The following is a 57,671-nucleotide window of genomic DNA, read 5'->3' on the forward strand; positions in this document are numbered from 1 at the left end:
GTTGTTATTAAGATATTTTATTTATTTATAAAAATGTTGACATTATCTTCTTTATGATAGATAATCGTCATCTGTTTCGCAAATAATTGAATTTGTGAATCCAACTGATCTTTAACAATTGAACAATCGATAATTGTGGGTACTTGATGGTAGTTTTGAGGCATATATTTATATATGTCGTGCTAAAAACAAACAAGTAAGTACTCATTAAATTATAAATTTTTTTCTCAGAGACATCTGAGAAACCTGTTTATTTTTTTGAGTAAATCGTATTTTCAAATTATTTTGAATTTGCGCAAAATGCAGAGATTAAACTGAAGAGTTTGATCCTGGCTCAGATTGAACGCTAGCGGAATGCTTTACACATGCAAGTCGAACGGCAGCACGAACTTCGGTTTGGTGGCGAGTGGCGGACGGGTGAGTAATATATCGGAACGTGCCCAGTAGAGGGGGATAACTACGCGAAAGCGTGGCTAATACCGCATATTCCCTAAGGGGGAAAGCGGGGGATCTTCGGACCTCGCGCTATTGGATCGGCCGATATCGGATTAGCTAGTTGGTGAGGTAATGGCTCACCAAGGCGACGATCCGTAGCTGGTCTGAGAGGACGACCAGCCACACTGGGACTGAGACACGGCCCAGACTCCTACGGGAGGCAGCAGTGGGGAATTTTGGACAATGGGGGAAACCCTGATCCAGCCATTCCGCGTGTGCGATGAAGGCCTTAGGGTTGTAAAGCACTTTTGGCAGGGAAGAAATAGCATTGGCTAATATCTGATGTGAATGACGGTACCTGCAGAATAAGCACCGGCTAACTACGTGCCAGCAGCCGCGGTAATACGTAGGGTGCGAGCGTTAATCGGAATTACTGGGCGTAAAGAGTGCGCAGGCGGTTCGGAAAGAAAGATGTGAAATCCCAGGGCTTAACCTTGGAACTGCATTTTTGACTACCGAACTAGAGTGTACCAGAGGGAGGTAGAATTCCGCATGTAGCAGTGAAATGCGTAGATATGCGGAGGAACACCTATGGCGAAGGCAGCCTCCTGGGGTAACACTGACGCTCATGCACGAAAGCGTGGGGAGCAAACAGGATTAGATACCCTGGTAGTCCACGCCCTAAACGATGTCAACTAGCTGTTGGGATCTTCGGATCTTAGTAGCGCAGCTAACGCGTGAAGTTGACCGCCTGGGGAGTACGGTCGCAAGATTAAAACTCAAAGGAATTGACGGGGACCCGCACAAGCGGTGGATGATGTGGATTAATTCGATGCAACGCGAAAAACCTTACCTACCCTTGACATGTCTAGAATCCCGAAGAGATTTGGGAGTGCTTGCAAAAGAACTAGAACACAGGTGCTGCATGGCTGTCGTCAGCTCGTGTCGTGAGATGTTGGGTTAAGTCCCGCAACGAGCGCAACCCTTGTCATTAGTTGCTACGAAAGGGCACTCTAATGAGACTGCCGGTGACAAACCGGAGGAAGGTGGGGATGACGTCAAGTCCTCATGGCCCTTATGGGTAGGGCTTCACACGTCATACAATGGTCGGGACAGAGGGCTGCCAACCCGCGAGGGGGAGCTAATCCCACAAACCCGATCGTAGTCCGGATCGTAGTCTGCAACTCGACTACGTGAAGTCGGAATCGCTAGTAATCGCGGATCAGCATGTCGCGGTGAATACGTTCTCGGGTCTTGTACACACCGCCCGTCACACCATGGGAGTGGGTTTTACCAGAAGTAGTTAGCCTAACCGCAAGGAGGGCGATTACCACGGTAGGATTCATGACTGGGGTGAAGTCGTAACAAGGTAGCCGTATCGGAAGGTGCGGCTGGATCACCTCCTTTAAGAGCATATGAACTACATATTAAGTGCCTACAATTATCGATTGTTATTTAGCTGAGATTGGTAGTAAGCAGGGTTGCGACAGATTCTTCATTGGGGTTTGCCCAAAGTTATGCTAACCCTATAAATGCATGGGTCTGTAGCTCAGCTGGTTAGAGCACCGTCTTGATAAGGCGGGGGTCGTTGGTTCAAGTCCAACCAGACCCACCATCTGTTTGAGTAATACCTTTCTGTGGTACTATGGGGGTGTAGCTCAATTGGGAGAGCGCCTGCTTTGCAAGCAGGAGGTCATCGGTTCGATCCCGTTCACCTCCACCAATTTAGAATTTAATTTTTAGGCTTGTTTCAAGTTTAAAAATTAAGTTTTATTAGCTGATTGTTCTTTAAAAATCTAGAAGAGACGCAACATAAATATGTATAGATTTTACATTTTGTATAATCTATACGATTAGGGTTGTGATTGCATTAATTATAATTATGTTCTTTGAGAGTAAAATCTTTAGAATATTTATGAACAGCACAAACATGTAGTTAACTTTAATTCATATAGCCTTTAGTGTTATAGGATCAAGTGAATAAGTGCATATGGTGGATGCCTTGGCGATCACAGGCGATGAAGGACGTAGTATCTTGCGAAAAGCTGCGGGGAGTTAGAAAACAAACTTTGATCCGCAGATGTCCGAATGGGGAAACCCACCCTCTTAAGAGGGTATCACTGACTGAATATATAGGTCAGTAGAAGCGAACCGGGTGAACTGAAACATCTAAGTAACTCGAGGAAAAGAAATCAACCGAGATTCCGAAAGTAGTGGCGAGCGAAATCGGATCAGCCTTTACGTTATAGCGTTATTGATAGTCGAAAAAGATGGAAATCTTTGCCATAGTAGGTGATAGCCCTGTAGACGAAATCTTTGATGTGGAACTAAGCGTAAGAAAAGTAGGGCGGGACACGCGAAATCCTGTTTGAATATGGGGGGACCATCCTCCAAGGCTAAATACTCGTGATCGACCGATAGTGAACCAGTACCGTGAGGGAAAGGCGAAAAGAACCCCGGGAGGGGAGTGAAATAGATCCTGAAACCGTATGCATACAAACAGTAGGAGCGGATTTATTCCGTGACTGCGTACCTTTTGTATAATGGGTCAGCGACTTACATTCAGTGGCAAGCTTAACCAAATAGGGGAGGCGTAGCGAAAGCGAGTCCGAATAGGGCGATTTAGTCGCTGGGTGTAGACCCGAAACCAGATGATCTATCCATGGCCAGGTTGAAGGCACGGTAACACGTGCTGAAGGACCGAACCCACTAATGTTGAAAAATTAGGGGATGAGCTGTGGATAGGGGTGAAAGGCTAAACAAATCTGGAAATAGCTGGTTCTCTCCGAAAACTATTTAGGTAGTGCCTCACGTATTACTGTATGGGGTAGAGCACTGTTATAGCTAGGGGGTCATGGCGACTTACCAAACTATGGCAAACTCCGAATACGTACAAGTACAGCGTGGGAGACAGAGCACCGGGTGCTAACGTCCGGACTCAAAAGGGAAACAACCCAGACCGCCAGCTAAGGTCCCAAATTATTGCTAAGTGGGAAACGAAGTGGGAAGGCATAGACAGTCAGGAGGTTGGCTTAGAAGCAGCCATCCTTTAAAGAAAGCGTAATAGCTCACTGATCGAGTCGTCCTGCGCGGAAGATGTAACGGGGCTAAGCAATAAACCGAAGCTGCGGGCGTGTTTTATTACACGCGGTAGGAGAGCGTTCTGTAAGCCTGTGAAGGTGGCTTGTAAAGGCTGCTGGAGGTATCAGAAGTGCGAATGCTGACATGAGTAGCGATAAAGGAGGTGAAAAGCCTCCTCGCCGTAAGTCCAAGGTTTCCTGCGCAACGTTCATCGGCGCAGGGTGAGTCGGCCCCTAAGGCGAGGCAGAGATGCGTAGCTGATGGGAAACTGGTTAATATTCCAGTACCATTGTACAGTGCGATGGGGGGACGGATCGTGGAAGATCATCAGGGTGTTGGATATTCCCTGTTGCTGCATTATAGAAGGTGATTAGGAAAATCCGGTCACGTAATTCGAGGGTGTGGCACGAGCGGATATATTTCGCGAAGTGATTGGAAGTGGTTCCAAGAAAAGCCTCTAAGCTTCAGCTGTACAAGACCGTACCGCAAACCGACACAGGTGGACGGGATGAATATTCTAAGGCGCTTGAGAGAACTCAGGAGAAGGAACTCGGCAAATTGATACCGTAACTTCGGGAGAAGGTATGCCTCATTATTGTGATGAGCTTGCGCTCAAAGCATGAAGAGGCCGCAGATAATCGGTGGCTGCGACTGTTTATTAAAAACATAGCACTCTGCAAAGACGAAAGTCGACGTATAGGGTGTGACGCCTGCCCGGTGCCGGAAGGTTAAGTGATGGGGTGCAAGCTCTTGATCGAAGCCCCGGTAAACGGCGGCCGTAACTATAACGGTCCTAAGGTAGCGAAATTCCTTGTCGGGTAAGTTCCGACCTGCACGAATGGCGTAACGATGGCCACACTGTCTCCTCCTGAGACTCAGCGAAGTTGAAGTGTTTGTGATGATGCAATCTACCCGCGGCTAGACGGAAAGACCCCATGAACCTTTACTGTAGCTTTGCATTGGGTTGTGAATAATCTTGTGTAGGATAGGTGGGAGGCTTTGAAGCATAACCGCTAGGTTATGTGGAGCCAACCTTGAAATACCACCCTGGATTGTTTGCGATTCTAACCTTGATCCGTTATCCGGATTTGGGACAGTGCATGGTGGGCAGTTTGACTGGGGCGGTCTCCTCCTAAAGAGTAACGGAGGAGTTCTAAGGTACGCTAGGTACGGTCGGAAATCGTGCTGTTAGTGCAATGGCATAAGCGTGCTTAACTGTGAGACTGACACGTCGAACAGATGCGAAAGCAGGACATAGTGATCCGGTGGTTCTGAATGGAAGGGCCATCGCTCAACGGATAAAAGGTACTCTGGGGATAACAGGCTGATACCGCCCAAGAGTTCATATCGACGGCGGTGTTTGGCACCTCGATGTCGGCTCATCTCATCCTGGGGCTGTAGTCGGTCCCAAGGGTATGGCTGTTCGCCATTTAAAGAGGTACGTGAGCTGGGTTTAAAACGTCGTGAGACAGTTTGGTCCCTATCTGCCGTGGGCGTTGGATACTTGACAGAGCCTGCTCCTAGTACGAGAGGACCGGAGTGGACGTACCTCTGGTGTACCGGTTGTCATGCCAATGGCATAGCCGGGTAGCTAAGTACGGAAGAGATAACCGCTGAAGGCATCTAAGCGGGAAACTCGTCTGAAGATAAGGTATCCCGGGGACTAGATCCCCCTAAAGGGTCGTTCAAGACTAGGACGTTGATAGGTCGGGTGTGTAAGTGCAGTAATGTATTAAGCTAACCGATACTAATTGCCCGTGAGGCTTGATCCTATAACTCTACAGGTTATTGAGATAATTATATGTTATGATATTAATTAATGTGGTTACATCCTAATTTATATTTTTGTTGCTTCTTCTTAGATTATTTTTATGTTTGTTATTTTGTAGACAAACAGCGTACAGGTTATGCCTGATGACTATAGCAAGGTTGTTCCACTCCTTCCCATCTCGAACAGGACAGTTAAACGCCTTTGCGCCGATGATAGTAGACTTTTAGTCTGTGAAAGTAGGTTATCGTCAGGCTTTTATTTAAAACCCTACAGATAAGAGTCTGTAGGGTTTTTTTGTATCTAAAATTAATTCTTAATAATTAATCTCTATGATATTTTTAATGTGGCTATATTTACCGATACATTTATAAGTTCTGCCCATAAATTTTTTGAAGTTCCTTCTTCATCCATACCCTTAATGCTTAGATCAATATTATGTAGTTTATTTATTATTTTATATAAGAAATTTTTATTAACATCTCTACTATAGTTTTCAATTAAATCTCTATGATTTCCAAAAATTTTATTACTATTTAAGATATAAGAAAATTGTTCCCTAGGTGCATCTATTAAAATACCTATAATTCTTATATCTTCATAAATCGCCCATAAAATTAAAGCAGGGTGTATATTTTCTTCTTTCAAATATAATAATATTTCTAATATTTTAGATATTTTTTTTTGAAAAATAGATAATCTAAAATCATATATATTGTATTTTGAATTATTTGATACAATACTATTCTTTATGGACTCTTCATCTATATATCCTTCTTCAAAAATTAAACCTAGTTTAATAATTTCTTGATTAGCAATAACTAAATTATTATCAACTTTATTTGCTATCCAAAATAGTGAGTTATTATCGACATATTGTTTTTGTAGTAATAATCTTTCTTTTATCCAAAATGGTAATTCACTACTTTTGATATTAGGTATATTAATTGAGATTCCCAATTTTGTTAGAGATTTCATCCAATTGCTATTTTTTGTATTTATATCTTTTTTTGGTACTTGAACAATCAAAATAGTATCTTTTTTTTCTGCTAAAAAATTTGCTATTTTGATTATATGTTCAGAACCTATTTTTCCTGGTGATGCATTTGTTATATCTATATTAAATATTCTATATTTTTCAAATAAAGAGATTGATTTTATGCTTTCAGTGAATTCGCTCCAATTACTATGTAAATCCATAGATGAATTATAAAAATATACAAATCCTCGTTTTTTAAACTCTGATATAATGTTAAGTTTACATTCATTTACTAAAAGCAATTCGTTACCTAATAATATATATATAGGTGAAAAATATTCTTCTTTCTTTAATAATTCAGTTATGTGTTTATAATCAATATATTTATGCATTTTTTTTATACTTATAATATTTCAAGAAAAATCAAAGTTTTTCATGAAATATTAGAGAATATAATATTATATAGATAATATTTAATTATTTTTTAATACTATATTTATTAGTTTGTTAGGTACTACAATAATACGTTCAATAATATTATTATTAATGTACTTTAATACACTGGGCTCTTCTAAAACTATTTTCTTTATTTCTTCTTCATTTTGGTCATAACGAACATTCACTGAACTTCTTAATTTGCCATTAACTTGTATGACCATTTTTACATTAGTTATAACAAGAGCTTCTTTTTTGACTTTAGGCCATATGGCATCAATTAAATCACCATGAACATTATTATATCCAAGTTCATTCCAGATCTTCCATGTTATATGAGGAACTATTGGGTATAATACTCTGAGTACTATGCCTAAAGACTCTGAGATAGCAATATTATGGGTTTTATCTATAATTGAATTTACTTGTAAAAATTGTTCAATAGAATTCAACATTTTCATTGATGCAGATACAATAGTATTATATTGCAATCTATCATAGTCATGATTACTTTGATTTAATAGAGAGTAAATATTAAAATATAATTCTTGTATAGATGGATTTTTGCTTATGTCTATATCATGTTTTTCTGTTAAGGAATTTGCAGAAATAATATTATCTTTATTATTGTAACAAATTCTCCATAGTCTACGTAAATAACGATTAGCGCCTTCTATTCCAGCATCAGACCATTCTAATGTTTGCTCTGGTGGGCTTGCAAATATAATAAATAAACGAGCTGTGTCTGCTCCCCATTTTTCTATAATCGACTGAGGATCAACTCCATTATTTTTAGACTTAGACATTGTGCCAATGCCATTATATATAACTGGGCTAGAATCTTTTTTTAGCAAATAATTAGTTGCCATGCCATTTTCATTATATATAGTCTCAATGTCATCTGGCTTGAAATATTCTATTCCTCCATTTTCTGTCTTTCTAGAAAAAATATGATTTAATACCATACCTTGACATAATAATTTGGTGATAGGCTCATCAAAGTTGACCAGATGCATATCTCTCATTACTTTGCACCAAAATCTTGTATATAGTAGATGAAGCACAGCATGTTCTATGCCACCAATGTACTGATCCATTGGCATCCAATAATCATTTCTATTATCTATAGGTAGGTTGGTATTATCAAAAGATGTATAACGCATAAAATACCAAGAAGAATCTATAAAAGTATCCATGGTATCAGTTTCTCTTTTTGAATCAGCTCCACATTTTGGGCATAAGCAATTTACGAAATTTTCATTTTTATCTAGAGGGTTGCCATTGCCTTCAGGAGTAAGGTCTTCTGGCAGAATTACTGGCAGATTATCATAAGGTACAGGTACTGAACCACAGTTATTGCAATGAATAATCGGTATAGGTGTCCCCCAGTAACGTTGCCTAGATATACTCCAGTCTCTAAGTCTCCACATAATTTTGCTTTGACCTAATTTTTCACTTATGATTCGATCACTTATAGCACTTGCTGCTGATTTACAGTCTAAACCATTATATGCTCCTGAATTGATAATATATCTATCTTTTGTATCCTTATACCAATCTTGCCATATTTCTGAATTAAACTCTTTGTTTTTTGCAGATGATACTACTTGTTTAATATTTATTTTATATTTTTTAGCAAACATAAAATCACGTTCATCATGAGCTGGGACTCCCATGATTGCGCCATCGCCATAGTTGATAAGAACATAATTAGAAATCCATATAGGAATTTCTTCATGTGTAATTGGATGAATAGCATTAAATCCAGAATAAATGCCTTGTTTTTCCTTAGTGGATATTTCAGCTTCTGTAGTAGTTCCTAATCTATTTGATATAATGAAAGCTTCTATAGCACTATCATTTTTAGAGGCATGAATAGATATTGGATGCTCTGTTGCTATTGCGCAAAATGTTGCGCCAATGATGGTATCTGGACGAGTTGTAAATACATAAAGATTGCCATCTTGAATTAATTGGTTATTCTTGTCTTTTATTTGATGTTTGAATGTAAAACGCAATCCTTCAGATTTACCAATCCAATTGGCTTGCATTGTTTTTACTTTTTCTGGCCACAGTTGTAGTTTATCTTCTAAGTCACTTAGTAGCTCTTCAGCATAATTTGTGATAGCTAAATAATAACCAGGTATTTCTCTTTTTTCAACTAACGCTCCAGAACGCCATCCATGACCATCTATCACTTGTTCATTTGCTAAAACTGTTTGATCCACAGGATCCCAATTTACTACTTGAGTTTTACGATAAACAACACCATATTCTAACATTTTTAAAAATAGCCATTGGGTCCATTTATAATATGATGGGCTGCAAGCGCATATTTCTCTTGACCAGTCGATAGATAAACCAATGCTTTTCATTTGGTTCTTCATATAATCAATATTGTTATATGTCCATTTTGCTGGAGGTATTTGTGATTTTATGGCTGCATTTTCTGCTGGCATGCCAAAAGCATCCCATCCCATAGGCATAAGAACATTAAATCCATTCATGCGTTTATGGCGAGCCATAACATCATTAATAGTATAGTTGCGAACATGACCCATATGTAGCTTGCCACTAGGATAAGGCAACATAGAACATGCATAGAATTTAGGTTTTAATGATCCATCTTTATTCTTAGTATTTTCATTTACTAAGTAAGTTTTGTTAGATTTCCAAAATTCTTGGGATTCTGATTCTATATTTTTGTGGTTATAATGTTCTTGCATAATAGGATAGCTCTTTTTAAATTATAGAAGCCGTTATGATATTTTATTTGTAATATACAGTTTTTAATTGATTGATAAAAAACAGCTAGCAAATTTAAAGAAGTGACGTTTATATAATAAAATCTAGCTATAAAAATGATGTGGCTAAGGACATGATTTTCTTTAATTAAGATCATGCCCTTTATATTAAAAACATACTGCTTATATAATAAACACGTTGATTGATAACATGTAATATTTATTTAAGTTTGATTTCTTTATATTCAACATGTTTGCGAGCAACTGGATCAAATTTTTTGAGTAATATTTTATCAGGAGTATTACGTTTGTTTTTTGTTGTTGTATAAAAATGACCAGTTCCAGCCGTTGATTCTAATTTGATCTTTTCTCTCGCTCCTTTTGCCATACTATGTTCCTATTTTATTGGTTAATACCATTTAATTTTTTATGGTTTTTTGATTTAAAATACTTAGTACAGATTCTATTCCATACTTATCTATAGTTCTTATAGCCTTGGTTGAAACCCTTAAACGCACCCATCTGTTTTGTTCTTCTAGCCAAAATCTACGAGACTGTAGGTTTGGTAAGAATCTGCGTTTTGTTTTATTATTAGCATGGGATACATTATTTCCCACCATAGGTCCTTTACCAGTTATCTGACATATTTTTGTCATGGAATCACCTTATATAGGAAAATTTATTTTGTGTTAAGAATACTATTAATGAAATGAGACCAAAGGTTTTCTATTTAAATATAGTTCTCTTAAAAAGAAATAAATATTAATTTGAAAAGGAAATATTATATAATGCCCGTATTATAATGCAATATATTTAATTAGAACATAAACGATATTTTAACTTAAATTTTTCTAATATATAAAACCAAAAATTAATTTTGACTCATTTACACTGCTATTCTAGTTAGTTAATTAGATAACGTCAATGTACTGTCTTTTATTTTTATTAAATTTCTTATAATCTCAATATCTATTAGCTATTAATACTTACTAAGTGTATATGTAATGATAAATTATGTTTACATTATATATAATAATATCTTATCGTTGTTTATTTGTGATTATTTAATAACAATTGAAAGTTTAGTATATTCCATTAGTATTTTTATCGTGTGAAAAATAATTTTTATAGATATGAAGTTATGCTTATTTTTATGGTAAGTCTCTTAGAAGAATAAAATAGCTAATATCTTTTTATGACAGAACATATAAGTAGAGAAATATTATGATAGAACTTGGCGTTAATATTGACCATGTTGCTACTTTAAGACAGCAAAGACATACTTGTTATCCAGATCCTCTAGCTGCTGCTTTGACAGCAGAGAAGGCTGGGGCTGATTTAATTACTCTTCATCTAAGAGAGGATAGAAGGCACATACAAGATCAAGATGTTTTTAATATTAGTCAAAATATAATTGGCAAGATGAATCTTGAGTGTGCCATTACTAAAGAAATGTTAGGCATTGCTGTTAAAGCACGACCAGATATAGTTTGCCTTGTTCCAGAAAAAAGACAGGAGTTAACAACCGAAGGAGGGTTGGACATAATAAATTCATATGAAGTTGTTTCTAATGCAGTTAAATATCTTCAATCTAATGGAGTAAAGGTTTCTATATTTATTGATCCAGATATTAATCAAATTTATGAAGCAAAACAGATAGGAGCTGATGCAATAGAACTACATACAGGTAGATATGCCGAATGTAGTCATTCTAATGAAAAGGATAAGGAAATAGACAGGTTGAAAAATTCTGTAGATGCGGCTTTAAAGTTAGGTTTAAAAGTTAATGCTGGTCATGGTTTACATTATGATAATATCAGAAGTGTTTTAATGATAAATGGAATTAGTGAATTTAATATAGGTCATTCGATAATTAGCAGAGCAGTTTTTGATGGCTTGTTTTCTGCTGTTAAAGAGATGAAAGACCTTATAAATAATATAAATATTGATTAAATATATGATTGTAGCTTCTAATTATATAGCTGGAGTTGGTGTAGATATTTTATCTGTTAATAGAGTAAATTCGCTGTTTGTGAAATATAAGTATAAATTTTTGGACAAAGTTCTAGGTTCTCTTGAAAGAGATTGTTTCAATAAGCGCTTTGATGCTAATTATTATCGAGGAATAAGATATATTACAACTAGAATTTCTGCTAAGGAAGCTCTTTCAAAGGCTATAGGTATTGGTATGACTTTCCCTATGACTTGGTCTAGTATTGAAATCCTTAATTCATCTAATGGTAAACCTTATTATTTTTTTTCTCCAGTTTTAGATAAATGGATTAAGGAAAGATACGGGGTTATACATATTTCACTGAGTGATGAGCATGATTTAGTTGTTTCTAATGTGGTTATAGAGACCAAGAAAATTTAATATTGATATTTTTGTGGCATGTTCGAAGATAATGACTTCTTGTTTTAACTTTGGTGCTTTTTCGAAAAGCATACCTCATTTGCCTGGTATCTATAAGTATATTGATGTTGAAGGCAATATAATATATGTTGGTAAAGCTCGTGATCTAAAAAAAAGAATTTCTTCATATTTTAATAAAACTTTGCCAAGTATTAGAATAGAGAAGATGGTTTCAAAAATAGCAGATATAGAGATTATAGTTACAAAATCTGAAATAGAGGCTTTGATTTTAGAAAATAATCTTATTAAGTCTTTAAAGCCAAAATATAACATACTATTTCGCGATGATAAATCGTATCCATATCTTAAAATTTCTCTACATGAATATCCTCGTTTGCATATTGTTAGATTGAAACCAATTGTCGATTCTAAAAAATTAGAAGGCCAATATTTCGGGCCATTTCCAGATAGTTACGGAGCTAGAGAAACTATCAAGATTTTGCAAAAAATATTTCGCTTGCGTACTTGTGAGGATTCGGTTTTTTTGCATAGATCACGTCCATGTTTATTAGGTCAAATTGGTAAATGTTCTGCTCCTTGTACTAGAAATATTAGTTTTGAAGATTATGACAAGAATATAAAAGAGGCATCATTGTTTTTAAATGGCAAGGCTACAGCGGTTTTATCTGATCTTAAACAAAAAATGCAAATAGCCTCAGATTCTATGAATTTTGAATTGGCAGCTACATTAAGAGATCAAATAACAGCATTAAAAAGTGTTCTTCATAAACAAGCTATGGAGCATATAGGAGTAAAGGATACTGATATTATATCTGTAGTCAGAGAATCAGGAAAAACATGTATTAATGTTGTTATGATTAGGAACGGTCGTCATATAGGAGATAAGAACTTTCTTATAGAAGTTGGAGAAGAAGAGGGTATAGATTCTTTGCTAGAATCTTTTGTTACGCAGTATTACTCTGTCAGGGCTTTGCCTGATGTTATAGTTTCTTCTCATAGATTCTCTACATTGGATAATATAGATTTAATCAGCTGCCAACAAAGTAAAAAAGTTAGTTTGTCGTTTAAACCAAGAGGCTTAAAATCTTCTTGGTTGGGACAGTCTATAGAAAATTCTAAGATTTTTTTAGCAAAACATATAGATTCACAATATTTAAGAAAATTTCGTATTAAAAATTTATTATATGAATTAGGTATTTGCGTGGAAACTTATGAGCAATTATACATAGAATGTTTTGATATTAGTCACTATTCAGGAGAATCAACTAATGCGTCATGTGTTGTTTTTAATAAGTGCGAAATGCAGCCATCACGCTATAAGCTCTATAACATAGAAAATATAATTCCAGGTGATGATTATGCTGCTATGGGTCAGGTGCTATATCGTCGTTTTTCTAAATTTGAAAATAGAGATATGCCTAATTTAGTTCTAATAGATGGTGGTCCTGGTCAGGTTGAGATAGCAAAGAAAATTTTTATTCAATTAGGGTTAGATATAAAATTGATAGCTGGAATTTCTAAAGGAGAAGGAAGAAAAGTTGGCCTGGAGACATTGCATTTTGCAGATAAAAGACCAGCCATTTCCCTCGGAGCAAATTCTCCTGCCCTTATGCTGATTGCATATATAAGAGATGAAGCTCATAGGTTTGCTATAGAAGGAGTAAGGAACAGGGTTGCTAAATTAAGAAACATGTCTTTGATAATGAATGTTGATGGTATTGGCAAAAAAAAATCTCAAGCACTACTAAAGCATTTTGGTAGCTTACAAGATATTTCTTGTGCAACAATAGAAGAAATAATGTCTGTTGATGGTATATCTAGATCTTTAGCTGAAAAAATATATGATTTTGTAAGGTCATAATGTAGTATATATGTTATAAATTTTTTTAAATACAACAAGTCATAGTATGTTAATAAATATACCAATTGCCATTACTTGGATTAGAGTTTTGTTAGTGCCTTTAATGGTTTGTTTTTTTATTTTTCTGATTATTATCTTGGAGATTTAGTACGAGATGTTGTATCTTTGATATTATTTGTACTTGCTGCATTGACTGATTGGTTAGATGGCTGGCTAGCTCGAAGATTAAATCAAACAACTTCTTTCGGAGCTTTTTTAGATCCTGTAGCTGATAAACTAATGGTTTGTTCTTCTTTGATCATTCTTTTGAAACTTGGTCGGGTAGATATACTAATAACATTGATTATTATAGGTAGGGAAATAACAGTTTCTGCTTTAAGGGAATGGATGGCAATAATGGGCGCTAGAGCTAGTGTAGCTGTTCACAGGATGGGTAAAATTAAAACACTTTTTCAAATGATAGCTATTCCATGTTTGTTATATGGTAGAGTTTTTTGGGGGGTGGATTTTATGCATATAGGTACGTGGCTAATTATTATGTCGTCAATTTTAACAGTTTGGTCCATGCTTTATTATATAAGGCGTTCTTGGTATGTTTTGAAACACGCAAAATAAATTATTTTGATTTGCAAGTTTTTGTAGTGTAGGGAATATATTTTTAATTAATTTTGTTTAACATAGTGCGATTACAAATGAATTTTTCTTCACAGAATTTTTTACCTGAAGACAAGGAGTCTATCAGAAAAGATTGGATGATTATAAGTTTAATTACTTTTATTCATGCCTTATCACATTTTTTTCAACTGGTGCTGCCTTCATTATATGTGGCACTTGGGTTGGAGTTTAATTTGGATTTTGCCCAGCTTGGGTTGTTAGCGACTGTATTCTATGTGGTTTCTGGAGTAGGTCAAGTTATTTCAGGAGTAGCTGTAGATCGTTTCGGACCTTTTAAGATTCTTCTATTAGGTTTAATTTGTTTTCTGTTATCTAGTTTGATGATTTCTTGTTCTTATGGATATTTTTCTTTAGTGCTTTCTGCTTTTGTTGGTGGCATTGGTAATTCAGTATTTCATCCAGCTGGATATTCAATAATTAATCAAATGGTTAGCCAAAAAAGGTTAGGTTATGCATTCAGTATTCATGCTATTGCTGGTAGTTTTGGATGGGCGTTAGCTCCTATTTTCATTACTGTGGTTACTGTGCTAACTAGTTGGAGAGTTGCTGCTTTAAGCGTGTCTCTTTTATTTGTTATGTCATTTCTTTTAACAAAGTCATTGAGAACTTATATTGTAGAGTTTGAGAAAAAACAGGTTGATAAAATTAATGATTTAAACTCACCAAATTTAAAAAAAGATTACATTAATTCTATATTAAAACTTCTTGCTAATCCTGTTATGTGGGGTGCCTTTTTATTTTTCACTGTTACTGCATTTTCTACTTCATCTATTCAAAATTACACAATCCCATTGCTAGGCAAATTGTATAATTTTAATGAGTTATTTGCTAGCTCTAGGCTTTCTATTTATATGGTAGCATCTGCTTTTGGTATGTTAGTAGGAGGATGGTTATTATCAACTGCTAAATTTAAAGAAAACAATATATTAATATCACTAGTTATATCTGGTATATCTTTTATATTTATAGCTACTGGTGTTATTTCTGATGGTTTTGTTACATTTTTTATGATAATGGCTGGCTTTTGTTTTGGGGTTGCTGTTCCATCTAGAGATATGTTGGTTAGAAAAATTGCTAATAAACATTCTACTAGTATTGTTTATGGGTTAGTTTATTCAGGGATAGATGTTGGCTCAGCTGTTGGCCCTATTTTATTTGGGGTAATGATTGATGCTAAATTGTATAGTCTGCCATGGATAATAGCAGGGCTAATGTTGATTATGTCTTCTTATTTGGCTAAATGGTTAGCTGATAATCAGACATATAATAATTAAATTTAAAATCAACACGTCATTTAGAGTTTTGTTATTCACTGACGTGTTGATCTGAATAGGTTTCTTACAGGGTTATATTCTTCCAAGTCTGTTGACCTCCATGGATTTATATCTATCCCACCTCTTCTAGTATATTTTCCATATACGCTTAGATAATCAGGCTTACATTGCTCATATATATCTAGGAAAATTTTTTCTATGCAATTTTCATGATATTCAGCATGATTTCTGTAGGATATTATATATTTTAGAATAGATTCATGATTTATTTTAAATCCTCGATATCTTATTTGAATAGAAGCCCAATCTGGTTGCATGGTAATAGGACAATTGGATTTTAATAATCTTGACATTAAGGTTTCTGTTATTTTAGTTTTATTTGTTTTTTCGTTTTCTAATAAATTTGGATCAGGATTATATATGTCTGTTTTTATTTGTAAATTGTCTATACACAATCCATCTAATTCTTGAATATATATTTTTTTGAAATCTTGTGGCATTATAATATTTACTAGGACATCACTGTTGGTAGATGATGACAAATCATTGCATATCAAATTTGTTAAATCGCTGTGATTATCAATTTTTTTTTGATTAAGAGAGTTTAAGTAAATCTTTAAAGATTTTGATTCTATAATATATTTACTATTTGCTGGTATTTGAAATCTGCCAATTGCTATTTCTGGTTTGCCTGTTTTATTAAGCCATGATATTTCATAGGCATTCCATATATCGAAGCCTTTGAATATTTTGTTGTTTTTTAGGTATTTCCTTTCTAAAGGGAATAGTAAATTTGGGTTGTATTCTAATGGGTAATTAGTTTGTTTACCCAAAGGGTTTTCTATTTTTTTCATTTTATATTCTTGTATAAATTATTTTTATAAACATAAGTTTTTTCGTTAGAGGATATATTACGAATATGTTATTTATAATAGCTTTTTCTTGCTAATTGTGTTTGTGTTTTTTGAATATATTTATTACATTCAACCCATTTTTGAGGAATTATTATGACCTTATTTGACGGTGCTGGAGCGCTACTTTCTTTGATTGCTATGTTTGGTTATATTAATCATAGATTTATAAAGCTGCCTGATATGTTAGGCATAACAGCAGTTGGCTTAGTGGCTTCTGTTTGCTTATTATTATTAAGTTTATTTTATCCTGAAATGGTTATAGAAGCTCAGCACTTAGTTGGAATGATTGATTTTTCTGAATTAGTATTTCATGGTCTTTTGGGTTTGTTGTTATTTGCAGGAGCCTTACATGTTGATATTTCAAAAATGAGACGTTTGAAGATGCCAGTTTTTTTATTGGCTACTATTGGAGTATTAATATCAACTGCAGTTGTTGGCGTAGGGTTCTTTTTAGTTACTAGCTTTTGTAATGTGCCTATAAGCTTTTTATGGTGTTTAGTATTTGGTGCTCTTATATCACCCACAGACCCTATAGCCGTTCTTGCCGTGTTAAAAAATGCCAAAGTATCTCCTGACTTAGAAACTCAAATTGCTGGTGAATCATTATTTAATGATGGAACTGCTGTTGTGGCTTTTATGACTTTACTAGGGTTAGCTACTGGGAATACAGAATTTTCTCTTTTATCTGTTTTAATGACTCTTATACAAGAAATTTTTGGGGCTGTTATATTTGGTCTGGTCATTGGTTATGTAGCTTCCGTAATGTTAAAAGATTTAGATAGTTATCCTGTAGAAATATTAATTACTTTAGCCTTGTCTACCGCTGGTTATAGTATTGCTGAACATCTACACGTTTCTGCTCCATTGTCAGTGGTTGTTATAGGGTTAGTAGTAGGTTATAACAGCAATTTATCCAAAGGTCACAAATCAAAAAATAGAGAATATCTATTTAGTTTTTGGGGTTTGTTGGATGAGTTATTAAATCTTATATTATTTGGTTTAATAGGATTAAAAATTGTAGCTTTATCATTTAGTATAAAGAACTTATGGCTTGGTATAATAGCAATTTTTGTTGTTCTAATAGCCAGATATATTAGTGTGGCAGCTCCAATAAATATGTTGCATTACATGAAAGATAATAGACATGCAGTAAAAATTATGACATGGGGAGGTTTGAGAGGAGGAATATCTATAGCATTATCATTGTTGCTACCTTCTTTTGAAGGAAGGGAAATGTTTATTGGTGTTACTTATGTTGTTGTTATTTTTAGTTTATTGGTGCAGGCTACTACTTTAGGTCCACTAGTAAAATTTTTAGACAAGAAAAATTAGTTCTTTATTTCTCAATTCTGGTGCTTTTAAAATGATGATTTTTCAATATCTTTATTTTTCCGTAATATGTATTTATAGTTTATTTTGTTTTAATATCCATGCATCGGATTTGGAATTGTATAGAGAATTTGAGTCATTGCCTAGTACTTTATGTGATGATTGTCTAGTTTCTCTAAGAAACAATGCTCCTACTAATGGAATATCTTTTGAGGATTTTGATAAATTTACTAATGATATTAAGCTTTTAAAAAGAACTTTTGTTTTAGCTCGCAATCAAAAGGATTTGCAGGAGGATTGGACTTCATATATATCAAAAGTAATTAATAAAAAAAATGTATTGATGGTTTAAAAATATTAAATGAGTTCAGAGATCAATTAATAGAAATAGGAAATACTTATCAGGTTGACCCTGAGTTATTAGTTGCTATTTTAGGTATTGAAACAAATTATGGAAAAATTTTAGGAAATACTAGTGTTCTAAACGCTTGGTTTACAAGAGCGTGTACAGAAAATAATTTGTTATGGAAGAAAAATTTTTATGCAGCAATAAGATTATTGAGAGATGATATAGTTAAACCTGATAAATTCTTAGGATCTTGGAGTGGTGCTTTTGGAATGACGCAATTCATACCTACATCTTTTTATGAGTTGGCGGTTGATGGAGATGGAGATGGTGTTATAGATTTATATAATTCTTTTATTGATGCTGTTGCATCTACTGCTAATCATTTAAACAAACGTAATTTTAGTTGGAAATATAATGTTCCAGCTGTTATAGAAGTTTCTTTACCAGAAGATTGGTTGGACAGTATAAATCTTGAACATGGTAAAACATATTTAGATATATCTGAAAAACGCAAACTTAAAGATTGGTCTATTATTGGTGTTTGTAGAATTGGTAATAGAGAATTGTGTAATGAATTTATAGATAGTGAATTGGAGACAGTTGTTTTTGCTCCAAATGGGTCACATGGACCATTTTTTTTAGTTACAGAAAATTTCTATTCTATATTAAACTATAACAGGTCGTATAGATATGCTTTGGCTGTTTCATTGTTATTTAACTTTTTAAAGTTTGAGAATGATGTTCTTAGTTCCTGGACTATAAATAATTAGATATCATAAATTTCTAATTATTTATTTTATTGGTTTAGCAATTGATTTTTAAGTTGTTCTTTGTTTTTTAAGATAACATTCCTGTTTTTTATAAGAATCATTTTTTCTTTCATAAGTTGATTTAAAATTCGACTAACTGTTTCGAGAGTAATACCAAGAAAATTTCCAATTTCTTTCCTGCTCATTTTTAATATAAAATTATTAGAAGAATATCCTAATTTCTCATATTTACTGGACATGTTTAATAAGAATGCTATTACTCTTTTTTTTGAGCTTGTAAGACTTAGAATTGATAGCATATAGTGTGATTTTGTTATTTCTTTGCTCATTATTTCACGAAATTGTTTTTGCAAATATGGTCTATCTTGTGAAATATGATCTAGATGCTGTATATTGATAATGCATAATTCAGAGTTTTCTAAAGCTATAACAGAGAATTCATGTTTTTCATTGTGTAAATTATTCAATCCGATAAGTTCTCCAGGTAAACAGAATTCAACAATTTTATTGAAAATTGTTGGTTTTTCTATTTGAATTTTTAATGAGCCGTATCTCACTCCGTAAATTGTTTGTTGATGACTTATTAGAAGTTTTTCTTTTTTCTTTATTTGTATTTTCTCATGTTTTAAATTATTTATTTTATTTAGTTCAGTGTTATTTAAATCAGATGCAACACATATATGACCTAATATACAGGCAGAACAATCATAATTAGTTGTAGATGATTTTGTTTTCTGGTATAGCATTTAGGTTTTCCATATTAATATATCTTTATTGACACTTGATTTATTACTTACTAAATCATATATATTAACTAACTGTTTAGTTAATATATTATATAAACTAATTAAATAATATTTAAATCGTATAGATTTTAAATTCTATAGTCTATATGTAACTTATTAAAGTTATTATCGATAATAATTTACATTACTTCAAAATATTCTTTTTGGATGGAGTTCTTCTAATATGAGATTTGACAAACTAACTGCAAAATTTCAACAAATATTTGTTGAAGCTCAAAGTCTAGCAATAGTAAATGAACATCAGTATATAGAGCCCATGCATATATTAAGAGTTTTATTGAATGATGTTGATGGAACTAGTAAAAGCTTGATTGCCAGATCAGGGTCATCGATTGATAAGCTTAATAAGCTTTTAGATGATTCATTAAATTCATTACCTAAAGTACAAAATATAGATAATATACAAATAGGAAGAGATTTACAGAGTTTAATGATTCGCGTGGAAAAAGAATCTTATAGATTAAAAGATAGCTATATTTCTAGTGAGATTTTTTTATTGGTAGCTTCTGTAGATAATGGTGAAATAGGTCGCATTCTCAAAGAATCAGGGCTAAACAAAAATTTATTGGAAACTGCGATTAATGAGTTGCGAGGTTCAGATACTATTAATGATAGTGAAGACGAGTCTAATAGGAAATCTTTGTCTAAATATACTACAGATATTACATCTAGAGCTAGCAATGGGAAGTTAGATCCAGTCATAGGAAGAGATGATGAGATCAGAAGAACAATTCAGATTTTACAACGTAGAACTAAAAATAATCCTGTTTTAATTGGTGAACCAGGGGTTGGTAAAACCGCAATTGTAGAAGGTTTAGCTCAAAGGATAGTAAATGGAGAAGTGCCTGATAACTTAAAAGGTAAAAAGGTATTATCTCTAGATATTGCTTCTTTAATAGCTGGTGCTAAATATCGTGGAGAATTTGAGGAAAGGTTAAAATCTGTTTTGAAAGAATTATCCATTGATGGAAATAATAGTATTTTATTTATTGACGAATTGCATACTATCATGGGTGCTGGTAAAACTGAAGGTTCAATGGATGCAGGTAATATGTTGAAGCCTGCTTTAGCAAGAGGTGAATTACATTGTATTGGAGCAACTACATTAGACGAGTATAGGAAATATATAGAAAAAGATGCTGCTTTAGAAAGACGTTTTCAGAAAGTATTAGTAGAGGAACCAGATGTTGAGTCGACTATAGCTATTTTGCGAGGTCTACAAGAAAGATATGAAATTCATCATGGTATTGAAATTACTGATCCAGCAATAGTTGCAGCTGCTGAATTATCTAATAGGTATATTACAGATCGTTTTTTACCTGATAAGGCAATAGACTTAATAGATGAAGCTGGAGCTCGTATTAGAATGGAAATAGATTCTAAACCAGAAATAATGGATAGGTTGGATAGAAAGATAATTCAATTAAAAATAGAAAAAGAAGCTGTTAAAAGAGAGAAAGATGATGCATCGAGAAAACGTTTTGTTTTAATAGAAGAAGAATTATCTAAGTTACAAAAAGAATACCATGATTATGATGATATTTGGAAGTCAGAAAAAGCAATTGTACAAGGTACGCAAGCTATTAAGGAAGAAATAGATAATGCAAAGATAAGAATGTCAGAATTACAAAGAACCGGGCAATATGATAAGTTAGCAGAAATCCAGTATTCTATTTTACCTGAATTAGAGTCTAGACTAAAATTTGCTGAAGGAAAGATAAATAATGACAGTAAACAACATAAGTTTAAATTACTTCGTACACAAGTAGGGTCTGAAGAAATTGCTGAGGTTGTTTCTAGGAGCACAGGTATACCAGTATCAAAAATGATGCAAGGAGAGAAAGATAAATTGTTGAATCTTAGCAATTTTCTATCATCTCGTGTTATAGGTCAAGAGGAGGCAGTGCAAGCTGTTTCTGATGCTATTATACGTTCTAGAGCAGGCCTTTCTGATTCATCAAGGCCTTATGGCTCTTTCCTATTTTTAGGTTCTACTGGAGTTGGCAAAACAGAATTAGCTAGAGCACTTACTGAATTTTTATTTGATGCCACTGATCATATGGTTCGTATAGATATGAGTGAATTTATGGAAAAACATTCTGTATCTAGATTGATAGGTGCTCCTCCTGGTTATGTAGGATATGAAGAAGGTGGTTATTTAACGGAGGCTGTTCGCAGGAGACCTTATAGTGTAATTTTGCTAGACGAAATAGAGAAAGCCCATCCTGATGTTTTTAATATATTGTTACAGGTATTAGATGATGGGAGATTAACAGATGGACAAGGTAGGACTGTTGATTTTAGAAATTCTGTAATTATTATGACCTCTAATCTTGGTTCAAGTGAAATTAATAGTATGGAAGATAAGCCTTATGACAAAATTAAAGAAATTGTTCTAGGTACTATACGGCAAGTATTAAGACCAGAGTTTTTAAATCGTATTGATGAGATTGTTGTATTTCATAATTTAGAACAAAGACATATGGAATCTATAGTTAGAATTCAGTTAGATAGATTGAATCATCGCATTCAACAAAAAGATATGAGTATTGATGTGACGAATGCAGCTATTAGTGCTTTATCTAATATTGGGTTTGATTCTAATTTTGGAGCTAGACCTCTTAAAAGATTAATTCAACAAAGGATTGAAAATCCATTAGCTAAATTAATATTAAGAGGTGATTATTCATCAGGTGATACTATTTGTGTAGATTATAGGAATAACGAGTTTTCATTTAACAAGTAGATTTTATAGATATTGTTTGTTATTTAAGTAGTCATGATATTTCTGAAATGCTTATGACTACTTATTATAATTATGTAGTCCATATAATTTCCTTAATATATTCCTACCATTTGTCTTTTTAGATGCCCATGAAATCCAAAATTTTCTAAATGGAGTTAGGGTTATATATTGGTTTAATATTAATTGTTTTTTCTTGTTTAGTTCTTCTAGAAGTTCATAATATACAGAGGCAGTGGATATATAGAACTTGTGTTGATCTATTTTTGGAGATAATAGAATAGCAGGTATTTTTTTATATAATTGATATGTTTTTTCTATTTGATTAGTTATTAGTTTTAACATTAGAGTTGATTTATCGGGATTTAAAAAATCTTTTACTTCGATATTAAATGTTTTGAGTTCACTAATTGGTATATAAAATCTGCCAACTCTAGCATCTTTCCCTATGTTTCTAATTATTTTTGTCATCATTATAGCAGTGCTAATTTCTATATCTGATTTTGTATATTGATATTCTGTATTATTCATTTCTTGATATATTTTGTGTATTAATCTATCTGATTGCCAATAGAGTTTATTAAGTTCATCAAAATTATCAAATTGTGTTTGTTCTATCAAAATTTCATTATTATCAATAAAATTGATAATAATTTTTTGTACTTTTGGATATATTATTATTAGTTCTTTTAATACTGCTATTATTGGGTGATTAATAATATTGTTAGTATTCATAATTTCAGTTATTTGATAGCGCCACCAGGATAACTGTGCATATGCTGCTATGCTATTTTTTGATTTTGATACTATATGCTCTATTTTCTTGCTAAAAAGATATATTGCAGCCAATATATTCTTTTGCTTTTTTTCTAGTGATAGGATGTTATAGTACAAGCTAGAATTGCTTTGTTTTAATTGCATAATACAATATTCATCTGTATTCATATTTCTTTATTAATATAAATTTTTAGTTTCATTAATACGATTATAAATAAAATTATTATTTAATTTTGATTATTTGAAAAATTAATATTTTTATTAAATATTTTTAAATATAAATTATTTATCTTTAAATTCAAATATATAAAAATGGTCAAATCAAAAAATACATATGTATGCTTGCAATGTGGTGTAAAAAGCTTGAAATGGCATGGTAAATGTTCATCATGCAATTCTTGGAATTCTTTTTCTGAAGAGCCTATAGAAATTGTTGATAATAATTCTTTTCAAGAATCATGGGCTGTGCCGTCTACACTTAAAAGCCTTGCAGAAATAGATGCACGGGAAGTTACTAGGATTACAACTGGTTTTAATGAGTTTGATAGAACCTTAGGAGGAGGCTTAGTTATAGGCTCAGTGGTTTTGTTGGGGGGTGATCCTGGTATAGGTAAATCAACATTGTTATTGCAATCTTTATCAGTTTTATCAAACCAATATAATGTTTTATATGTTACTGGTGAGGAATCTTCAGAGCAAGTTGCTTTAAGAGCAACTAGACTTGGGTTGACATATAATAATCTAAATTTGCTAGCGGAAACTAAACTTGACGAAATTATAGATATTATTGTTTCTCATAAGCCATTAGTTGTTGTAATTGATTCTATACAAACAATTTATAGTGCTACTTTGAGTTCATCACCAGGATCGTTATCACAAGTTAAAGAATGTGCGGCAAAGTTAACAAGAGTTGCTAAGCGATTAAACACCATTATATTTATGATAGGACATATGACTAAGGATGGATTGATTGCTGGACCTAGAGTTTTAGAACACATGGTAGACACTGTTTTATATTTTGAAGGTGATCATAACTCTTCATTTCGTTTGATAAGATCTTTTAAAAATAGATTTGGAGCTGTGAATGAATTAGGTGCTTTTGCTATGACAGATAAGGGGTTGCGTTGCGTACCTAATCCATCAGCTTTGTTTCTATCTAATCATAATAATAATGTGTCAGGGTCTTGCGTTATGGCAACTCAAGAAGGATCAAGGACACTGCTTATTGAAATACAGGCTCTAGTCAATAAATCTTATAGTTCCACGCGTAAAATATTGTCTGTTGGTATAGATGATAATCGATTAGAAATGCTATTGGCAGTGCTTCATAAACATGCTGATGTTCCAACTTTTGATAAAGATATATTTGTGAATGTTGTTGGTGGAGTGAAGATATCAGAACCAGCTTCAGATATAGCAGTGTTGTTAGCTATATTTTCTTCTTTGTTAAATAAAGCGATACCATCAAAATTATTTGCTTTTGGTGAAATAGGTCTTTCAGGTGAAATTAGGCCAGCAATTAAAGGTCAAGAACGTTTAAAGGAAGCAGTTAAATTAGGATTTGAAATAGCTTTAATTCCTAATCAAAACGTTCCTAAACAAGAAATACCAGGCCTAAAAACAATAAAGCTATTTACATTAAAAGATGCTTTAGACGCAGTAAAGAAGTTATTTCAAAATTTATAGGTCACACCACCCAACACTATTAGGATAAAATTTATTCCCAATAGTATTGGTGTGTATTTAGAAAAATTTATTCAAAATTTCTTTGAAATGGTATTGCATCTATTATTTTTCTATCAAATTTTTTATAATATTCTGAGTAGACTGGAGCCATTGCTGTTGCGAAATCAGCCCTATCAACTTCTGCAACTTGAATGCCACACTCTCTTAGTTTTTCGACGCCGTTTTTTTCAACATTATCGACAAACTCTCTCATCTTAGTACTAGCTGCTTTGCCTGCTTTGTCAAAAAATGTCCTATCTATTTTAGGCAGTTTTTTGTAAAGCTTTTCAGAGGCAAGTATTAATGCTGGAGCATATACATGTCCAGAAAGAGACAAATATTTTTGTGTTTGAGATAATTGTGTTAACAAAATAACTGCTAAAGAGTTTTCTTGTCCATCAATTTCTCCTTTTTTAATAGCGTCAAAAGCCTCAGTAAGTGTCATTGGTACAGGATCTATTCCTATATATCTAAAGCCATCTATATGAATGGAATTTTTAGGTGTCCTTATTCTTAATCCTTTGGCATCTTCTGGTGTTAACACAGGTTTAACGTTATTTGTTAAATGACGGAAGCCTTGTTCTCCCCACGCTAGAGCAACTAGTCCTTTTGATGGAAATTTTGCTAATATATTTCTGCCTACAGGTCCATCTAGAACATTCCTAGCGTGGGTTAAGTCATGCATTAAAAATGGAATATCAAACATTCCTACTTCTGGAATAATATCCATAATGGTGCTTGTAGATACAATAGCTAGATCAATTGTGCCTGCTTGAAGGCCTTCAATAACATTCCGTTCAGATCCTAATTGATTATTTGGGAATGTAATTACTCTATATTTACCCTTGCTACAGGTTTTTAGAGTTTCAGCAAACGCATTAGCTGCTGTGCCGTAGTGTGATTTGCTGTGAAGAGAGTGAGCCATTCTCAAATGAATATCAGCTGGCGCTGTAATATTCTCAGTCAATGCTGGGACAGATGCTGTTATTGCTGATAAGGCTAACGCAATACTGGCAAGCCAAACATTACGCATTCGTCTACTCCTGAAAAATCAAAAGAAATATTCTAAAAATAATCAAATATAATTAGAAGACATATACTAATATTTATACAAATTATGGTTGTTAACCCAATTCTGCATTTAAAATTAATTATAAATTCACAAATATATATCCTTAAAATTTTGCTATATGATTTAGAATTTTACAAGTTTTTTTAGAAAGTCTTAAAATCAATGTGGATTTTTAAGAGGATATTTTTTAAACATTCGATGATTATAAACTATAAAACGTCGATAATTTTAAATTATTTGTTCACTATGGTATCTCGTTATTATAAAATAGCCAACCAAAAATTCTTATATGTTTGGTCATAATTATATAATAGATATTGATTTTAATATTTTTGGAAATAGTCTTTACATCGAAATTAGCAGATTTGAATAACTATATTTGTAATTTAGCTGTTATTTTAGTATTTAGAAGTTAGCTTAATTCAATTTCATAATACACATATGTTATGTTGTAGGATAGCAATTAGTTCATATTTGTTGAAAGACGTATATCTTTAATAAAAGTGTGGTGTATCAATACAATAATACTTGTTTAATGTCATAATAATTAGAACATTACGGTATTAATGGATATTAAGTATATAATTTTTTATTAAATATAATATTTTTGTAAAATTACTTATTTTATAAAAAATTGAATTATTTAATATGATAGTTTATACATTTATTATAATTTTGTATTTATTTCAGACTAATTGAGTAATAACAATTTATATGTTTTATCTTTTTGAAAATATAACTAAATGTTTTTATTGCTGATTGATAATCTTTGAAATTTAATTATGAGTTATATGATAATTCATCTCTATCATGCAAGAGATAGAATATTTTTGTTTTTTTACATATGAGTGATTACAGGGAATATTGTGTTTATGATTTTGATTGTTGGTTTTCTTTTATCTATTTTTATATTAAACATCTTTATGTTAAATACAATTAGAAAGATTAATTATAAAGAAAGTTTTAATTCCTATTTAGATATTGTAAAAGGAACAGAATTAAAAATACATAATGATATTATTGAGACTCAAAAGATTCTTCGTAGTGATTTTCTAGATTCAATTCGTTCATTACAGATAGAATTAAAAGATTCTCACGATAAATTAAAAGATTCTCTTACTAGAGATTCTTTTAACAACCGTGCTGAGCTTGCATCTTCTCTATCAAGCTTTTCTAGTGGTTTTAGTGACAAACTAAAAGGGTTGATAGAAATTAATGATAGAAGATTGTTAGAAATAAGAAACACTTTAGAGAATAGATTAGATGTTTTGCAGACTAATAACGCTTCAAAACTGGACGAAATGCGTTGCATGGTTGAGGAAAAACTACATGCCACTTTAGAGCAAAGATTAGGAGAGTCTTTTAAAATTGTTTCTGAGCGTTTAGAAGCTGTACATAAAGGGTTGGGTGAAATGCAGACCTTAGCAGTTGGTGTAGGGGATTTAAAGAGAGTTTTGAGTAATGTTAAGTCTAGAGGCACATGGGGTGAAGTACAGCTTGCTAGATTGATAGAAGATGTTATGACTGATGATCAGTATGGAAAAAATGTAAAATTAATACCTAATAGCGATTCAATAGTTGAGTTTGCTATTAAATTACCAGGTAGAAGAGATGATAATGGTCCTGTGTGGTTGCCTATAGACTCTAAGTTTCCTAAAGAAGAGTATGATAGATTAATGGAAGCGAATGATGCTGGTAACATTGAATTATCAAAAGCTGCATCTTCAGCATTAGCTAAAGCAATAGAATTGCAGGCTAAGATGATATCTTCCAAGTATATATCACCACCGTACACAACTGAATTTGCTATCATGTTTCTTCCTACAGAAGGATTATATGCAGAAGTTATGAGATATCCAGGTTTATTTGATAAGTTACACAATTTGCGTATAACTGTTACTGGTCCTAGTAATTTATCTGCTTTGCTTAATAGTTTGCAAATTGGTTTTAGAACAATCGCAATTGAAAAGCGATCTTCAGAGGTATGGAATATATTACGTGTAGTAAAAACTGAGTTTTTTAAATTTGGTGAGTCTTTGGCTAGTGTCAAAAAAACATTGGATAATGCTAGTAATAAGTTAGGGCAAACAGAAGTTAGATCTAGAGTTATGTTACGTAACTTAAAATCTTTGGAAGTTCTTCCTGAGCAGGAATTAGAAAAGCTCTTGCTAGAGGATGAGTAAGTAATAATTGTATTTTAATATATGGTTTCATTTATGAAAAAACAAAATGAATTAAAAAAAATAGCTGCTATAGAGGCAATGAGTTGTATAAAAAATATCATTTCAAAAAAAATATAATAGGAGTTGGAACTGGATCTACGGTTGATTACTTTATAGAAGAACTATCAAGCTTTAAAGAAAATTTTTTAGGAGCAGTAGCAAGTTCAAAAAGAACAGAACTCTTGCTGTCTAGACATGGAATAAAATTATTTGATTTAAATGAACTAACAGAATTAGAAGTTTATATTGATGGTGCTGATGAAGTAGATTATTCTTTATCTATGATTAAAGGAGGAGGTGGTGCATTAACAAGAGAAAAAATTATAGCTTCATCAGCAAAAGAATTTATATGCATTGCTGACGAATCAAAATTATCTGAAAATAATTTAGGGAAATTTCCTCTTCCTGTGGAAGTTATACCTATGGCAATATCAGTTGTTTCTAGATATTTTAGAGATTTGGGTGGCAATCCTATTTTGAGAAAAGATTTTGTGACAGATAATGGTAATTATATTTTAGATATTCATAACTTTAAAATTGGAAATCCTGTAGAGATGGAAAAGGATATAAATAATATACCAGGTGTTGTAACTTGTGGTTTATTTGCTATTAGAGGTGCAGATAAACTGATTTTGGCAACATTAAATAACGGTATAAAATATTTTGCAAAATAATTTATCAAAAATAAATGGTTTTAAATATTTATTCTTTTGTTTCATTAAACAGGAATATTTCCATTTGTTCTTTTAGATATTTTCTCGATTTTATGTCTGCTAAATTTAACCTTTTTTCATTGATCAAGATGGTTTGTTGCTTCAACCAATCTTCCCAGGCATTTTTCGATATATTATTCCATATATACATACCTCGATTTCCTGGGAATGGAGGTTTATCCAATTTTTCTAATTCACATTTTAGTTTTATACAATAAATTTTTTCTGACATTTTTAATCCTTTGAATTATTATTTCATGTTTTTTATAAAGATTAGGCTATTTCTAGATCGGTTGTAATTAATTTGTTTTTCTTTTGGTAAATCTTTAACCGATCCTCTTACGAATCCTCTTTTTAAAAACCAATGTGATGTTCTTGTTGTTAATGCAAATAAACGATCTATTTTCATTTTTTTTGCACGAGATTCTATATGCCTTAAAAGCAATTCTCCTTCACCAGAACTCTGCCATTCAGGATGAACAATCAAGCAAGCTAGTTCAGCCATCTTTTCTATCGGGAAAGGATATAAAGCAGCACACCCATATATTACTCCATCATGCTCTAAGACTGTAAATTTTTCCAAGTCTCTTTCTATTAAGCTTTTCGGTCTTGGAACGAGAGTTCCATCAGATTCAAGTGGTTCTATAAGACTAATTATAGCGCCAACATCATCTATAGAGGCCTCTCTTAGATCGTCTAAATTGTCTTCGACAACCATAGTTCCGATACCACCATGTGTAAATATTTCTAATAATACACTTCCATCTATTCCGTATGGCAAAATATGAGTTCTAGCTACACCTTTTTTTACAGCCATAACAGAATTTTTTAGAAATTTTGTTGTTGTTGTATCAATATTGTTATCTTGTAACAAAGTTTCAGCTTTGGCCCTAGCTATTTCTGGATTTATTGATCCATCTGCATTTTTAACTCCTTCGGATGAAGAAAGAAATATTAATTTTTCTGCTCCTATAGCAATAGCTGTGCTTGTAGCTAATTCCTCCATTTCTAGATGAAAAGCATCTCCTGTAGGAGAGAATCCTATTGGAGATAATAAAACTACTGAAGTTCCTTTTTCTATAGCAAATTTAATAGCTTCTGTATCTATTTTTCTTACTTTTCCTGTTAATTGGAAATCAATGCCGTTTAAAACACCAACAGGGCTTGCAGTAATAAAGTTACCTGATATTACTTTAATTTGAGAGTGAGACATCGGTGTATTAGGTAATCCCTGACTGAATGATGCCTCTATATCCAACCTTATTTCTCCTGCAGCTTCTTTTGCACACTCTAGTGCAGCAGTGTTGGTTGGAATTACTATTCCATTATTAAAATTTTGGGGTAATCCTTTTAAACGTAATTGTTCATTAATTTGAGGTCCTGACCCATATACTAGTACTAAACGAATACCAAGAGCTGATAGTAATGATAGATCTTGCACTAAAGTGTTTAGCACTCCATCTTGTATAAGCTCACCTCCGAAAGCAACTACAAAAGTTTTCCCTCTAAAAGCATGTACATAAGGGGCTACTTCACGAAACCATCTTACAAATTGTGATTTCGAATTTTCATGTTCTTCAACAGAAGATGTGTCTATTTCCATATGCTCTCTAATTGCAAATATTTTAATAATTAACAATTATTATTAATAAATTAACAAAACAATGAATTTAGTTATACTTGTTATAGCTAAATCTAATTTAATGATTATATATATTATACTAGTAAGTTAAAGTGATTATTTACAACTATTAGACATGTATTTTGTAATATTAATTTTTCTTTTACTAGGATATATTACCTAAGATATAAAACTACAAATTTATTATTTATGATGTTAACTTCAAATACTCTTCCGTCTTTTATTAATTTGCGTGTTCATTCAGAGTTTTCTGTAGCTGATGGATTAATAAGAGTTAACGATCTTGTAGATAATGTTATTAAGCTACAACAACCTGCTGTTGCATTAACAGATATGTCAAATCTTTTTGGAATTTTAAAATTCTATAAATATGCTCGTTCTAGAGGCATAAAACCAATTATTGGTTGTGATTTATGGTTATCTAATGATGAAGATCTAGATAATCCTTTTAGAATATTGATTTTAGTATGCAATGAAGTTGGATATTTAAATTTATGTGAAATTATCACAAAATCTTATTTGATAAATCAAAGAAATAATAGGCCTGAGATACGTAAAGAGTGGTTATTTTCCAAAAAAGGTTTAATAGTATTATCTGGCGGTATAAATGGTGATGTTGGTTATGCATTAAAACGAGGCAAGATTGATGTTGCTTTATCTTTAGCAAGAGAATGGAATGAAATGTTTCCAGAATCTTATTACTTGGAGATTCAAAGAGCTGGGTTTGATGGAGAAGAAAATTATATACAAGCTGTCTTATCTATTGCTATTGAAACAAATATTCCAGTTGTTGCAACACATCCTGTGCAGTTTCTTAAGAAAGAACATTTTCAAGCTCATGAAATTAGAGTTTGTATTTCTGAAGGTAAACATTTAACTGATATTCATAGGAAACATAATTTCACAAAGGAACAATATCTAGTTAGTTCTGAAGAAATGACAAGGTTATTTGCTGACATACCTTCTGCTTTATCTAATACTATTGAAATAGCAAAACGTTGCAATCTAGTACTAAAAACTGGGCAAGCAATGTTACCAAAGTTTGATGTTGATGAAGAAATTTCTTTAGGAGATTACTTAAGAAAGTTATCAAATAAAGGGTTATTAAATAAGATTAATAATCTATATCCTGATTCAGAAGAATTATTCAAATCAAAATATTATGAACGTTTAGAGCAAGAATGTAAGATTATTATACAGATGGGATTTGCTGGATATTTTCTTATTGTTCAAGATTTTATTAATTGGGGTAAAAATAATGGTGTTCCTGTTGGGCCAGGACGTGGATCAGGCGCTGGTTCATTAGTTGCTTATGCTCTTGGTATAACTGATTTAGATCCAATTAAGTATGATCTTCTTTTTGAACGATTCTTAAATCCAGAACGCGTTTCAATGCCTGACTTTGATATTGATTTTTGTCAAGATAATAGAGATCGTGTTATAGATTATGTAAAAAATAAATATGGTACCGAGTCTGTTAGTCAAATAGCAACTTTTGGAACTTTTGGTGCTAAGGCTGTAATTCGTGATGTTGGTAGAGTTTTAGGCTTGCCTTACTCATTGTGTGATTCTTTATCCAAATTAGTTCCTTTTAGTCCTGTAGAACAATGGACCTTAGAAAAAGTATTGAATTCTGATCCTGTTTTTAAATCTCGCTATGAGCAGGAAGAAGAAGTAAAGTTATTAATAGACTTAGCTAGGCATTTAGAAGGATTAGTGCGAAATATTGGTATGCATGCTGGTGGAGTTTTAATAGCCCCAGGGAAATTAACAGATTTTTGTCCTCTTTATTGCCAGCCAGGGCAAGAAAATACATTGGTTTCTCAGTTTGATAAAGATGATGTTGAGCTAGCTGGTTTAGTGAAATTTGATTTTTTAGGCTTGAGAAATTTAACAGTTCTTGATTGGACTGTGCGTTATATTAAGCTTTCTAGCAAAGAGAATGAGTTTTTTGATCTTTCCTCTTTATCATTAGAGGATGAAGAAACATTTAAGTTATTGTGCTCTGGCAATACAACCGCAGTTTTTCAGCTAGAATCCAAAGGCATGAAGGAATTACTAAAAAAATTACAACCTAGTACTTTTGAAGATATTATTGCTGTTTTGGCTTTATATCGTCCTGGGCCTTTAGAGTCTGGAATGGTGAATGATTTTGTAAATCGTAAACATGGTTTGTCAAATATAAATTATTTTCATCCTGTGTTAGAAAGTATTTTAAAAAGTACTTATGGGGTAATAGTTTATCAGGAACAAGTAATGTTAATTTCTCAAGTAATTGGAGGCTATTCTTTAGGTAGCGCTGATTTACTTCGTAGAGCAATGGGCAAAAAAGATCCTGATGAAATGTCTAAGCACAGAGTTTTATTTGAAAAGGGAGCTATTAGCAACGGTTATAGCTCTCAATTGGCTATTAAATTATTTGATCTGATGGAGAAGTTTGCTGGTTATGGTTTTAATAAGTCACACTCTGCCGCTTATGCTTTAATAGCATACCAAACTGCATGGTTAAAAGCTCATTATTGTGCGGAATTTTTTGCTTCAGCCATGTCTTCTGATATGGATGACACAGATAAAATACAAATTTTATTCAATGATGCTAAGTATAATAATATAAAAATATTACCACCAGATATTAATTTGTCTAACTTTAGATTTGAGCCTGTAATTTCGGAAGTAAATGATCGCAAATCACATGAGATTAGGTATGGATTGGGAGCTATAAAAGGGACAGGTAAAATTGTTATAGAGGAGATTGTAAAAATAAGAAATCAAGATGGTCCTTTTAAGAGTATTTTTGATTTTTGTTTCAGAGTTTCAAAATTAGTTAATCGAAGAACTATAGAATCGCTAATAAAATCTGGTTCTTTTGATTCCATTGAATTGAATAGAGCTTATTTATTGTCTTCTCTAGATAAGGTTATTGACTCAGTTGAGCAGAAACAAAGAGATATTTATCAAACTTCTTTGTTTGGCAATAATGAGGAATCTTGTTTTTTAGGTTCTTCTGTTGCTGATGAGGTTGCAGTATCATGGAATTTGCATAAAACGCTTATAGAAGAAAAATCTGCCCTCGGTTATTGCTTTAGTGGACATCTATTTTCTTGTTGGGAAGATGAAATCAGAAAACTATTTCCTAAAAAGCTAATTGATGTAGATCATAATAATAAACCACAATGGATCTGTGGAGTTTTAGTGCGCATGCGTAGTTTATTTACTCGTCGTGGGAAAATTCTTCTTATCATGCTAGATGACGGCAGCAAACAGCTTGAAGTTGTTGTTTACAATGAGCTTTATACAGAAATAAAAAATTATTTAAAAGAAGATAATCTATTAATAGTTAAGGGCATGGTTAGTAAAGATGATTATTCTGGTAATTTAAGAATTATTTCTGAACAGATACATGATTTGCAATTTATAAGACAAACCATGGCTAAGTGTTTAAGACTGCATATAAAGAATAGTAAGTTTTCTTTATCTTCCCTTAAAGATATATTGCAAAAATTTAAGAATTATTCTGATGTAGGATCTTCATCAGTGCCATTATTTATTCTTTATAAGAATGAAGATAAAAATTTTTTCTGTAAAATTAAATTAGATGACAAATGGAATATTATCATTACTAATGAGTTAATATTAGAGCTGCAAAAGCTTATGCGTGATAATGGTTCAATAGATATAGGTTATTGATCAATATAGTTACTTACAAAAATTTATCTAAATTTTTTTATTTTAATCAAGTTAGGTTATTATGTTGAAACAATATATTTGTTAGATTAATTTGTATGGTCTATGTAATTTTATATTTGATTATTTTTTGAAAAATTAATGCTTAATGAAATTTAACAATGGTTTACACTTATTTTATTAAAGCATTTAAAAATAAATTATTTAGAGAGACATTTTGTTTGTTCATAAAAAAACAAAAATTATTTTCATGATAAGAAGCTCTTATTAAGAATTTTTGGTAGTGTAAAAACATATTGGTTGATTATGTGTTTTGCAATCGCTTTAATGATTTGTGGTGCTGCAACGCAACCAGCATTAGCACTTATTATGAAGCCTTTGTTAGATAATAATTTTTCGTCAAATTACAATTATAAGTTGTCTATACCACTGATTTTAGTAATGCTAGCCATTATTAGAAGTATTTGTAATTTTCTTAGCGATTATTTATTTGCATTAATATCAAACAATATTTTGTTTAATATTAGAACTGATATGTATAGAAAATTGTTAGGGTCGCCTGATTTATATTATTTAAATATTGATACTGGAAAATTATTAAATAAATTCACGATAGATGCAAATAATATTACAAACTCGTTTGCTGATGTTATAACAACTTTGATTCGAGAATCAATAATTGCTATAGCTTTGTTAGGAGTATTGTTTTATATATCATGGTTACTAACTTTGATTGTTATTATTATTTTGCCTTTTATGTTTGTGATCACTAGGTTTTTTATAAAGAAGATAAGAGCTATAAGTAAAGATATTTTAAATATGAACTCTGAGCTTACTAGATTAGTTAGTAGTTCTATAAAAGGTCAGAGGGTTATTAAATTATTTAATGGATACGACATAGAAAAAGAGCGTTTTGATTTTGTTAATAAGAGTCTCAAGCATTTTAGTATGAAAGCAGCTTTGGCTGATTCTGCTCTTTCTCCATTAGTGCACTTTTGTATTGTTTTAACCCTCTCTATTATAATAGCAGTGTTTTTGAGTAAACCTAGTAATATGATGTTAACAATAGGTGATTTTGGTGTTTTTATAGCAGCATTGGCACAGATACCAGATCCTATAAGAAAATTAACTAATGCCTTTGGTAAGTTACAAAAAGTCTTGGTTTCAGCGGATAGTGTGTTTTCTTTGATTGATGCTGAAGAAGAGGACGATTCTGATTCAATCATAATGAATTATTCGGCAAAAGGTAATATAGATTTTTTAAATGTAAAATTCAAGTTTTCTGAAAATGATAACCCTATTATAGACAATATATCTTTTCATATAAAGGCAGGGGAAGCTGTAGCTTTAGTTGGTCGTTCTGGTAGTGGAAAGACTACTTTAATTAATATGTTATCCAGATTTATAATTCCTGATTCAGGTAAGATTTTATTAGATGGATTTGACATAAACAAAATGACCTTGAAAGCTTTAAGGGCAAATATATCTTTCGTAGGACAAGATTTAATACTTTTTAATGATACAATTATTTCTAATATTTGTTATGGATTATATAACATCAGCATTAAAGGAGTAGAGGAAGCTTTGAAGGCTGTTAATCTATTGGATTTTGTAAATAGTTTGCCGAATGGTTTGTATACTAAAGTAGGGGAAGATGCCGTACTTTTATCTAGTGGCCAACGTCAAAGGCTGTTAATAGCCAGAGCTCTTGTAAAAAACTCTCCAATAATAGTGCTTGATGAAGCTACATCTTCTTTGGATAATGAATCAGAACGTTATGTACAAGATTCTTTGGAAAAATTAATATATGGCCGTACCACTTTGATTGTTGCTCATCGTTTATCTACAGTAAGAAAAGTTAATCGAATTTTTGTTGTAGACTCAGGAAAAATTGTAGAATCAGGTTCTCATAATGACTTGTTAAGTAAGAAAGGTTTATATTCATCTTTTTATAACATTCAATTTGGAGAGTAGTTATAAAAGTGCTATATCATATTGTTCTTGGTAATATCCATTTTCTACTATTAATGATATTGGTTTTTTTATCTGATCTTCTATGATTGTCAAATATTGACTCTCTTCTAGGAACATATCAATTATTTTTTGAGAAGCGATTATTCTGAATTCTTTTGGGTTAAATTGTTTTGATTCTTTTACTATTTCTCTCAAAATTTCATAGCATATTGTTCTAGATGTTTTAATCACGCCTCTAGATTGGCAAATATTACAAGGTTCGCATAATTGATTCGTTAATGATTCTCTAGTTCTTTTTCTTGTCATTTCAACTAAACCAAGTTGACTAAATTCGCTCAAGGTAATTTTGGTTCTGTCTTTTGATATGGACTTTTGTAATTCTTTTAGGACAGCTTTTTTATGATCTTGATCATCCATATCTATAAAGTCAACTATGATTATTCCTCCTAGGTTTCGTAAGCGTAACTGTCTGGCAATAGCTTGTGTTGCTTCAAGATTTGTTCTAAAGATTGTATCTTTAAAATTTTTTCCACCGACAAAACCACCTGTGTTAACATCTATGCTAGTTAAGGCCTCTGTTTCTTCTATTATGAGGTATCCACCTGATTTCAGTTCTACTTTTTTTGATAATGCGGTGTTGATTTCTTGATCTATGTTTGCTGCTTCAAATATAGATGTTTCTTTATCATAGTAATGAATTTTTTCTGTGATAGACGGGTTAAATATTTTTGCCCAATTTAGTAGATTATTTGCTACATGGCCTGAATCAATATTGATTGCCCTTGTTTTTTGGGTGACCATATCTCTTAATGTTTTATGAGGTAGATCTAAGTCTTTATATATTAAGGATGGTGACCTATTGCTTTTAGCTGTTCCTATTATATTTTCCCATAGTGTATTTAAATATTTTAAATCAGCAGATATTTCTTCATCAGTTGCTTCCTCAGCTTGTGTTCTAATGATGAAGCCTCCTCGGTTATTGGTTATTAGAGATTGGACTCTTGTTTTTATTTTTTCTCTATCTATTTCTGATTTTATTTTTTGAGATACTCCCAGGCAGTTATCGAATGGTAAGTACACCAACATTCTTCCAGCTATGCTAATTTGTGTTGATACACGGGCTCCTTTTGTTCCTATCTGGTCTTTTATTACTTGTACTAAAATTGTTTCTCCAGGAAAAATAAACTTCTCTATAGAAGGAGTCATAGTATTTTCATGTTTATTTTCTCGAAAATCTGATATATGTATAAATGCAGCTTTATCTAGCCCTATATCTATAAAAGCACTTTGTAATCCAGGAAGCACTCTAATTACTTTTCCTATAAATATATTTCCAACAATATTTCTTTGCATATTATGCTCAATATGCAATTCTTGTATTATACTATTTTCAAGTATGGCTACTCTTGTCTCAAAACACGTAGTGCTTATGAGTATATCTTCGTATTGTGTGGATTTATAATTCATGGTATTTGTTATTAATTAATGATATACTTTCGTAATGCAATTACATTATACGAAACATTTCATATATTAGTTGTTATTAAGATATTTTATTTATTTATAAAAATGTTGACATTATCTTCTTTATGATAGATAATCGTCATCTGTTTCGCAAATAATTGAATTTGTGAATCCAACTGATCTTTAACAATTGAACAATCGATAATTGTGGGTACTTGATGGTAGTTTTGAGGCATATATTTATATATGTCGTGCTAAAAACAAACAAGTAAGTACTCATTAAATTATAAATTTTTTTCTCAGAGACATCTGAGAAACCTGTTTATTTTTTTGAGTAAATCGTATTTTCAAATTATTTTGAATTTGCGCAAAATGCAGAGATTAAACTGAAGAGTTTGATCCTGGCTCAGATTGAACGCTAGCGGAATGCTTTACACATGCAAGTCGAACGGCAGCACGAACTTCGGTTTGGTGGCGAGTGGCGGACGGGTGAGTAATATATCGGAACGTGCCCAGTAGAGGGGGATAACTACGCGAAAGCGTGGCTAATACCGCATATTCCCTAAGGGGGAAAGCGGGGGATCTTCGGACCTCGCGCTATTGGATCGGCCGATATCGGATTAGCTAGTTGGTGAGGTAATGGCTCACCAAGGCGACGATCCGTAGCTGGTCTGAGAGGACGACCAGCCACACTGGGACTGAGACACGGCCCAGACTCCTACGGGAGGCAGCAGTGGGGAATTTTGGACAATGGGGGAAACCCTGATCCAGCCATTCCGCGTGTGCGATGAAGGCCTTAGGGTTGTAAAGCACTTTTGGCAGGGAAGAAATAGCATTGGCTAATATCTGATGTGAATGACGGTACCTGCAGAATAAGCACCGGCTAACTACGTGCCAGCAGCCGCGGTAATACGTAGGGTGCGAGCGTTAATCGGAATTACTGGGCGTAAAGAGTGCGCAGGCGGTTCGGAAAGAAAGATGTGAAATCCCAGGGCTTAACCTTGGAACTGCATTTTTGACTACCGAACTAGAGTGTACCAGAGGGAGGTAGAATTCCGCATGTAGCAGTGAAATGCGTAGATATGCGGAGGAACACCTATGGCGAAGGCAGCCTCCTGGGGTAACACTGACGCTCATGCACGAAAGCGTGGGGAGCAAACAGGATTAGATACCCTGGTAGTCCACGCCCTAAACGATGTCAACTAGCTGTTGGGATCTTCGGATCTTAGTAGCGCAGCTAACGCGTGAAGTTGACCGCCTGGGGAGTACGGTCGCAAGATTAAAACTCAAAGGAATTGACGGGGACCCGCACAAGCGGTGGATGATGTGGATTAATTCGATGCAACGCGAAAAACCTTACCTACCCTTGACATGTCTAGAATCCCGAAGAGATTTGGGAGTGCTTGCAAAAGAACTAGAACACAGGTGCTGCATGGCTGTCGTCAGCTCGTGTCGTGAGATGTTGGGTTAAGTCCCGCAACGAGCGCAACCCTTGTCATTAGTTGCTACGAAAGGGCACTCTAATGAGACTGCCGGTGACAAACCGGAGGAAGGTGGGGATGACGTCAAGTCCTCATGGCCCTTATGGGTAGGGCTTCACACGTCATACAATGGTCGGGACAGAGGGCTGCCAACCCGCGAGGGGGAGCTAATCCCACAAACCCGATCGTAGTCCGGATCGTAGTCTGCAACTCGACTACGTGAAGTCGGAATCGCTAGTAATCGCGGATCAGCATGTCGCGGTGAATACGTTCTCGGGTCTTGTACACACCGCCCGTCACACCATGGGAGTGGGTTTTACCAGAAGTAGTTAGCCTAACCGCAAGGAGGGCGATTACCACGGTAGGATTCATGACTGGGGTGAAGTCGTAACAAGGTAGCCGTATCGGAAGGTGCGGCTGGATCACCTCCTTTAAGAGCATATGAACTACATATTAAGTGCCTACAATTATCGATTGTTATTTAGCTGAGATTGGTAGTAAGCAGGGTTGCGACAGATTCTTCATTGGGGTTTGCCCAAAGTTATGCTAACCCTATAAATGCATGGGTCTGGTAGCTCAGCTGGTTAGAGCACCGTCTTGATAAGGCGGGGGTCGTTGGTTCAAGTCCAACCAGACCCACCATCTGTTTGAGTAATACCTTTCTGTGGTACTATGGGGGTGTAGCTCAATTGGGAGAGCGCCTGCTTTGCAAGCAGGAGGTCATCGGTTCGATCCCGTTCACCTCCACCAATTTAGAATTTAATTTTTAGGCTTGTTTCAAGTTTAAAAATTAAGTTTTATTAGCTGATTGTTCTTTAAAAATCTAGAAGAGACGCAACATAAATATGTATAGATTTTACATTTTGTATAATCTATACGATTAGGGTTGTGATTGCATTAATTATAATTATGTTCTTTGAGAGTAAAATCTTTAGAATATTTATGAACAGCACAAACATGTAGTTAACTTTAATTCATATAGCCTTTAGTGTTATAGGATCAAGTGAATAAGTGCATATGGTGGATGCCTTGGCGATCACAGGCGATGAAGGACGTAGTATCTTGCGAAAAGCTGCGGGGAGTTAGAAAACAAACTTTGATCCGCAGATGTCCGAATGGGGAAACCCACCCTCTTAAGAGGGTATCACTGACTGAATATATAGGTCAGTAGAAGCGAACCGGGTGAACTGAAACATCTAAGTAACTCGAGGAAAAGAAATCAACCGAGATTCCGAAAGTAGTGGCGAGCGAAATCGGATCAGCCTTTACGTTATAGCGTTATTGATAGTCGAAAAAGATGGAAATCTTTGCCATAGTAGGTGATAGCCCTGTAGACGAAATCTTTGATGTGGAACTAAGCGTAAGAAAAGTAGGGCGGGACACGCGAAATCCTGTTTGAATATGGGGGGACCATCCTCCAAGGCTAAATACTCGTGATCGACCGATAGTGAACCAGTACCGTGAGGGAAAGGCGAAAAGAACCCCGGGAGGGGAGTGAAATAGATCCTGAAACCGTATGCATACAAACAGTAGGAGCGGATTTATTCCGTGACTGCGTACCTTTTGTATAATGGGTCAGCGACTTACATTCAGTGGCAAGCTTAACCAAATAGGGGAGGCGTAGCGAAAGCGAGTCCGAATAGGGCGATTTAGTCGCTGGGTGTAGACCCGAAACCAGATGATCTATCCATGGCCAGGTTGAAGGCACGGTAACACGTGCTGAAGGACCGAACCCACTAATGTTGAAAAATTAGGGGATGAGCTGTGGATAGGGGTGAAAGGCTAAACAAATCTGGAAATAGCTGGTTCTCTCCGAAAACTATTTAGGTAGTGCCTCACGTATTACTGTATGGGGTAGAGCACTGTTATAGCTAGGGGGTCATGGCGACTTACCAAACTATGGCAAACTCCGAATACGTACAAGTACAGCGTGGGAGACAGAGCACCGGGTGCTAACGTCCGGACTCAAAAGGGAAACAACCCAGACCGCCAGCTAAGGTCCCAAATTATTGCTAAGTGGGAAACGAAGTGGGAAGGCATAGACAGTCAGGAGGTTGGCTTAGAAGCAGCCATCCTTTAAAGAAAGCGTAATAGCTCACTGATCGAGTCGTCCTGCGCGGAAGATGTAACGGGGCTAAGCAATAAACCGAAGCTGCGGGCGTGTTTTATTACACGCGGTAGGAGAGCGTTCTGTAAGCCTGTGAAGGTGGCTTGTAAAGGCTGCTGGAGGTATCAGAAGTGCGAATGCTGACATGAGTAGCGATAAAGGAGGTGAAAAGCCTCCTCGCCGTAAGTCCAAGGTTTCCTGCGCAACGTTCATCGGCGCAGGGTGAGTCGGCCCCTAAGGCGAGGCAGAGATGCGTAGCTGATGGGAAACTGGTTAATATTCCAGTACCATTGTACAGTGCGATGGGGGGACGGATCGTGGAAGATCATCAGGGTGTTGGATATTCCCTGTTGCTGCATTATAGAAGGTGATTAGGAAAATCCGGTCACGTAATTCGAGGGTGTGGCACGAGCGGATATATTTCGCGAAGTGATTGGAAGTGGTTCCAAGAAAAGCCTCTAAGCTTCAGCTGTACAAGACCGTACCGCAAACCGACACAGGTGGACGGGATGAATATTCTAAGGCGCTTGAGAGAACTCAGGAGAAGGAACTCGGCAAATTGATACCGTAACTTCGGGAGAAGGTATGCCTCATTATTGTGATGAGCTTGCGCTCAAAGCATGAAGAGGCCGCAGATAATCGGTGGCTGCGACTGTTTATTAAAAACATAGCACTCTGCAAAGACGAAAGTCGACGTATAGGGTGTGACGCCTGCCCGGTGCCGGAAGGTTAAGTGATGGGGTGCAAGCTCTTGATCGAAGCCCCGGTAAACGGCGGCCGTAACTATAACGGTCCTAAGGTAGCGAAATTCCTTGTCGGGTAAGTTCCGACCTGCACGAATGGCGTAACGATGGCCACACTGTCTCCTCCTGAGACTCAGCGAAGTTGAAGTGTTTGTGATGATGCAATCTACCCGCGGCTAGACGGAAAGACCCCATGAACCTTTACTGTAGCTTTGCATTGGGTTGTGAATAATCTTGTGTAGGATAGGTGGGAGGCTTTGAAGCATAACCGCTAGGTTATGTGGAGCCAACCTTGAAATACCACCCTGGATTGTTTGCGATTCTAACCTTGATCCGTTATCCGGATTTGGGACAGTGCATGGTGGGCAGTTTGACTGGGGCGGTCTCCTCCTAAAGAGTAACGGAGGAGTTCTAAGGTACGCTAGGTACGGTCGGAAATCGTGCTGTTAGTGCAATGGCATAAGCGTGCTTAACTGTGAGACTGACACGTCGAACAGATGCGAAAGCAGGACATAGTGATCCGGTGGTTCTGAATGGAAGGGCCATCGCTCAACGGATAAAAGGTACTCTGGGGATAACAGGCTGATACCGCCCAAGAGTTCATATCGACGGCGGTGTTTGGCACCTCGATGTCGGCTCATCTCATCCTGGGGCTGTAGTCGGTCCCAAGGGTATGGCTGTTCGCCATTTAAAGAGGTACGTGAGCTGGGTTTAAAACGTCGTGAGACAGTTTGGTCCCTATCTGCCGTGGGCGTTGGATACTTGACAGAGCCTGCTCCTAGTACGAGAGGACCGGAGTGGACGTACCTCTGGTGTACCGGTTGTCATGCCAATGGCATAGCCGGGTAGCTAAGTACGGAAGAGATAACCGCTGAAGGCATCTAAGCGGGAAACTCGTCTGAAGATAAGGTATCCCGGGGACTAGATCCCCCTAAAGGGTCGTTCAAGACTAGGACGTTGATAGGTCGGGTGTGTAAGTGCAGTAATGTATTAAGCTAACCGATACTAATTGCCCGTGAGGCTTGATCCTATAACTCTACAGGTTATTGAGATAATTATATGTTATGATATTAATTAATGTGGTTACATCCTAATTTATATTTTTGTTGCTTCTTCTTAGATTATTTTTATGTTTGTTATTTTGTAGACAAACAGCGTACAGGTTATGCCTGATGACTATAGCAAGGTTGTTCCACTCCTTCCCATCTCGAACAGGACAGTTAAACGCCTTTGCGCCGATGATAGTAGACTTTTAGTCTGTGAAAGTAGGTTATCGTCAGGCTTTTATTTAAAACCCTACAGATAAGAGTCTGTAGGGTTTTTTTGTATCTAAAATTAATTCTTAATAATTAATCTCTATGATATGGATGATTATTTAATATGCTATATACTCTGTATAGTTGTTCTATTAGTATAATTTTTACCATATGATGTGGGAATGTTAGAGAAGATAGTTTTATTTTTTTGTTGTGCTAAATATTTATTAGTACTAGACTTGGATTATTAAATATTTGATTTTTCAAGGAGATAATACAGTGAGTTTTTCTGATTCCTCATCTTCAGGCTTTTTTTCAAATCCTAAAACAATAACAAAGATTGTATATATTCTTTTTGCTCTAGGCTTTATAACATCAGGCTTTTTTTGGCCATCAACTCTTTTGTCTGTAGTTATTATATATAATAAAAGAGGTGAGCTTGGTAATGCTATGTATGTGGAGCATTTTGATTGGTTACTGTATACTTTTTGGTTATCTTTATTTTTAATAACATTAGGTCTTATTTTAACTTTTATTTATATTGGATATCTAGTTATTTTATTAACTGTTGTTTGGGTAATGTATCGTTTGGTTAAAGGTTTTAGTTGTTTATGTGATGAGATCTCTCCTTATAATACAAATACATAGACTTTATATTTTGTTTGATTTATATATATGGATAAATTAGTTGATAGTATTATAATTACTAAGCCTGATGATTGGCATGTTCATTTCAGGGATGGAGAAATGTTAGATGCTGTTATCTTTGATACAGTTAAGCAATTCTCAAGAGCTATAATAATGCCAAATTTATCTGAGCCTATTACAACCACCAACATGGCAAAGAATTATAGACATAGAATTTTAGATTCACTTGCTAGATTAAAGAAAAATAATCAAATTTCTAAAGAAAGTAGTTTTACACCATTGATGACATTGTATTTAACAGATAATACTAAACCTGAAGAGGTTTTAAATGCTCATTCATCAGGTTTTGTTTTTGCTTTTAAACTGTATCCTGCCGCATCTACAACAAATTCTACTGCAGGTGTTTCTAATTTATTTGAAAATTGTAGAGAAGTGCTTGAGAAATTACAATATATTGGTATGCCTCTTTTAATTCATGCAGAGCTACCAGATAAAAATATTGATATCTTTGATAGAGAGAGATTCTTCATTGATAAGATCATGACTCCTTTAAGAAGAGATTTTCCTGACATAAAGTTAGTATTTGAACATGTATCTACAAAAGAGGGAGTAGACTTTGTTATGGAAGATACAGGTCCAATTGCAGCTACAGTAACACCTCAACATTTGATCTATAATAGAAATAGCCTTTTTTCTGGAGGATTAAACCCTCATCTTTACTGTCTGCCAATACTAAAAGCAGAAGAACATAGAAAGGCTATACTTAAAGCTGTTTTTAGTGGTAGTGCACGTTTTTTCTTGGGCACAGATAGCGCTCCTCATATCCGTTCTTTAAAAGAAAATAGATGTGGATGTGCAGGTTGCTATAATGCATATAATGCAATGGCTTTATATGCTAGTATTTTCGATGAAAATAATAGCTTAGATAAGCTTGAGGCTTTTGCTAGTTTTAATGGTCCTGATTTTTATGGCTTGCCTAGAAATAGAGATTTTTTTGTTTTGCATAGAAAAGAAAATATTATTCCTGATATGTTAGAGATAGGTAAAATCCAACTTATTCCTTTAGGAGCTGGCAGCACGATTAACTGGTGTATTTAATTAAGTGTTGTTGTGTTTGTTATTTTTTTCTTCAAGAGTTTCCCATCTTAAATATTTTTCTTCAATTGCTAGAGATATTGTTTCTATTTTTATATTTATTTCCTCTAATTCTGGATTAGGTTTTTGATGCATTTGAGGGGTGCTAAGCTTTGCTGTTAGTTCATATAGTTTGTTTTCTAATGTAGTTATTGTTTTTGTAATTTCTTCTAATTCTTTTACTTCCCAAGGTTGTAGCTTACTTACTTTGTTTCCTGATTTTTTTTCTGGGTTTTTGTTTATCAATATGTTTTTATTGATTTTTTCTTGTTTTTTATAGTAGAAGTACTCATTTGTGTCTATTGTTCCAAATGTATTAATCCAATTGCCATTTCCTTTGAATACTATTGTTTGAGTAACTATATTATTTAGAAAGGTGCGATCATGACTAACTATTATAATAGTTCCATGGTAATTTTGTAGTTTTTCTTCTAGAACTTCTACGCTTTCTATGTCCAGATCATTGGTTGGTTCATCTAAGATTAATACATTTGTGGGCTTTGATAATAACATTGCTAATGCTAATCTTGTTTTTTCTCCTCCTGATAGAGTCTTTACTAAGTTATGAATCTTAGATGGGTGAAATAGAAAATTTTCTAGATATTTAATAACATGTATGTTTTTATTATCATAGAATATCCATTCTCCATTTATACTTATATTTTCTAAAATAGTCTTATCTTCATATAGAGAATTTTTTTGTTGATCAAAATAGCCCACATTTATGTTTGTTCCAGTTTCTACGCTACCAGAGTCTGGATGATCTTTTTGTAGAATTATGTTTAATAATGTCGTTTTGCCGACACTGTTAGGACCAACTATACCAACCCTATCTTTTCTTATTATTTCAGTAGAAAAATTATCTATAATCTTTATATTATTATAGCTTTTGCTAACGGATTTAACTTTATATACTATTTTTCCAGATATCTTGCTTTCATTAAATGTTATTTTGAGTGTTCCTGTGTTTTTTATTCTTTCTTCTCGTTGTTGTCTAAGTTGTTCTAAACGTCTAACTCTACCTTCATTACGTTTTCTTCTTGCTTGTACACCTTTTCTAATCCATAATTCTTCTTGGTGTAAGACTTCATCAAGTTTTTTTTCCAATGTTTCTTCTGATTCGATAATTTGATCTTTATGAGATTGCCATTTGGAATAGTTACCAGGAAAATAAAATATTTTATTTTTATCAATTTCAATAATTTTATTGGTAGTTTTATCTAGAAAATAACGGTCATGTGTGACCAAAATTAATGATTTTTTCCATTTAGATAATTTATCTGCAAAATATTCTATTCCTTCAATATCTAAATGGTTGGTTGGTTCATCTAACATTAACAAATCAGGATCACTTACTATTGCTTTTGCTAGTGCTACTTTTTTGTATACTCCTTTTGATATGTTCTTTATTAAGAGATTTTCATCGAGATTAAGATCATTGATTATTTTTTTAGTTCTTGCTACTTTATTGTTATCATAATGTTGATAATCAGATGACATGTCATTGTATATAGCCTTAAATATATTAATATCTTCTTGCAATATTGGCTCTTGTTCAACATAAGATATTTTTATGTTAGCTTTTTTGCTTATGGATCCATTGTCGATTAAGTGTTTCCCATCGATCATATCTAGAAAAGATGATTTTCCAGATCCATTTCTTCCGATCAATCCAATACGATCATTGTTTTTAATTGCTAAGCTAATATTATCTAATATTTTATGATTTGCATGTGATAAAGTAGCTCCGGAAATAATAATTAGGTCAAATAATTTCATATGTTTTAAATTAATAAGTTTTTAAGAAAATAAAATTAAATTGTTTCATATAATCTCAAATTACATTAAAATATATTTGAGAGTAAGTTGGGTGATCGCGGGATATTTTATATATTTCGAGGAAGGTCCGGACTCCACAGGATAGGATAGCGGCTAACAGCCGTCTAGTTTTGTATAATTCTATTGTATAGAGCTAAGAAATAGGGCCACAGAGACGAGTTTGCAATTAACTTATTGATAATAAAATCATTGGTTTTGCAAGGTGAAACGCGGCAACCTTTATCCGGAGCAACATCAAATAGGCATGCGTTTGATATTATATCATGAAGAGTAGTCCGCTTTAGTATGCGGGTAGATGGCTACAACAAATTTGCAAAAATTTGTGCAGATGAATGATCATCAGTTTATTTTTAATAAACCTACAGAATCCGGCCTATAGGCTTACTCTTGTTTGATGATTCAATTTCTTATTGCTTACCCTAATATAGAACAAATCTTTTAAATTGTATTTTCTTAATATATATTTTTTAGCATGAATTTTGAACATAGACCAGTTTTATTAAAAGAAGCGGTAAACTCTTTATTAAAAAAAGAACAAAAGATACATATGTTTTCTTCAAGAGATCATGATCCTATAAGTGGGATATTTATAGACGGTACTTTTGGTCGAGGTGGGCATACTCAGGAGTTATTAAGTTTTTTAGATGATAGTTCTAAAATACTTGTGTTTGATAAAGATCCAGAAGCTATTGAATTTGCTAGGAAAATGTCAGAAAAAGATAATAGGATAGAAGCTATTCATAGCAGTTTTGCTAATATTAAGGATGAGGTTTTTCATAGAAATATTTCTTGTGTTGATGGGATTCTATTAGATCTTGGAGTTTCGTCTCCACAACTTGATGATGGTAGTAGAGGCTTTTCTTTTTTAAAAGAAGGTCCTTTAGATATGAGAATGGATCCTACAAAAGGTATTTCAGTAGCTGAATGGTTGTCTATAGCAAGCGTTGATGAAATTAGGGAAGTTATACTTAATTATGGCGAAGAACGGTTTGCTTTTAAGATTGCAAAAGCAATTGTTGCACGTAGAGAGAAGAAGGCATTTACAACAACCCTTGATCTGGCCGAGTGTATATCCTCTGTTATACCTAAAAAAAAGAATGGTAAACATCCAGCGACTAGAAGTTTCCAAGCCTTAAGGATTTATATTAACAACGAATTATTTGACTTATCGAAAGGTATAACGTCAGCCATAGAAATATTGAAACCAGGGGGAGTATTAGTAACTATAAGTTTTCATTCTTTGGAGGATAGAATTATTAAAAACATCATTACATTTGATGAGTCAAAAAAATCTATATATGCAGGACTACCTTTGCTACAAAAGGATTTACCTGTTCCCAAAGTAAGGCAGGTATTAAAAATATTACCTGATGAAAGCGAGGTTTCAAGAAATCCACGAGCTCGTTCTGCTGTTTTAAGAGTTGCTCAAAAGTCTTTCCTTTAATAGGTGATTTAGTTTTTAAATTATGAATTAATTTTTTGTTTTAATGTGCACGAAAAATTAAGGATTGCATATTTATGATAAATTTAATAGATGCCTCCAAATATCAGGTTGAGGAAGTATTTCTATGGCTAAAAAAAAATACACCAAATTATGCTCGTCTAATTCCAGACTCTAGGAAAATATTGCATGGAGACGTGTTTGTTTTAAATGGAGTGTCTAATCAAAATGATCTCTCATTATATATAGCAGAAGCTATAAATAAGAAAGCTTCTGCTATTGTAATAGAAAAAAATTTTGAGGTGTCAAATGAACTTATAAAACAGAACAATATCAAGTGCTTAAAGGTTCATAATTTAGGTGCAATATTAGGTTATTTAGCAGATAAATGGTACGGCCAGCCTTCATCAAAAATTGAAATTATTGCTATTACAGGAACAAATGGTAAAACCACTTGTGCAAATTGGATAGCACAGTCTTTAAATAATCATGGTAGAAAATGTGGGGTTATAGGAACCATTGGTGCTATTTTGCCTGACGGAAGAGTTATTTATAGAGGATTAACTACTCCTGATATCCTAATGATGCATTGGATAATATTTGAAATGTATATGGATGGTGTGGAGTTTATAGTTATGGAAGCATCCTCTATAGGCATAGATCAAGGGCGATTAAACTCATTGAAGTTAAAAATTGCTTGTTTTACTAATTTGACTAGAGATCATTTGGATTATCATAAAAATTTAAATGCCTATCAATTAGCAAAGAGCAAATTATTTAGTTTTGAATCTTTAAGTAATATTGTGATAAATATTGATGATTTTTTTGGTAGGGAAATCTTAAAACAAACTCCACGTAGTTTGCAAATAACATTTGGTTTGGATCATCAGTTAGATCCTAATATATCAGCTTATGATATAAGTAAAACTGAAAAAGGTTATAGTTTTAGAATAGCTATTTTCGATTATTTTTCTAATGTAGTATTTGGTGTTATAGGCGAGCATAACATATCGAATGTTTTATTGGTAGTAGGCGTTTTAAAAACCATTGGTATGGCCAATAAAGATATCATCCATGCCATAGAAAAACTAAAAAATGTTTATGGAAGAATGGAGGTTGTTGAACCTTTGTTAGGTTTTAGACACAATAATATGGCAACTGTTGTTATAGACTATGCTCATACTCCTGATGCTTTAGAGAAAACATTGATTTCTTTAAAAGAGAAAAGTATTTTGAAACAAGGAAAATTAATTTGTGTTTTTGGGTGTGGTGGAGATAGAGACCAAGGAAAAAGAAAAGATATGACTAAAATTGCTTTATCAATTTCTGATAAAGTAGTAATTACTAGTGATAATCCACGTAGTGAAGATCCTGAAGTAATTATATCTCAAATGTTAGAAGGAAATGATTATTCTGATAATGTTTTTGTCATTAGTAAACGTTCTCGAGCAATATTATATGCAATATGGAATTCAGATTATCGTGATATTGTTTTGATAGCAGGTAAAGGTCATGAAAAATATCAAGATGGTATATATGGAAAAATATTTTTTGATGATACGCAATGGTCTCAATTAGCTATGATTTTACCTAATGCGTCTGGTGTTTCAATAGATTCTAGATCTTTAGAAAAAGGTAATTTATTTTTTGCTTTAAAAGGCCCTAACTTTAATGGTCATGATTATTTGGATTCTGCATATAGAAAAGGTGCTTGTGCTGCGATTGTTTCTCATGACTTGCAGCATCCTTCAGAAAAAATACCTCAAATTCTAGTTGATAATACTTATGATGCATTAATTGACACAAGTTTTTCATGGAGAAGAAAGTGTCATATTTCTTCTATAGCAGTAGTTGGCAGTAATGGAAAAACAACTACTAAAGAAATGATTTCGCTTATTTTATCTAGTTTTCTAGGCAATGATTATTGTCATCATACAAAAGGTAATCTTAATAATCATATAGGTGTACCTTTAACTATATTAGGACTTAAAGAAAACCATAAGGTTGGTGTTTTTGAGCTTGGAATGAATCATCCTGGCGAAATTAACATACTGTCTGAAATAGTAAAGCCTAATATAGCTGTTATAACTAATGCTCAAAGAGAACATCAAGAGTTTATGAAAGATGTCAATTCTGTTGCCTATGAAAATGGGAGTGTTATAAATTTTATTGCAGAGGATGGATTTGTTATATATCCAGGAGATGACATTTGTACCAAAATCTGGGATGAGCTATCTATCGGGAAAAAAGTTTTGCGGTTCGGCCTTAATAAAGATTGTAACGTATATGCAAAAGATGTATTTTTATCGAAAGAAAAAACTAGTTGTATTGTTGTTTTTAATGCAGAGATATCATCTCCATTAACGTTAAATATTCCAGGAATACATAATTTAAAGAATGCTTTGGCTGCTATTACTGTTGCATTGGCTTTTGGCATTCCATTTTTTAAAGCCATTAAATATATTTCCTGTTTCCAATCTTTAAAAGGAAGGATGTGTTTTCACAGGCTTGATAATGGAGTCATATTAATAGATGATACTTATAATTCCAACCCTGATTCTGCTATAGCTGCAATAGATGTGTTAAAGAAATTACAGAAACCTCAGATTTTAGTATTTGGTGACATGGGCGAAGTTGGTTCAGATGGCAACAGTATGCATCATGAAATAGGGAAATATGCATATGAAAATGGTATTGATTCATTAATTGCTATAGGAGATTTTAGTAATGTCTTATTAGAATCTTTTGGTGCTAACTCTTTGGTTTGTAAAGATATAGAAGAAATTATTGAAATAATAAATAAAATTTCAGGGCCTGCTAGTGTTTTAGTAAAAGGATCTCGTTTTATGAAAATGGAACGAATTATATCTCATTTTGAAAATAATAATCTATAATAGAGGAATAAATGTTTTATGAGTTTTTTAAATACCTTGATTGTTTTCAGGCATGTGAAAATATTATTTTTAGAGCTTTAGGGGCTTGTTTCACATCTATGTTCATAGGTGTTTCATTATTTCCATATCTAATTAGGAAATTACAACAGTTAAAAATTAAACAGTCGATTCGTATATATGGCCCTAAATCTCATTTAGTTAAGGAAGGAATTCCAACAATGGGAGGGCTCATTATATTAATATCAATTTTTATTAGTTCTTTTTTTTGGACTGATTTAAATAATAAGTATATTTGGACTGTATCTATAACAATGATTTTATTTGGAACAATAGGTTTTTTTGATGATTTTATTAAGGTTGTTTATAATAATCCAGAGGGAATTTCTGCAAAATTAAAGTTATTATTACAGATAGTTAGTGCGGTAATAATTGCTTTTGTTATAGTCCAGATTACTATAGATGAAAGATCTTGTTTTAGTTATGACCTATTGCTGCCATTTTTTAAATCTTTTAATTGGCAAATAGGTGTTATAACTTTTATTTTTTTAACTGTTTTTGTTATAGTTGGAACAAGTAATGCCGTTAATCTAACTGATGGTTTAGATGGTCTTGTTTCTTTTCCTGTCATTTTGGTTTCTGGTGCTTTAGGTATTTTTGCTTATATAATTGGCAATGAAACTTATTCGAGCACTCTATTATTTCCTTATGTAAATTCTTCTAATGAACTATTGGTTCTCTGTGCTGCGATAATAGGTTCTGAACTGGCGTTTTTATGGTTTAATGCTCATCCTGCTACAGTATTTATGGGTGATGTAGGTTCTTTATCTTTAGGCGCAACATTGGGAGTTATATCAATTATTGTCAGACAGGAAATAACACTTGTTATAATGGGTGGTATTTTTGTTGTTGAAGCTGTCTCTGTTATGATTCAGGTTTTTTGGTTTAAGTATTCAAAAAAAAGATATGGAGTTGGTAGAAGATTTTTCAAAATGACTCCGCTTCATCATCATTTTGAAATTGCAGGTTGGAAAGAGACACAAGTAGTAGTAAGATTTTGGATTATAAATATTATATTAGTATTGATATCATTATCTTCTTTGATTTTATAAGATGAAAATTCAAAATAATCCGTTGGTTATGATAATAGGTCTGGGTGATTCTGGATTGTTTTCTGCTTGGTGGTGTTTGTATTCAGGTTTCGATATTATAGTGGTAGATTCTTCTATAGACTCTAAAGGTGTTGTAGAATTAAAGGAGAATTTTCCTAGCAAAAACATTACATCTTACTTAGGATGTAATGAAGATTTTTATACAGAGTGGTTAATAGGAGTTGCTTATATAGTTATTAGTCCAGGAATTAGTCCCAATAAAGTTTTTGGTAAAAAAATTTTTGCAGCAGCTAATGAAAAAAATATTGAAATTATCGGAGATATTGAATTATTTGCTAGGGCTTTAAGCTTTTTAAAAATAGAATATGACTATAATCCTAAAATAATAGCTATTACTGGGACTAATGGAAAAACTACAGTTACATCTTTAACTTATGAAATACTTAAAAAATCTGGGGTGCTAGTATGTAAAGCCGGGAATATAGGTCCTCCAGTTTTAAAGGCTTTGATGGATGAGGTAGAACAAGATGTTTTGCCTGAAGTATGGGTTTTGGAAATATCAAGTTTCCAGCTGTATACGATCAAGTCTTTATGCCCAGATGTGTCAGTTGTTTTGAATCTGGACTTTGACCATATTGATTGGCATGGAACTGTAGATTCTTATTGGGAGACAAAAGTAAATCTCTTAAGGATATCAAAAACATCAATAATTAATCGTAATGATCACGTTTTAATGCAAAAAATGTTAAATTCCAAAATAGATTCATATAGTTTTGGATCAGATGTTCCTACGCATGATTCTTGTTTTGGTTTGGTTACTAGAGAAGACTCAAAATGGCTTGTAGTTTTTATTGAAAAAAAATCTAATAGTCTTTGCAAGATAAGTAATGATGATTTTAACTATAAAGAAGATTTAAAGAAAGGATTTAATTGTTATTTATTAAAATCCAATTTATTAAAAATTAGAGGGATACATAATTACACTAATGTATTAGCTTCTTTGCAATTAATTAGTTTTATCATGCCATTAACTAGTTCTATGTTAAAAACAGCATGTGATTATTTAGGAGAACCACATAGAATACAATTTGTAGCTGAAATAGGTGGAGTGAGTTATTTTGATGATAGTAAGGGAACTAATATAAGTGCAACTATAACAGCTTTGAAGAGTTTTGATAAAAAAACTATTTTGATAATGGGTGGAGTAGGAAAAAATCAAGATTTTTCATATATTTGTAGCACAATTGCAGAATATGCAAAGATAGTTATTTTGATAGGTGTAGATAGCTCAGAGATTTTTGAAGCAATCAAAATAGCAAATGTCCCTTGTTTCTTTTCATTTACTATGGAAGATGCTGTTTTAAAAGCGTCTAGTTACGCAAGTAGAGGAGATGTGGTCTTATTATCTCCTGCTTGTGCTAGTTTTGATATGTTTGATAACTATAGTCATAGAGGCAATGTTTTCTCTAATGCAGTAATGACACTTGCTAAATCATAACAATTTCTTTGTTTGATTATCGTTAGCGTATAATTAGCTATGTTTATATAGCTAATTTTCCATTTAAAATTAGTTTTTTTTATAGAAAATCTAAAAACTCTTGTTAGAGATTTAAATATGAAAAAAAGTTTAGTAATTATTGCGGCTGGAGGCACTGCTGGACATATTATGCCAGGGTTAGTTATAGCTGATGTTTTAAAGAAAAGAAATTGGGATGTTCTATGGCTAGGTAATAGACATAAAATGGAGAGTGATCTAGTTCGATCAAATGGAGTGGATTTTCGTTCTATTAATTTTGATGGCTTACCAAATAGAAAAATTACTACATTGTTAAGCTTTCCATTTAAACTTTTAATTTCGATGATGAATGTCTGGAAAATATTTTATTTAAAAAAACCAGATTTAGTAATTGGTATGGGTGGTTATATAACTATTCCTGTATGTTTAGTAGCTTCATTGAAGAGAATACCTATTGTTCTGCATGAACAAAATGCAGTTATGGGTCGAGCAAATAGCATTCTCTATAAGTTTGCATCACAAGTTTTGAGTGGTTATCCTATTGATCATTATAAAAATATAAAGTTTGTTGGTAATCCAGTTCGTAATGAATTTTTAAACATATCTTCATCCTACTATCGCTACGATCTTAGGGCCGATAAAACATTGAAATTGCTAGTATTGGGAGGCAGTCTTGGTTCTGGAGACATTAATAATTGCGTGCCGGAGGCTATTCATTTATTGCCCACAGAAGAAAGGCCTTTAGTGTTCCATCAATGTGGAAATAAACATGTAAAGAAAATAAATGAAAAATATAAAGAACTTGGTTTAAAGGCAGATTGTGTAGGATTTATAGATAATATATCTCAAGAATTATCTAATGCTGATTTAGTGATTTGTAGATCTGGGGCAATGACTATTGCTGAAATCACAGCTGTTGGAGTTGCTTCTTTATTAATTCCTTTTCCTAACGCTGTAAAGAATCATCAATGGAAAAATGCTGAGTTTCTATATAGAGTTGGAGCTGCATGGCTTATAAAGCAAGATGAACTTACGCCAGAATGGTTGGCTTGTTGGTTGAAAACGATTAATAGAAATGATCTCTTAAAAGTAGCTGTTAAAGCACATTCTCTATATAAGCCTGATACTAATAATATTATTGCTGAGTCTTGTGAGAGATTTAAGAAAAATAACACGTATGAAAAAAAATATTAGACATATACATTTTATAGGAATAGGTGGTTCTGGAATGAGCGGAATAGCTGAAGTTCTACTCAATCTAGGATATTATATTACGGGTTCAGATATAAAAGAATCTTTGATTACAAAACATTTGATCTCTTTAGGAGCTGTTATATATATAGGACATGATCCTAAAAATATATATGGATCTGAGGTAGTTGTTGTATCGTCAGCGATATTAAATACAAATTCTGAATTAATAGCAGCTAAGAGTCAACATATACCTATTGTTTCAAGGGCTGTTATGTTAGCTGAGCTTATGAGATTTAAGAAAGGCATAGCCATAGCTGGTACTCATGGGAAGACTACTACAACTAGTTTAATTGCTAGCATGTTAGCACATGGTGGTTTTGACCCAACTTTTGTGATAGGTGGTAAATTAAATTCCATAGGTTCTAATGCTGGTTTGGGTGAGGGTGAATATATAGTAGTGGAAGCAGATGAGTCTGATGGGTCTTTTTTGAATTTGTTACCTGTAATGGCTGTTATTACAAATATTGATGCAGATCATATGGATACATATTCTCATAATATAGATAGACTGAAGCAATCTTTTATAGATTTTGTGCATAGATTGCCTTTTTATGGTAAAGCAATTATATGCTCTGATAACGAAATGGCTTCTAATATAACATCATGTATTTCTCGGCCTGTTATTACATATGGCATATATTCAGATGCTCAAATATATGCCTATGATATTCAAGCAAATAATATGTCTATGTGTTTTACCGTTAGAAGATCTATTGATAAATTGGTTAGTCCTTTAAAAGTCAGATTAAATTTGCCTGGGTTGCATAATGTACAAAATGCTTTAGCTGCTATAGCAGTTGCAACTGAGCTGGAAATTTCTGATCATGATATATGCAATGCATTAGATTCTTTTACTGGAGTTGGGCGAAGGTTTACTTATGTTGGCAAGTTTCCAGTTTCTAGTAATCATAAAGGTGGTTTTTTCGAAGTTATAGATGATTATGGTCATCACCCTGTAGAAATTGCAGCAACAATATCTGCAGCAAGAGGTGCCAGACCTAATAGTCGCATAATTCTGGTTTTTCAACCTCATAGATATACTAGAACTAGAGATTGTTTTGATGAGTTTGTTAATGTCTTGAGCACGGTGGATTGTTTATTATTAACAGAGGTTTATAGTGCAGGGGAAGATCCGTTGATAGATGCAGATGGCAGGTCATTAGCTAGAGTGGTAAAACTGGCAGGAAAAGTAGATCCTATCTTTATAGAAAACAGTACAGATTTGCCACAAGCTATTATTGATTATGTTAGAAATAATGATCTTGTAATTATTATGGGGGCAGGATCTATTAGTAAGGTGGCTTGTCAAATAGGAGATTTAATATGACTATATCTTTTGGCAAGGTTGGAGTGCTGTATGGAGGCCAATCCTCTGAAAGAGAGGTGTCTTTGATCTCAGGGAAAAATATATTCAATGCGTTGAAGAGTAAGGGGTTGGATGTTCATTTGTTTGATACGGGAATTAACAGTCTAGCTGATTTGATAGAAGCAAAATTTTCTGTCGTTTTTATTGCATTACATGGTAGATTTGGAGAAGATGGTGTTATTCAGGGTATTCTAGACCTATTAGGTATTCCATATACTGGAAGTGGTCAATTATCATCTAGTATATCAATCAATAAAATAATTACTAAAAAACTATGGAAATATGAAGGATTGTTAACTCCTGATTTTATGTCCTTATCTGGAAAAAAAGATTTTAGTAATGCATGTGATTTTTTAGGATTGCCTTTAATTGTTAAGCCTGTTGGAGAGGGTTCTACCGTAGGAACAACAGTAGTAAAGCTGTATGATGATATGGATAAAGCATATATAAATGCATCAGTTTTTAATAATGAAGTTTTTGCTGAAAAATTGATTGTTGGTCGAGAACTGACTGTTTCTATTATTGAAAATTCTTCAGGTATTAACGTTCTGCCAATTATAGAAATAATTACTCCTGATAATAGGTGTTACGACTATGAAAGTAAATATTTTTCCAAAGAAACTAAGTATTTATGTCCTGCTAAGTTACCTTTAGAGCTAAATAATGATCTTATAAAGATATGTAAAAAAGCTTATGAAGTGATTCATTGTAAAGGTTGGGCTAGAATAGATATTATTTTGGATAAATTTAACAAAGCATGGTTATTAGAAATTAATACCTGCCCTGGTATGACTATAAATTCACTCATGCCAATTGCAGCAAGAGCGAATGGAATTAATTATGAAGACTTATGTTTGAGCATATTATCAATGGCTTCATTTAAGAAGTAAATAATATTATGCTATATTCTAGATATAGAGTCTAGTTTTATTGTTTAATAACCGGTGAGATTATTATTTTACATATTTAAAAATATTTTTATTAGTAATAATATTATTAAAATTATACCGTGATATAAAAAGGGTTTGAGAGGATCATATGAGGTTTGAGATTCTAGATAATAGTTCTAAAGG

34 protein-coding genes, 4 tRNA genes, 6 rRNA genes, 1 other RNA gene and 3 pseudogenes (1 of these 48 running past the window's edge) are annotated in these 57,671 nt (G+C 33.3%); 35 read left to right on the forward strand and 13 right to left on the reverse strand.

Annotated features, from left to right (window positions below; genetic code table 11):
- Window positions 1-311 precede the first annotated feature (311 nt).
- The 5 genes from CKCE_RS00005 (at window position 312) to rrf (CKCE_RS00025) (ending at window position 5,540) form a co-directional block, all read left to right on the forward strand.
- A 16S ribosomal RNA gene (locus CKCE_RS00005) occupies window positions 312-1,842 on the forward strand.
- A gap of 131 nt (window positions 1,843-1,973) precedes the next feature.
- Window positions 1,974-2,050: transfer RNA gene (locus tag CKCE_RS00010), tRNA-Ile, on the forward strand.
- A gap of 32 nt (window positions 2,051-2,082) precedes the next feature.
- A tRNA-Ala gene (locus CKCE_RS00015) sits at window positions 2,083-2,158 on the forward strand.
- Between the two features lie 247 nt (window positions 2,159-2,405).
- A 23S ribosomal RNA gene (locus tag CKCE_RS00020) occupies window positions 2,406-5,288 on the forward strand.
- Window positions 5,289-5,426: 138 nt separating this feature from the next.
- Window positions 5,427-5,540 (forward strand): 5S ribosomal RNA (rrf, locus tag CKCE_RS00025).
- The 16S, 23S and 5S rRNA genes sit together here with 2 tRNA genes alongside, the layout of an rRNA operon.
- A gap of 74 nt (window positions 5,541-5,614) precedes the next feature.
- On the opposite strand, the gene holA is transcribed toward rrf (CKCE_RS00025), so the two are convergent.
- The 4 genes from holA to rpmB form a co-directional block, all read right to left on the reverse strand.
- Window positions 5,615-6,655, reverse strand: coding sequence for a DNA polymerase III subunit delta (gene holA, locus CKCE_RS00030; RefSeq protein WP_015238275.1), 1,041 nt, complete (start codon window positions 6,653-6,655; stop codon window positions 5,615-5,617).
- 81 nt (window positions 6,656-6,736) lie between these two features.
- Window positions 6,737-9,424 (reverse strand): leucine--tRNA ligase, encoded by a 2,688-nt coding sequence (gene leuS / locus CKCE_RS00035; RefSeq protein ID WP_015238276.1) that lies wholly within the window; start codon window positions 9,422-9,424, stop codon window positions 6,737-6,739.
- Window positions 9,425-9,662: 238 nt separating this feature from the next.
- Entirely contained in the window at window positions 9,663-9,830 is a 168-nt protein-coding gene (gene rpmG / locus CKCE_RS00040; protein WP_015389065.1) for a 50S ribosomal protein L33, read from the reverse strand.
- A gap of 31 nt (window positions 9,831-9,861) precedes the next feature.
- The gene (rpmB, locus tag CKCE_RS00045; protein WP_015238277.1) at window positions 9,862-10,098 is read right to left on the reverse strand and encodes a 50S ribosomal protein L28; all 237 of its coding nucleotides are present in this window, start codon (window positions 10,096-10,098) and stop codon (window positions 9,862-9,864) included.
- A gap of 568 nt (window positions 10,099-10,666) precedes the next feature.
- Between rpmB and CKCE_RS00050 the strand changes: the two genes are divergently transcribed.
- From CKCE_RS00050 to CKCE_RS00070, 5 genes and pseudogenes are all read left to right on the forward strand, one after another.
- Window positions 10,667-11,395, forward strand: coding sequence for a pyridoxine 5'-phosphate synthase (locus CKCE_RS00050; protein ID WP_015238278.1), 729 nt, complete (start codon window positions 10,667-10,669; stop codon window positions 11,393-11,395).
- Between the two features lie 4 nt (window positions 11,396-11,399).
- Window positions 11,400-11,816 carry a holo-ACP synthase gene (acpS, locus tag CKCE_RS00055; RefSeq protein WP_015238279.1) on the forward strand — a complete coding sequence of 139 codons (417 nt, stop codon included), beginning with the start codon at window positions 11,400-11,402 and terminating at the stop codon, window positions 11,814-11,816.
- 31 nt (window positions 11,817-11,847) lie between these two features.
- Window positions 11,848-13,677 (forward strand): excinuclease ABC subunit UvrC, encoded by a 1,830-nt coding sequence (uvrC, locus tag CKCE_RS00060; RefSeq protein WP_015238280.1) that lies wholly within the window; start codon window positions 11,848-11,850, stop codon window positions 13,675-13,677.
- A gap of 46 nt (window positions 13,678-13,723) precedes the next feature.
- Window positions 13,724-14,292: pseudogene (gene pgsA, locus CKCE_RS00065) on the forward strand (CDP-diacylglycerol--glycerol-3-phosphate 3-phosphatidyltransferase).
- Between the two features lie 77 nt (window positions 14,293-14,369).
- Entirely contained in the window at window positions 14,370-15,626 is a 1,257-nt protein-coding gene (locus CKCE_RS00070) for an MFS transporter (RefSeq protein WP_015238282.1), read from the forward strand.
- 35 nt (window positions 15,627-15,661) lie between these two features.
- On the opposite strand, the gene queF is transcribed toward CKCE_RS00070, so the two are convergent.
- Window positions 15,662-16,480 (reverse strand): NADPH-dependent 7-cyano-7-deazaguanine reductase QueF, encoded by an 819-nt coding sequence (queF, locus tag CKCE_RS00075; protein WP_015238283.1) that lies wholly within the window; start codon window positions 16,478-16,480, stop codon window positions 15,662-15,664.
- A 153-nt stretch (window positions 16,481-16,633) separates the two neighbouring features.
- On the opposite strand from queF, the gene CKCE_RS00080 reads away from it, so the two are divergent.
- From CKCE_RS00080 to CKCE_RS00085, 3 genes are all read left to right on the forward strand, one after another.
- Complete coding sequence (locus tag CKCE_RS00080) at window positions 16,634-17,872, forward strand: cation:proton antiporter (RefSeq protein ID WP_015238284.1); 1,239 nt, start codon at window positions 16,634-16,636, stop codon at window positions 17,870-17,872.
- A 109-nt stretch (window positions 17,873-17,981) separates the two neighbouring features.
- Entirely contained in the window at window positions 17,982-18,221 is a 240-nt protein-coding gene (locus CKCE_RS03970) for a lysozyme family protein (protein ID WP_015238285.1), read from the forward strand.
- 35 nt (window positions 18,222-18,256) lie between these two features.
- The gene (locus tag CKCE_RS00085) at window positions 18,257-18,988 is read left to right on the forward strand and encodes a lytic murein transglycosylase (protein ID WP_263987906.1); all 732 of its coding nucleotides are present in this window, start codon (window positions 18,257-18,259) and stop codon (window positions 18,986-18,988) included.
- A 26-nt stretch (window positions 18,989-19,014) separates the two neighbouring features.
- Here the strand turns inward: CKCE_RS00085 and CKCE_RS00090 are convergent, their stop codons facing one another.
- A complete protein-coding gene (locus CKCE_RS00090; protein ID WP_015238287.1) occupies window positions 19,015-19,734 on the reverse strand; it encodes a helix-turn-helix domain-containing protein in 720 nt (239 codons plus the stop codon).
- A 223-nt stretch (window positions 19,735-19,957) separates the two neighbouring features.
- Here CKCE_RS00090 and clpB point away from each other — a divergent pair, with 223 nt between their 5' ends.
- Window positions 19,958-22,540, forward strand: a complete 2,583-nt coding sequence (clpB, locus tag CKCE_RS00095) for an ATP-dependent chaperone ClpB (RefSeq protein ID WP_015238288.1) — start codon at window positions 19,958-19,960, stop codon at window positions 22,538-22,540.
- A 57-nt stretch (window positions 22,541-22,597) separates the two neighbouring features.
- Here clpB and CKCE_RS00100 read toward each other — a convergent pair whose 3' ends face one another.
- Window positions 22,598-23,482 (reverse strand): squalene/phytoene synthase family protein, encoded by an 885-nt coding sequence (locus CKCE_RS00100; protein WP_015238289.1) that lies wholly within the window; start codon window positions 23,480-23,482, stop codon window positions 22,598-22,600.
- A 144-nt stretch (window positions 23,483-23,626) separates the two neighbouring features.
- Here CKCE_RS00100 and radA point away from each other — a divergent pair, with 144 nt between their 5' ends.
- Complete coding sequence (gene radA / locus CKCE_RS00105; RefSeq protein WP_015238290.1) at window positions 23,627-25,000, forward strand: DNA repair protein RadA; 1,374 nt, start codon at window positions 23,627-23,629, stop codon at window positions 24,998-25,000.
- 67 nt (window positions 25,001-25,067) lie between these two features.
- Here the strand turns inward: radA and dctP are convergent, their stop codons facing one another.
- Window positions 25,068-26,072, reverse strand: a complete 1,005-nt coding sequence (gene dctP / locus CKCE_RS00110) for a TRAP transporter substrate-binding protein DctP (protein ID WP_015238291.1) — start codon at window positions 26,070-26,072, stop codon at window positions 25,068-25,070.
- Between the two features lie 911 nt (window positions 26,073-26,983).
- Between dctP and CKCE_RS00115 the strand changes: the two genes are divergently transcribed.
- Together CKCE_RS00115 and rpiA are read left to right on the forward strand one after the other, a co-directional pair.
- Window positions 26,984-28,294 (forward strand): DNA recombination protein RmuC, encoded by a 1,311-nt coding sequence (locus tag CKCE_RS00115; RefSeq protein WP_015238292.1) that lies wholly within the window; start codon window positions 26,984-26,986, stop codon window positions 28,292-28,294.
- Between the two features lie 33 nt (window positions 28,295-28,327).
- Window positions 28,328-29,007 (forward strand): annotated as a pseudogene (rpiA, locus tag CKCE_RS00120) (ribose-5-phosphate isomerase RpiA).
- A gap of 28 nt (window positions 29,008-29,035) precedes the next feature.
- Here rpiA and CKCE_RS00125 read toward each other — a convergent pair.
- On the reverse strand, window positions 29,036-29,278 hold the full coding sequence (locus CKCE_RS00125; RefSeq protein WP_015238294.1) for an oxidative damage protection protein: 243 nt from the start codon (window positions 29,276-29,278) through the stop codon (window positions 29,036-29,038).
- Between the two features lie 18 nt (window positions 29,279-29,296).
- Window positions 29,297-30,649, reverse strand: a complete 1,353-nt coding sequence (gene argA, locus CKCE_RS00130; protein WP_015238295.1) for an amino-acid N-acetyltransferase — start codon at window positions 30,647-30,649, stop codon at window positions 29,297-29,299.
- 228 nt (window positions 30,650-30,877) lie between these two features.
- On the opposite strand from argA, the gene dnaE reads away from it, so the two are divergent.
- Window positions 30,878-34,375, forward strand: a complete 3,498-nt coding sequence (gene dnaE / locus CKCE_RS00135) for a DNA polymerase III subunit alpha (protein ID WP_041572013.1) — start codon at window positions 30,878-30,880, stop codon at window positions 34,373-34,375.
- 303 nt (window positions 34,376-34,678) lie between these two features.
- Complete coding sequence (gene msbA / locus CKCE_RS00140) at window positions 34,679-36,346, forward strand: lipid A export permease/ATP-binding protein MsbA (protein ID WP_041572015.1); 1,668 nt, start codon at window positions 34,679-34,681, stop codon at window positions 36,344-36,346.
- On the opposite strand, the gene CKCE_RS00145 is transcribed toward msbA, so the two are convergent.
- Window positions 36,347-37,813, reverse strand: a complete 1,467-nt coding sequence (locus CKCE_RS00145) for an Rne/Rng family ribonuclease (RefSeq protein WP_015238298.1) — start codon at window positions 37,811-37,813, stop codon at window positions 36,347-36,349.
- A gap of 380 nt (window positions 37,814-38,193) precedes the next feature.
- Here CKCE_RS00145 and CKCE_RS00150 point away from each other — a divergent pair.
- From CKCE_RS00150 to rrf (CKCE_RS00170), 5 genes are all read left to right on the forward strand, one after another.
- Window positions 38,194-39,724, forward strand: a 16S ribosomal RNA gene (locus CKCE_RS00150).
- A 131-nt stretch (window positions 39,725-39,855) separates the two neighbouring features.
- A tRNA-Ile gene (locus CKCE_RS00155) sits at window positions 39,856-39,933 on the forward strand.
- Between the two features lie 32 nt (window positions 39,934-39,965).
- Window positions 39,966-40,041, forward strand: a tRNA-Ala gene (locus tag CKCE_RS00160).
- Between the two features lie 247 nt (window positions 40,042-40,288).
- Window positions 40,289-43,171: ribosomal RNA gene (locus tag CKCE_RS00165) — 23S ribosomal RNA — on the forward strand.
- 138 nt (window positions 43,172-43,309) lie between these two features.
- Window positions 43,310-43,423: ribosomal RNA gene (rrf, locus tag CKCE_RS00170) — 5S ribosomal RNA — on the forward strand.
- Window positions 43,424-43,490: 67 nt separating this feature from the next.
- Here the strand turns inward: rrf (CKCE_RS00170) and CKCE_RS03915 are convergent.
- Window positions 43,491-43,610, reverse strand: a pseudogene (locus CKCE_RS03915) (23S rRNA (pseudouridine(1915)-N(3))-methyltransferase RlmH); the annotation flags it as partial.
- A 42-nt stretch (window positions 43,611-43,652) separates the two neighbouring features.
- On the opposite strand from CKCE_RS03915, the gene CKCE_RS00175 reads away from it, so the two are divergent.
- Together CKCE_RS00175 and pyrC are read left to right on the forward strand one after the other, a co-directional pair.
- A complete protein-coding gene (locus tag CKCE_RS00175; RefSeq protein WP_225968709.1) occupies window positions 43,653-44,045 on the forward strand; it encodes a DUF4870 family protein in 393 nt (130 codons plus the stop codon).
- Between the two features lie 27 nt (window positions 44,046-44,072).
- Window positions 44,073-45,143, forward strand: coding sequence for a dihydroorotase (pyrC, locus tag CKCE_RS00180; protein ID WP_015238299.1), 1,071 nt, complete (start codon window positions 44,073-44,075; stop codon window positions 45,141-45,143).
- Here the strand turns inward: pyrC and CKCE_RS00185 are convergent, their stop codons facing one another.
- A complete protein-coding gene (locus CKCE_RS00185; RefSeq protein WP_015238300.1) occupies window positions 45,144-46,958 on the reverse strand; it encodes an ABC-F family ATP-binding cassette domain-containing protein in 1,815 nt (604 codons plus the stop codon).
- A 79-nt stretch (window positions 46,959-47,037) separates the two neighbouring features.
- Here CKCE_RS00185 and rnpB point away from each other — a divergent pair.
- From rnpB to ftsZ, 9 genes are all read left to right on the forward strand, one after another.
- Window positions 47,038-47,410: RNase P RNA component class A (rnpB, locus tag CKCE_RS03920), an RNA gene on the forward strand.
- An 80-nt stretch (window positions 47,411-47,490) separates the two neighbouring features.
- Window positions 47,491-48,462, forward strand: coding sequence for a 16S rRNA (cytosine(1402)-N(4))-methyltransferase RsmH (gene rsmH / locus CKCE_RS00190; RefSeq protein WP_015238301.1), 972 nt, complete (start codon window positions 47,491-47,493; stop codon window positions 48,460-48,462).
- A 74-nt stretch (window positions 48,463-48,536) separates the two neighbouring features.
- Complete coding sequence (locus CKCE_RS00195; RefSeq protein ID WP_015238302.1) at window positions 48,537-51,353, forward strand: UDP-N-acetylmuramoyl-L-alanyl-D-glutamate--2,6-diaminopimelate ligase; 2,817 nt, start codon at window positions 48,537-48,539, stop codon at window positions 51,351-51,353.
- A gap of 11 nt (window positions 51,354-51,364) precedes the next feature.
- The gene (gene mraY / locus CKCE_RS00200) at window positions 51,365-52,462 is read left to right on the forward strand and encodes a phospho-N-acetylmuramoyl-pentapeptide-transferase (protein ID WP_015238303.1); all 1,098 of its coding nucleotides are present in this window, start codon (window positions 51,365-51,367) and stop codon (window positions 52,460-52,462) included.
- Window position 52,463: 1 nt separating this feature from the next.
- A complete protein-coding gene (gene murD / locus CKCE_RS00205) occupies window positions 52,464-53,960 on the forward strand; it encodes a UDP-N-acetylmuramoyl-L-alanine--D-glutamate ligase (RefSeq protein ID WP_015238304.1) in 1,497 nt (498 codons plus the stop codon).
- Between the two features lie 117 nt (window positions 53,961-54,077).
- Window positions 54,078-55,172 carry an undecaprenyldiphospho-muramoylpentapeptide beta-N-acetylglucosaminyltransferase gene (gene murG / locus CKCE_RS00210; protein ID WP_015238305.1) on the forward strand — a complete coding sequence of 365 codons (1,095 nt, stop codon included), beginning with the start codon at window positions 54,078-54,080 and terminating at the stop codon, window positions 55,170-55,172.
- Window positions 55,156-56,559 carry a UDP-N-acetylmuramate--L-alanine ligase gene (gene murC / locus CKCE_RS00215; RefSeq protein WP_015238306.1) on the forward strand — a complete coding sequence of 468 codons (1,404 nt, stop codon included), beginning with the start codon at window positions 55,156-55,158 and terminating at the stop codon, window positions 56,557-56,559. The genes murG and murC overlap by 17 nt, the downstream gene beginning before the upstream one ends.
- Entirely contained in the window at window positions 56,556-57,488 is a 933-nt protein-coding gene (locus CKCE_RS00220) for a D-alanine--D-alanine ligase (RefSeq protein WP_015238307.1), read from the forward strand. The genes murC and CKCE_RS00220 overlap by 4 nt, the downstream gene beginning before the upstream one ends.
- Before the next feature lie 148 nt (window positions 57,489-57,636).
- Window positions 57,637-57,671, forward strand: the 5' end (the start) of a protein-coding gene (gene ftsZ / locus CKCE_RS00225; RefSeq protein ID WP_015238308.1) for a cell division protein FtsZ. The gene runs 1,126 nt beyond the window's last position; the window shows 35 of its 1,161 coding nt (coding positions 1-35); the start codon lies at window positions 57,637-57,639; its stop codon lies off the right edge, out of view.

This window comes from Candidatus Kinetoplastibacterium crithidii (ex Angomonas deanei ATCC 30255), from assembly GCF_000319225.1.
In the GTDB taxonomy this organism is placed as follows: Bacteria; Pseudomonadota; Gammaproteobacteria; order Burkholderiales; family Burkholderiaceae_B; genus Kinetoplastidibacterium; species Kinetoplastidibacterium crithidii_B.

Bases quoted from the DNA above. Each gene is read 5' to 3' on its own strand.
- dctP (WP_015238291.1), bottom strand. From the start codon at position 26,072: ATGCGTAATGTTTGGCTTGCCAGTATTGCGTTAGCCTTATCAGCAATA.
- pyrC (WP_015238299.1), top strand. From the start codon at position 44,073: ATGGATAAATTAGTTGATAGTATTATAATTACTAAGCCTGATGATTGG.
- CKCE_RS00125 (WP_015238294.1), bottom strand. From the start codon at position 29,278: ATGTCAGAAAAAATTTATTGTATAAAACTAAAATGTGAATTAGAAAAA.
- CKCE_RS00090 (WP_015238287.1), bottom strand. From the start codon at position 19,734: ATGCTATACCAGAAAACAAAATCATCTACAACTAATTATGATTGTTCT.
- clpB (WP_015238288.1), top strand. From the start codon at position 19,958: ATGAGATTTGACAAACTAACTGCAAAATTTCAACAAATATTTGTTGAA.
- CKCE_RS00080 (WP_015238284.1), top strand. From the start codon at position 16,634: ATGACCTTATTTGACGGTGCTGGAGCGCTACTTTCTTTGATTGCTATG.
- msbA (WP_041572015.1), top strand. From the start codon at position 34,679: ATGTGTTTTGCAATCGCTTTAATGATTTGTGGTGCTGCAACGCAACCA.
- leuS (WP_015238276.1), bottom strand. From the start codon at position 9,424: ATGCAAGAACATTATAACCACAAAAATATAGAATCAGAATCCCAAGAA.
- radA (WP_015238290.1), top strand. From the start codon at position 23,627: ATGGTCAAATCAAAAAATACATATGTATGCTTGCAATGTGGTGTAAAA.
- murC (WP_015238306.1), top strand. From the start codon at position 55,156: ATGAAAAAAAATATTAGACATATACATTTTATAGGAATAGGTGGTTCT.
- CKCE_RS00145 (WP_015238298.1), bottom strand. From the start codon at position 37,813: ATGAATTATAAATCCACACAATACGAAGATATACTCATAAGCACTACG.
- holA (WP_015238275.1), bottom strand. From the start codon at position 6,655: ATGCATAAATATATTGATTATAAACACATAACTGAATTATTAAAGAAA.
- CKCE_RS00220 (WP_015238307.1), top strand. From the start codon at position 56,556: ATGACTATATCTTTTGGCAAGGTTGGAGTGCTGTATGGAGGCCAATCC.
- CKCE_RS00100 (WP_015238289.1), bottom strand. From the start codon at position 23,482: ATGAATACAGATGAATATTGTATTATGCAATTAAAACAAAGCAATTCT.
- murD (WP_015238304.1), top strand. From the start codon at position 52,464: ATGAAAATTCAAAATAATCCGTTGGTTATGATAATAGGTCTGGGTGAT.
- mraY (WP_015238303.1), top strand. From the start codon at position 51,365: ATGTTTTATGAGTTTTTTAAATACCTTGATTGTTTTCAGGCATGTGAA.
- rsmH (WP_015238301.1), top strand. From the start codon at position 47,491: ATGAATTTTGAACATAGACCAGTTTTATTAAAAGAAGCGGTAAACTCT.
- queF (WP_015238283.1), bottom strand. From the start codon at position 16,480: ATGAAAAAAATAGAAAACCCTTTGGGTAAACAAACTAATTACCCATTA.
- CKCE_RS00050 (WP_015238278.1), top strand. From the start codon at position 10,667: ATGATAGAACTTGGCGTTAATATTGACCATGTTGCTACTTTAAGACAG.
- acpS (WP_015238279.1), top strand. From the start codon at position 11,400: ATGATTGTAGCTTCTAATTATATAGCTGGAGTTGGTGTAGATATTTTA.
- CKCE_RS00070 (WP_015238282.1), top strand. From the start codon at position 14,370: ATGAATTTTTCTTCACAGAATTTTTTACCTGAAGACAAGGAGTCTATC.
- CKCE_RS00115 (WP_015238292.1), top strand. From the start codon at position 26,984: ATGATTTTGATTGTTGGTTTTCTTTTATCTATTTTTATATTAAACATC.
- murG (WP_015238305.1), top strand. From the start codon at position 54,078: ATGAAAAAAAGTTTAGTAATTATTGCGGCTGGAGGCACTGCTGGACAT.
- rpmB (WP_015238277.1), bottom strand. From the start codon at position 10,098: ATGACAAAAATATGTCAGATAACTGGTAAAGGACCTATGGTGGGAAAT.
- argA (WP_015238295.1), bottom strand. From the start codon at position 30,649: ATGGAAATAGACACATCTTCTGTTGAAGAACATGAAAATTCGAAATCA.
- dnaE (WP_041572013.1), top strand. From the start codon at position 30,878: ATGATGTTAACTTCAAATACTCTTCCGTCTTTTATTAATTTGCGTGTT.
- CKCE_RS00185 (WP_015238300.1), bottom strand. From the start codon at position 46,958: ATGAAATTATTTGACCTAATTATTATTTCCGGAGCTACTTTATCACAT.
- uvrC (WP_015238280.1), top strand. From the start codon at position 11,848: ATGACTTCTTGTTTTAACTTTGGTGCTTTTTCGAAAAGCATACCTCAT.
- CKCE_RS00195 (WP_015238302.1), top strand. From the start codon at position 48,537: ATGATAAATTTAATAGATGCCTCCAAATATCAGGTTGAGGAAGTATTT.
- rpmG (WP_015389065.1), bottom strand. From the start codon at position 9,830: ATGGCAAAAGGAGCGAGAGAAAAGATCAAATTAGAATCAACGGCTGGA.